Below are 55,983 nucleotides of genomic sequence, written 5' to 3' on the forward strand. Positions count from 1 at the left end.
AGCGCAGGCGCAAGCGCCAGGGTGCAATCAGTGGGCGGCTGCTCATTGCATCTTCACCCGTGGGTCGAGCGCTACCGTCACTATGTCGGCGACGAAGTTGACCACCACCGTGGCGCAGGCCAGCACCATCGCCACGCCCTGCACCACCATGTAGTCACGGGTGAAAATACCGCGCACCAGCAATTGGCCGATGCCCGGAATCGCAAACAGGCTTTCGATGACCACCGTACCGCTGATCAGCCAGCCGATGTTGACCGCCAGCAGGTTGACGGCCGGCACCAGCGAGTTGGGCAGTACATGCCGACGAAACACCGCAGCCTCGGACAAGCCTCGGGCCCGGGCGGCGGTGACATGATCGGCCTGCAGCTCCATCAACATACTCGCCCGCAGGTTGCGCACCAGCACCGCCGACAGCGCCAGGGCGATGGTCAGGCACGGCAACACCATATGGTGGGCCTTGTCCAGCCAGGTCCGCCCATAGCCAGACACCGGGAACAGGCCCCATTGCACGCTCAGCAGCAGGATCAGCATCAAGCCCAGCCAGAATGCCGGCATCCCCAGGCCGACCGTGGTGAAAACGCGGATCAGGTTGTCCGCCCAACCGCCTTTGTGGCGCGCCGCTACTGTCGCCAGCGGCACCGCGATCAGCAACGCCAGGGCCACGCTGCCCAGCACCAGCACCAGCGTCGGCTCGATGCGGGTAACGATCAGTTTCAGCGCGTCGACCTTGTACAGCAGCGATTGGCCGAGGTCGCCCTTGAGCAGGTTTTTCAGGAAGTAGAAATATTGCAGCCACAAGGGCTGGTCGAGGCCGAACTGGGCACGGATTTTCAGCAGCGCATCCGGCGTACTGCGCGAGCCAAGCAAAGCCCGCGCTGGGTCGCCGGGGATCGAGCGCACCAACACAAAAGTGATCAGGCTGATGCCAAACAGCACCGGCAGCAGTTGCAACGGCCGGGACAGGACAAAACGGTAACGCGCCAGGTTCATCCGTCAGCCTCGGTTGCGAGCGAGAAAGTCCAGCAGCACCGGGAAGTACGCTTGAGGTTCCTCATAAAACGGCATATGGCTGCTATTGGGGAATACGTGCAGTTCGGCGTGTGTGGCGGCCAGCTTCATGCGCATGGCGCAGGCGGGGGTCAGTTCGTCGTGCTGGCCGGTAGTGATCAGGATCGGCATCCTGAATTCAGCCATCTCCTTGAGGCGGTTCCAGTCCTTGAGATTGCCGATATAAAGGAACTCGTTGGGGCCCTGCATGGTTGCGTAGGGCCCCATGTTCCAGTCGCCCAGGGAGCGTTTGAGCGGCTCCGGCCACTCGTCGAGGCGGCACACATGGCGGTAGTTGAGCAAGGTGATGGCGGCCTGGTATTGCGGGTGGTCGAGGGTGCCCATGGCTTCGTGGCGTTGCATCATGGCCACGGTTTCGCTGCCCAAGGCGCCTCGCAGGCGTTCGAGTTCCTGGGACAGATGGGGAATGTCGCCGACGGTATTTTCCAGGATCAGGCTTTTCAGCGCATCGGGATAATGGATGGCGTATTCGATACCGAGCCAACCGCCCCAGGAATGCCCGAGCAAATGCACGCGGCCCAGGCCCAGGGCTTGGCGCACGGTCTCGACTTCTTCGACATAACGGCGGATTTCCCACAGCGCAACATCGGTCGGTCTGGCTGATGCGCCCGTGCCAAGCTGGTCGAATGCAACCACTCGCAGGTTATGCGCTTTGAGCCAGCCATGAGCGTCACGCAGATAGTCACACGGCAGGCCTGGGCCGCCGTTGAGACACAGCAGCACTTCATCGCCTTCGCCAAAGCTGTAGACCACGAGGTTATGGCCGTCGACTTGTACGTTGTACTGCTGGTCGGGGGCAATTTCACGCCACATGCATACATTCCTTGTGTTGTATCGGCCTGGCGGGTAGCGGCCGTTTATCAGGTCAACACTACCGAGGATACCGTGCGTCCATAACCTAGTATTTCCTATAGGTTTGGCCTGGCTGTCCTTCGCCGGGGCGTGGCATTCTACTTGCAGCAAGTCGAGATTCAAATGAATTCGGGAGCAGAACGGATGCTGGCCAAGCTGACCGCCTTCAATAATCGCCTCATGCCGGGCAGGAGCCTGGATGAACAGATGGACAATACGTTTATTCTCGCCCAACAACTGGGCTTCGATGCGCTGGTGTACGACTACACGCCGGTGCCCATCGACCTCAATGGCACGCTGATTACCCCCTCGGTGTTGCAACTGCGCAACACACCGCCCGACTGGCACGCCTTATGGTGCAGCGAAGGGTTTTACCAGATCGACCCGGTGCAGCACCTGGCGTTGAGCACGGTATCGCCGTTTGTCTGGTCCTATGAAGCGAAAACCGAGACCGCCCTGCAAAAAATCATCGACCCGTGCCACGCCCCCGTTTCCTCGTACCTGCACGAACGTGAACTGACCTGCGGCGTCAGCGTGCCCATTCACTTGCCCCGTGGTGGCTTCGCATCGCTGACCGGCCTGCGCACCGGCAAGGCGCGCACGGTATTGAAGGACGCACAGCACACATTGGCCGACTTCAGCCTGATCACCCATGCCCTGCAGGAAGCGGCTTACCCGTTGTTCAGCAAGGAACTGCGCGCCTACCCGCACATCCACCTGACCAAGCGCGAACGCGAATGCCTGAAATGGGCCGCCGATGGGCTGACCGCCGCCGAAATCGCCACCAAACTGAGCCGCTCCCTGGCAGTCGTCACCCTGCACCTGGCCTCGGCCATGCACAAACTGGGGGCTAAGAACCGCGTCCAAGCGGTGGTGCGGGCCACCCATTACCGCTTGCTGGAAGGTTGAGTTTTCGCAAAAACCTAGCTGTTTTGCTAGTTACCTAAACTTTTTGTTCAGATTATCGTAACCCTGATCATTTTTTTCAGAGGGTACGAAATGGAATTCATCGAAAAAGTTCGCGAAGGCTTCGCACCCTTTGGCGCCTACCAGACCTGGTATCGCGTCACCGGTGACCTGGGCACGGGCCGCACGCCGCTGGTGATCATCCATGGCGGCCCGGGCTGCACCCACGATTACGTCGATGCCTTCAAGGATGTCGCTGCCAGCGGCCACGCGGTGATCCACTATGACCAACTGGGCAACGGTCGCTCCACGCACCTGCCCCACAAAGATCCTTCGTTCTGGACAATCGGTCTGTTCCTCGACGAGTTGAACAACCTGCTGGACCACCTGCAGATCAGCGAGAACTACGCGATCCTCGGTCAATCCTGGGGCGGTATGCTGGGCAGCGAACACGCGATCTTGCAGCCCAAGGGCCTGCGCGCGTTTATCCCCGCCAACTCACCGACCTGTATGCGCACCTGGGTCAGCGAAGCCAATCGCCTGCGTAAACTGCTGCCCGAAGGCGTGCACGAAACCCTGCTCAAACATGAACAGGCCGGCACTTATCAAGACCCGGAATACCTGGCGGCCTCGCGGATTTTCTATGACCAGCACGTGTGCCGGGTCAACCCATGGCCCGAGGAAGTGGCGCGCACCTTCGCCCAGGTCGACGCAGACCCGACGGTGTACCACGCCATGAGCGGCCCGACTGAATTCCACGTGATCGGCAGCTTGAAGGACTGGAACGTGATTGGCCGCCTAGACGCGATCAAGGTGCCGACCCTGGTGATTTCCGGTAGGCATGACGAAGCCACACCGCTGGTGGTCAAGCCGTTTCTGGATGAGATAGCAGACGTGCGCTGGGCACTGTTTGAAGACTCCAGCCACATGCCCCATGTGGAAGAACGCCAGGCGTGCATGGGGACCGTGGTGAAGTTTTTGGATGAGGTGTGTTCAATGCCGCACAAAGCCCGCAAGGCTGGCTAGATTCCAATGTGGGAGGGGGCTTGCTCCCGATGACGGTGTATCAGTCAATATCTTCAGTGGCTGACACACTGCTATCGGGAGCAAGCCCCCTCCCACATTTTTAGACCTCTGTGGTTTCGGGTTTTGCGGCTTTCTTCGAGGTATCCGCTACCAGAGGAATCTCCTTACCCTCTGCATCAAACAACTTCCCACCCCGGTAGTAATCCCCATCACGCAGCGCGGCCACGTCGCGAAAGCACAGGCTGCGCTCAGTCCCCGCCACAAACACTGACTGCTGGTCCGAGTTACCCGCGGTGAAGTGGTTGAACGCCAGGTTCAGCAAGATCGCCATGATTGCCGACGAACTGATGCCCGAGTGGAAGATGGTCGCGAACCAGCTCGGGAACTGATCGTAAAAGCTCGGCGCGGCGATGGGGATCATGCCAAAGCCGATGGACGTGGCAACGATGATCAGGTTCATGTTGTTGCGGTAATCCACCTTGGACAGCGTACGAATGCCACTGGCCGCGACCGTGCCGAACAACACGATCCCCGCGCCACCCAGCACCGAGGTGGGCACCGCCGCGATCACCCGCCCCATAAAGGGCAACAGGCCCAGCACCACCAGGAACACCCCGCCGGTGGCCACCACAAAGCGGCTCTTCACACCGGTCACCGCCACCAGGCCGACATTCTGGGCGAACGCGCTTTGGGTGAACGAACCAAAGATCGGCGCGAACATACTCGACAGCATGTCGGCGCGCAGGCCATTGCCCAGGCGCTTGGAGTCAACCTTGGTGTCGATGATCTCGCCCACTGCGAGGATGTCCGCCGAAGTTTCCACCAGCGTCACCATCACCACGATGCACATGGAAATGATCGCGGCCACATGAAAGGTCGGCATACCAAAGTGGAAAGGTGTAGGAAAGCCAAACATCGGCCCTTGCGTGACGCTGGAGAAGTCAGCCATGCCAAGCAGTACGGCGATTACTGTGCCGATCACCATTGCCAGCAGGATCGACAAACGCGAGATCGTGGCGCTACCGATTTTGCTCAATAGCAGCACCAGCACCAGAGTCAGGGCCGCGAGGCCGACATTCGACATGCTGCCGAAATCCGCCGCACGGCTGTTGCCGCCCATTGCCCAGCGCGCAGCCACTGGCATCAGCGTCAGACCGATAGTAGTGATCACGATGCCGGTCACCAGTGGCGGAAAAAATTTGGTAATGCGTGAAAACACCGGGGTGATCAACAGGCCGATCAACGACGCGGCCATCACCGCACCGAGAATTGCCGGAATACCTCCCGCACCGTCGCTGCCGACAATCGCCACCATGGTCGCCACACCCGCGAACGACACGCCCTGCACCAGTGGCAACTGACAGCCGAAGAACGGCAGGCCAAGGGTTTGCAGCAACGTGGCCAAGCCACCGGCAAATAACGACGCGGCAATCAACAGACCAATATCCGCCGGCGACAACCCGGCGGCCTGGCCGACGATCAACGGCACGGCGACGATGCCGCCGTACATGGTGAGTACATGCTGCAGGCCGTAAGCCATGTTGGCGGCAACGCCCAGATTTTCATCTTCGGGCCGCTGCGGTGACGCCTTCGGGATAGTCATGGTGAGGGGTTCTCTGTTTTTGTTGTGCGCTCACTGTATGCAATATTCAGACTGTATGTCCATAGAGTTGTATACAATCAATCGAACAAGATACCCTCCCGCGGCGTTACAAAAATAATCCGGCCGTCATGAGCCAGAACGCCAAAGGACAAAAATAATGAAAAAGGCACTACAGGGCGCAACCGTTGCATTGACCCTTCTGGGCGGTGGTGAGGCTGTCGCGGTGGAATGGATGAACAACAGCGTAGGATTTCGCTACGGCCAGCACTTCACCAATCCGAACAACCCCGACGATTTCAGCAAGCGCATCTACAGCTTCACCCACGCCAGCGGCTACCGCTACGGCAGCAACTTCCTCAACCTCGATGTGTTTCTGTCCGATAGCCGTGACCCACGCAAGGGTACCGACCATGGCGGCAGCGAGGTGTATGCCGTGTACCGGCACCAGCTGTATGCCTCGCGCGTGTTCGATCTGCCGCCGGGCACCGGGTTGATCAAGGATTACGCCCTGACCCTGGGTTTCGACGCCAACCGCAACAACAACTTCGCCTCAGCCAAAAAGCGCGCGCTGGTGATCGGCCCGACCTTGAAGTTCAACACCGTCGGCGTGCTGGACCTGAGCCTGATGTACTACAAGGAAAAGAACCACACCGGCATTCCCGGCGCGCAAGAGTCGAATCACACCTTCGACGACACCTACATGCTTAACCTGACGTGGATGCGCCCGTTCGAGGTCGGCAACCACGCGGCGAAATTCCAGGGGTTTATCAATTACGTCGGGGAGAAAGGCGAGGACTATCATGGCCGCGATACCGCGCCGGAAGGGCTGATGCGTACTGCGCTGATGGTGGCGCTGCGGCCGGGTAAAAGCGTCAAGCCGAACCTGTACCTGGGGGTGGGCTATGAATACTGGCATAACAAGTTCGGCGTGGATGGTGGCCGTGGCAGCCGCACCTCAACGCCGACGCTGAACATGGAAGTCACGTTCTAACTGAAGAAACGCAAAAAAATGTGGGAGCTGGCTTGCCTGCGATAGCGGTGTATCAGTGCCAGATGGGCTAACTGACAGACCGCTATCGCAGGCAAGCCAGCTCCCACAGTTTGATCGTATTGTCAGCTCAGGCGCTGGCCAGTTCGGAAGTATTGCGCTTCGGCCGCGCCAGCCAATACCCCAACACCGCCAACGGCGCCGTCGCCAACATCACAATCACCGTGATCATCAGCGGTTGCTCGATCATCGACGACACCAACAAGCTGGCCAGGAAGCACAGGCCCAGTTGCAGGGTGTTTTGCAGGGCCGCGGCCTTGCCGGAGTTTTCGGCAAATGGCATCAGCGCATTCGCCACCACGATCGGGTAGCTGGCGCCGTTGCACAGCGCCATCAGGCAGAACGGAATCAGCAAGGTGGTCAGGGTCGGCACGCTCAAGGTGGCCACCAGGTACAACGCCACCATACTCAGGCAATAGGCGCCCAGCAACCACGGCAACAGGGTTTTGCCCGCCAGGTGCTGCAAGGCGCTGCGGCAACTGTAGCCGCCAACGAGAAACGCCAGGGTCGGCAGTACGTAGCTCAGGCCGATGTCATTCGGGCTGTAACCCATGCCGCCGAGGATGAACGGCGAGGCCGTGAGCCATGCGAAGAAGCTGGCCGAACAGGCGGCGAAAATCATCACGTTGCCGGTAAACACCCGCGAGGTGAGCAACTGTCCATACCCCAGACGCGTGGGTCCGTCCTTGTGCTCCACACGCTTGGGCAGGCTACGCAGGAACAAGGTCGGCAACAGCAGCAACAGCGACACCACCAGCAACACGCCGAAGATCGCCTGCCAGCCAAAGTGATTCAACACCATGGCACCCAACAACGGTGCAAGGGCCGGCGACAGCGACATCAACGGCATAATGCTGGCGAAGACGCGATGGGCCTTGTCGGCCGGGTAGCGATCAATCACCAATGCCTGCCAGCTCACGGCCGCGGCACACACACCAATCGCCTGTATAAAGCGCAGCGCCAGCAGTTGCGGGGTGGTCTCGACCCAGAACATGCCCAGGCAACCGAGCACAAACAGGCTCAGGCCGGCGAGCAGGATGGGCTTGCGCCCCAGGCGGTCCGAGAGCGGCCCCCAGACCAACTGCCCCACCGCAAAGCCGGCGAGAAAAATGCTCAAGCTGGCACCCACCGCGCCAGCACCAATATTCAACTGCTCGCCCATGGCGCCAAACGCCGGCAAGTACATGTCCATGGCGAGATAGCCGAGCATACTCAGCCCCGCCAGATACCAGGTAAAACCAAAAGAATTTTTCATCGAAGCCTTGTAAAAACTGCCATCAAACTATTTGCTGACTGGCGCCCATTATGAAGCTGACAAAACCTGTGTGAAGCGATAATAATTGGACACTCTCATCAATAATTTTGAAGGCAGCCCACATGTGGTCGGAATATTCTCTGGATGCGGTCGACGCCGTCGCCCGTCACGGCAGCTTCAGCGCCGCCGCCCAGGAACTGCACCGCGTACCGTCGGCCATCAGTTACACCGTACGCCAACTTGAAGAATGGCTGGCCGTGCCCTTGTTTGTGCGCCGGCATCGCGACGTGGAACTGACCCCCGCAGGCCGCCTGTTTATCGACGAAGCCCGCAGCGTGATGAAGAAAATGCTCGGCACCCGACGCTTGTGCCAGCAGGTGGCCAATGGCTGGAGCGGCCAGTTGAAGGTGGCGGTGGACTCCATCGTCAAACCCCAGCGCTGCCGCCAATTGGTGCTGGACTTCTATCGGCAGTTTCCCGAGGTGGAACTGCTGCTCGAATACGAGGTGTACAACGGTGTATGGGATGCGCTGGCCGATGAGCGCACCGACATCGTGATCGGCGCCACCAGCGCAGTGCCGGTGGCCAGTCACTTCAGCTTCCGTGACATGGGCCTGTTGAACTGGCTGTGTGTGGTCAGTGCCCGGCACCCCTTGGCGGCGGTGGAAGGCTTGCTCAGTGATGACCAATTGCGCCCTTTCGCCTCACTGTGCATGACTGACACCTCGCGCAATCTGCCCAAGCGTGACACCTGGACCCTGGATAACCAGCGCCGCCTGGTGGTGCCCAACTGGGCTTCGGCCCTGGATTGCCTACGCGATGGGCTGTGTGTAGGGATGGCGCCGGCCCATCAGGTATTGCCATGGATCGAGCGCGGCGAGTTGGTGGCGCTGCAATTGAGCCGGCCCTTTCCAGCCAGCCCATCATGCGTGGCGTGGGCGCAAAGCAAGCTTTCGCCGGCCATGGCGTGGTTGCTGGAATACCTGGGAGATACCGAAACCATGAACCAGGAATGGCTGAATGGCCCCTCCCTCTGAACCCCACACAGAACCACTGTGGGAGGGGGCTTGCTCCCGATAGCGGTGTATCAGTCAATATCTCCAGTGGCTGACACACTGCTATCGGGAGCAAGCCCCCCTCCCACACTTTGATTGCGTTTTCAATCCAGCAATCGGGTGATGGTCCGTACGATCATCTCGGCTTCCTTGGCATCCAACGTCAGCGGCGGCAACAGGCGAATGATCTTGCCCCGTGTGACGTTGATCAGCAGCCCGTGCTCCTGGGCGGCACGTTGGGCCAGGTCGCGATAAGGGCTGGCCAGCTCAATCCCGATCATCAAGCCTTTGCCACGAATTGCCCGGACGTGCGGGTGCCCATCCAGCTCCATGCGCAAGCGCGCCAGCAAGTGTTCGCCCTGGTATGCGGCGTTTTGCAACAAGCCTTGCTCATGAATGATATCCAGCACGGTGCAACCGACACGGCACGCCAGCGGGTTGCCACCAAAGGTGCTGCCATGACTGCCTGGGGTGAACAGCTCGGCGACGGCGGCGCGGGCCAGGCAGGCGCCGATGGGCACGCCATTGCCCAGGCCTTTGGCCAGCGTCATCACGTCTGGCACGATGCCTTCGTGCTGGAAGGCAAACCAGGTGCCGGTGCGCCCGATGCCGGTCTGGATTTCGTCGAGCATCATCAGCCAGCCGTGGCGCGTGCAGTGGTCGCGCAAGGCTTTGAGATAACCCACTGGCGCCACCACCACACCACTTTCACCCTGGATCGGCTCAAGCAGCACAGCTGCGATGCGCGTGCCGAACTGCGCAGTGATCACCTCCAAAGCCTGCATATCGCCAAAGCCTACCTTGATGAAATCCCCCGGCAGGCGCTGAAAGCCCAGGCGCACCGACGGCCCGTCGCTGGCGGCCATGGTGCCCAGCGTGCGGCCGTGAAAGGCGTTCTCCATCACCACCACCAACGGTTGTTCAATGCCTTTTTTCCAGCCATGCAAGCGCGCCAGTTTCAGCGCTGTCTCGTTGGCCTCGGCGCCGGAGTTGTTGAAGAACGCGCGATCGAGCCCGGACAGCTGCGCCAGGCGTTGGGCCAGCCGTTGTTGCCAGTCGATGCTGTAGAGGTTGGACGTGTGCAGCAGCAAACCGGCTTGTTCGCTGATAGCTGCCACCAGCCTGGGGTGGGAATGGCCAACATTGGTCACCGCCACGCCGGCGACAGCGTCCAGGTATTCGCGGCCCTGCTGGTCCCAGAGGCGCGTGCCCAGGCCACGGGTGAAGCTCAGGGCCAAGGGTTGGTAGGTGCTCATCAGGCAGGCGGCGGTCATGGTTGCGGCTCCAGTGCATCGTTGCGGTGATGGAAGTATCGTTAACCACCTGCGCTGGATAAACTGCGAATATCTGCAATGACTTTAAACCAGGGCTTGATAATGGATCTGTTCCAGGCAATGTCGGTGTACGTGAAAGTGGTCGAAACCGGCAGCATGACTGCCGCCGCGCAAGAATGCGGGATGTCGACCACCATGGTGGGCAACCATCTGCGGGCGCTGGAGCAACGGCTGGGCGTGAGCTTGCTCAAACGCACCACGCGTAAGCAGAACCTGACCGAATTTGGCGGCCAATATTATCAGCGCTGCCTGGAAGTGCTGGGGCTGGTGGCGGACTCCGAACTGCTGGCCGAGCAAATCCACAGCGAAGCTCCTAAGGGCAGCCTGCGCATCACAGCGCCTCCCGTGTTCGGCACCGAACGCCTGGTGCCGGCCTTGAGCGAGTTTTCCCAGCGCTACCCGCTTATCGACCTGTACGTGGTGCTGGGCAATGAACGCATGGACCTGGTCGACAGTGGCTTCGACGTAGCGATCCGTCTCGGTGAACTGGGGACCTCCAGCCTGATCGCCCGGCCTATGCAGCCCTATACGCTCACCCTCTGCGCATCGCCTGCCTACCTGGCGCGACGCGGCACGCCGCAGACCCCACAGGACCTGCAACAACATGACTGCCTGGCATTCGCCTACCCTGCGAACGACAACTGGCGTGACACCGACAAACTGTGGCGCATGAGCGAGGATGGCAGCGAGGTGGAGGTTCCGGTGGCGGGGTCATTGACCATCAACAGCTCGCAAGGCTTGCGCCAGGCGGCCGTCAACGGCATGGGCATCACGATGCTGGCCGACGCCCTGGTGCAACCGGACCTGGAGAGCGGCAAGCTGGTGGCCCTGTTAACCACGTATAAATTGCCCAGCCGCCCGATGCACCTGCTGTATCGCCATGACCGTTACCGCCTGCCCAAGCTGCGGGCATTCGTCGATTTCGTCATGGAAAAGTGGGCACATTAAAGGCCACGCCCAACGCCCGCAAACGCGCAGCGGTACGCTCGGCAGATACATGATGAATGCCCTGCCAACCCAAGGCGATAGCGGCCTCGGTGTTGCCGGCGACATCGTCAATAAACACCACTTCACGCGGTTTTATGTCCGGCAGGTCAGCGCGGATCTGATCAAGGCTGGCGTGGTAGATCGCCGGATCAGGCTTGATCAATTCCAACTCGCCGGACACGACGATGTTTCGAAAGAGTTGCAGGAACGGATAGTGGGCCCGAGCGTAGGGGAAGGTCTCCGCCGACCAGTTAGTAAGCCCGAACAATGGCATATCGACTTTGTGCAACGCCTTGAGAATCGCCACACCGTCGGCTAACTCACCGCGCAGCATCTCGTGCCAGCGCTCGTAGTAAGCCTGGATCAAGGGTTCGTGATCGGGATGCAGGTCAATCAGGGTGCGGGTGGCTTCGGCCAGGGTACGACCGGCATCTTGCTCGGTGTTCCAGGCCTGGGTGCAGATGTTGTCGAGGAACCACTGCCGCTCTGCCTCATCGGCGATCAGCTTGCGGTACAGGTGCTGCGGGCTCCAGTCGAACAGGACACCGCCGAAATCAAAAACTACTGCACGAATCGTCATCAGATCCTCCGTTGGCGTGGCTTGATAGCAGCTGGAGTCTGGCAGATCTGGAAGAGAGAGGCGCGCGTCGGGGCGTAAGAAGTGTCTGAAAAGACTCGGATCAACTGTGGGAGGGGGCTTGCTCCCGATAGCAGGGTGTCAGCCACTGAAGATAGTGACTGATACACCGCCATCAAGCCCCCTCCCACATTTTGGTCTGGATCAGACCTTAAGCTTGGATCAGGCCGTTGATTTTGACGGTCGGGTTCACATCCGCGTCGTAATCCACGCCGTCAACTTCAAAGCCGAACAAGCGCAGGAACTCGGCCTTGTAGCCGGCAAAGTCGCTGATCTCATTGACGTTGTCGTCGGTAACCTGGTTCCACAACGCAGCCACGGCGTCCTGGACCTTCGGTTCCAGCTCAGCCAGGTCGGCGCGCAGGCGGCCATCGGCGTCGAGCTTAGGTTCTTTACCGTACAGGCTGTCCTTGAACAGGCCGTAGACTTGCTCGATGCAGCCTTCGTGGGTGCCCTGCTCTTTCATCACCTTGAACAGCAACGACAGGTACAGCGGCATGATCGGGATCGCCGAGCTGGCCTGGGTCACCACGGCCTTGAGCACAGACACGCGGGCGTCGCCCTTGAGCGCCGCCAGGTTTTCGCGCAGGGTCAGGACTTTCTTATCCAGGTCTTTCTTGGCTTCGCCGATGGAGCCGTTCCAGTAGATGTCCTGGGTCAGCTTCTCACCGAGGTAGGTGAAGGCGGTGGTCTTGGCGCCTTCGGCCAACACATCGGCGTCACGCAGGGCATCGATCCACAGCTGCCAGTCTTCGCCGCCCATGACCTTCACGGTGCCGTCGATTTCTTCCTGGGTTGCAGGCTCAAGAGTGGTGTCTACCACTACGCCCTTGTCGGTGTTGATACCGCGCAGGGTCACGGCCTTGCCGATTGGCTTGAGGGTGGAGTTGTGCACCACGCCTTGCGGGTCGGTACGGCGTGGCGCGGCCAGGCTGTAGACCACCAGGTCGATCTTGCCCAGGTCTTTCTTGATGGTGTCGATGGTCAGGCGCTTGATCTCGTCGGAAAACGCGTCGCCGTTGATGCTCTTGGCGTACAGGCCTTTTTCCACGGCAAACTTCTCGAATGCCGCGCTGTTGTACCAGCCGGCGGAGCTCAGCTTGCCTTCTTCGCCTTCTTTCTCAAAAAACACGCCCAGGGTGTCGGCGCCGCAGCCAAACGCGGCACTGATGCGCGCGGCCAGGCCGTAACCGGTGGAGGCGCCGAGGACCAGCACCTTCTTGGGGCCGCCTTCGATGACGCCATTCTTGGTTACGTAGTCGATCTGCTCTTTGACGTTCGCTTCACAGCCAACAGGGTGGGCGGTCACACAGATAAAGCCACGAACCCGCGGTTTGATGATCATAAAAATTTCTGCCTCTTCCAAGGTGCCGAAGGCCAATGGTGGCCATTCAACTTCAATCGTACCGGTCTATGACGTCCAAAAAACCGAAGCGTCACGATAGTCGCAAATCTTCTGTTCTCAAAATTCAATCCACAAAACGTCGAAGCCTGCACGGCAACGGTTACAAATTGTGCAGCGGCTTCACAATTTCACCCTATTTAAAAACGCCTGCCGGCGCCAGAAACCCCTATGATGACGACATTGTTTCAATATGTTTCGGCCTTGGAGCCTCGTTTCATGAGCAAAAATGCTGTCGGCAAAAAGCTGGTGTCCCTGGCGTGGGCACTCGGCGTTCTGCTGTTGATCTATTGTTTCCCGCGCAGTTGCCTGGTGTTTCTGCTGTTGGTGGTGTGCTGCGGCGTTTATGACTTCCTGCGTAACGGCCTCTACGACCGCGACACCATCAAGAAATACTTCATCGGCAACGGTCGCAATACCTGGGTGCTGGCACCGTTCAACACCCTGCTCGATCTGCTGAGCAGCCGCAACCGCCATGTCTATACGATGCAAGACCTGCCACCGGCCTGGCGCGAAGACCTGCAACAGGTGATCGACGACGCCATGGCCCGCAAGGATGAAATCATCGGTTACCTGGACGAACGCATGGCCGAGAAGAAACGCGGCATGTTGTTTTTCCAGTGGTACGGCCGCCCCATCGAGACCACGCTGGATATCCCGCAACTGCGCAAGAAATTGCCATTCGTGAAGACCATCGGTGTCTCGGTATTCAACGAGAACCGTTCCACGTCCTTTCACTTCGGCCCCCTGCGCATGATGTTCCGCGTGCTCTACAACATGGCCCCGGCGCCCCACCACGAAGGCGTGTATATCCAGGTAGGCAAGCACAAGCACTACTGGCACGACGACCCGCTGTTCATCTTCGATGACACCCTGATGCATGCGTCCTTCAACAAAAACGACGCCAAGCGCTACTGCCTGTTCATCGACATCGTGCGCCCGACCTTGCTGCCGTCAGTGCTCAACGCCGTGATCGCAGGCTTTGCCGGGCTGGTCTTTACCCTGCGTCGGGTTTTCTACAAAAACTGGAAGCTGATTCAGTAAGTTCTGCGGCATGATGGTGCTGGACGGTATTTGCGCTGGGCCTCGCGCCTGAGGTAAATAACCGTCTCGTGCGACCTTAATTGGCGCTCACCATTCTCAAGCCATCGCCCTGAAACGGGCGCGGTGGCTGTGCTTTCAAGGAATCAGAATGCCCCAACGTCAAGTCATCAATGCCTCCGTCAGCCCCAAGGGCAGCCTCGAAACCCTGTCCCAACGTGAAGTGCAGCAACTGAGTGAAGCCGGCACCGGCAGCATCTACACCCTGTTCCGCCAATGCGCCTTGGCCATCCTCAACACCGGCGCGCATATCGACAACGCCAAGACCATCCTCGACGCCTACAAAGACTTTGAAGTGCGTATTCACCAGCAGGACCGCGGCGTGCGCCTGGAACTGCTCAACGCCCCGGCCGATGCCTTTGTCGATGGCGAGATGATCGCCAGCACCCGCGAGATGCTGTTCAGCGCCTTGCGTGACATCGTCTACACCGAGAACGAGCTGGACAGCCAGCGCATCGACCTGAGCAACTCCCAAGGCATCACCGACTACGTGTTCCATCTGCTGCGCAACGCCCGCACGCTGCGCCCGGGTGTGGAGCCCAAGATCGTGGTGTGTTGGGGCGGCCACTCGATCAACACCGAAGAATACAAATACACCAAGAAAGTCGGGCACGAACTGGGCCTGCGCAGCCTCGATGTGTGCACCGGCTGCGGCCCCGGCGTAATGAAAGGCCCGATGAAGGGCGCGACCATTTCCCACGCCAAGCAACGCATCACCGGCGGGCGTTACCTGGGCCTGACCGAGCCTGGAATCATCGCCGCCGAAGCACCGAACCCCATCGTCAATGAGCTGGTGATTTTGCCGGACATCGAAAAACGCCTGGAAGCCTTCGTGCGCGTCGGCCACGGCATCATCATCTTCCCCGGCGGCGCCGGCACGGCAGAAGAGTTTTTGTACCTGCTGGGCATCCTGATGCACCCCGACAACCGCGACGTGCCGTTCCCGGTGGTGTTGACCGGGCCCAAACACGCCGCGCCTTACCTGGAACAGCTGCACGCGTTCGTCGGCGCCACCCTCGGCGAAGCGGCGCAGCAGCATTACCAGATCATCATCGACGACCCCGCCGAAGTGGCGCGCCAGATGACGGCCGGCCTCAAGGCAGTGAAGCAGTTCCGCCGCGAGCGTAACGACGCGTTCCACTTCAACTGGCTGCTGAAGATCGACGAAGGCTTCCAGCGCCCGTTCGACCCCACCCACGAAAACATGGCCAGCCTGCAACTGAGCCACGCGCTGCCGCCCCATGAACTGGCAGCCAACCTGCGCCGGGCGTTCTCGGGGATCGTGGCGGGTAACGTCAAGGACAAGGGCATCCGCCTGATCGAAGAGAACGGCCCGTATGAGATCCACGGCGACCCGGCGATCATGAAACCGCTGGATGAATTATTGAAGGCGTTCGTGGCCCAGCACCGCATGAAACTGCCGGGCGGCGCGGCGTATGTGCCGTGCTATCGCGTGGTGCAGTGAGGTAGCGGCGGTAGGTCATAGTTTGTATCTGTTTGGGGCGTAGCCAACGGTGTGAGGATCGAGCATTCGGACTAGGGTTTTACTACCGACTGACTCACACCTGCGAGCGACCTATGGACCAACGGATATTGTCCTCTGTCATTCCTTACCCTAAGGTAAGGAATATCACGATGGAGATCTTCACTATGGCTACCGCCACACTCACTTCAAAAGGGCAAATCACCATCCCTGTCCAGGTCAGGACAGCCCTGGGCCTGGAAACAGGCGACCGGGTGGAATTCGTCGAGATGGAAGACGGCAAGTTTTCCATGATCGCCGCCAGCAAAACCGTCAAGGACCTCAAGGGGTTGATCCGCAAACCCGCTCACACCGTGTCTATCGAAGACATGAACCGAGCCATCGCGGCCCAGGGAGCAACCGCTGGATGATCGGCCTGGATACCAACGTGCTGGTGCGTTATGTGACCCAGGACGACCCGGTTCAATCAGCTAAAGCATCCCAACTGATCGAATCGCTCACTGCCGCCTCACCCGGTTTTGTCAGCCTGGTGACGCTTACGGAGCTGGTGTGGGTGTTGCAGTCCTGCTACCAGTCGACCAAAAGCGACGTGGTGACGGTGCTGGAAACCTTGCTGCACACACGGGAACTGACCGTCGAGCACGCCGATATCATCTGGCAGGCCCTGCGCAAGTTCACCGCAAGCAAAGCGGACTTTGCCGACTGCCTGATCGAACGCTGTGGCCACGCAGCCGGTTGCGAGTACACCGCCACCTTTGATCTGAACGCGGCCAAGGCAGCGGGGATGAAACGGATCGGCTAGGCCGGCTTTTTTGTAGGAGCGAGCGTGCTCGCGAAAAACGCCAACGATTACGCGAGCACTCAGGGAGCACGCGGTGCCTGTGGTTTTTTCGCGAGCAAGCTCGCTCCAATGGGAGATGGCGTTGGGTCAGCGGACCCAGCCACCGATCTGCCAATGGTAGCCATCATTGCGCTGCACCCAGTGCGGGTGTACGTAACGATAACCCTGACGCACCGGTTCCCAATGGCCGTGCACTGCTACATAACGCCCGCCCTCCCAACGCCAGTAACCGCGTGACCAGATATAACCTTCGCGCACCGCCGGCTCGACTTCGATCACCTGCACCGGCGGCGGTTGCGGCGCGACCACATCAACGTACTCGTGTTGTACCGGCCTGCGCTCATGCACCACACGCTCTTGTACACACCCGGAAGCGGCGACCACCATGGCGGCCAATGCTGCATAACGTAGCAACATACAAAACCCTCGGGCACAAACGCCCAACACCTGCATCAGAAAGAAATCCTTCCTTTGTTGCAGCCGGGCCCTGCTTGGGCCTGGGTTATTTTTAACAGGAGATGTCTGTCGGATTGCTGAACCTGTAGACCTTTAACGTGCCTCCCGGCGACCGCCACGGTGATGAACCTTCATACCGGACCAAAACGTCCCAGTACGGTATCGACAAAGCGCCGCAACTTGGCGGTGCGTTGGCGGTTTGCGGTGTAGACCAAATGCATCGACCGGCTTGGAGCCTCAAACTCCGGTAGCACCCGCACCAACTCGCCACTCGCCAACGCCGTTCGCAGAAAGTCTTGCGGGCCGAGCACAATGCCAAAACCATCCAATGCCGCCGACATCAATGCCCGGCTTTCATTGATGAGCAAACGACTGGCCACTCGTACCTTGTAGGAAACCGTGCCCTGGAAGAACACCCACTCTCGATCCGCCGGACGCGATGAAAAGGCGTACCCCAGGCACTCATGACGCTCAAGATCTGCCGGCTTCTGAGGTGTGCCTCGCGCCACCAGGTAAGCCGGTGCAGCGCAGGCCACCAACCGATAAGGTGCGAGGGGCCTCGCCGTCAGGCCGCTCGTGCCCAGCGGACCAATGCGAAACGCGGCGTCGTAGCCCTCCTCCACCAAGTCGACGAAACGATCCGTCAGGTGCAAATCGACTTCTACCTGTGGGTTGTCACGTAAAAACCCGGTGATCAACGGCATCAAGCTGTAGGAGCCAAAGGTCACCGGGGCGGTGACCTTCAGCCTGCCGCGCGGCGTGTCGTTCATGATCTGTGCCAGGGAGTCGGCGGCCTCGGCCTCCGTCAGGATATGCTTGCAGCGTTCGTAATACTCCCCTCCCAGTTCAGTCAGGCTTTGTCGACGCGTAGTGCGGTTGAGCAATCGCGCACCCAAACGTTGTTCCAACGCGGTGACATGCTTGGCCACCATCTGCGGCGACATGCCCAAGCGTTCGGCGGCCCTCGCATAGGAGCCCAATTCAGCGGCTATCACGAAGGCGTTCATGCTTGATAGGCGGTCCATCATTCCAAACTCCCAGTAACAACACCCACACCGAAATGCGGATTTATCACGTTATGGTTGCCAATCATCATAGCCACTTCCTACTTCCACTGGAGCAAGCACATGAAGATTGGCGTGATTGGAGCAGGTTTTATCGGGCGTGCCGTGGCGCAACTGGCGCTTGCCGCCGGAAATAAGGTGATGTTGAGCAACTCCCGCGGCCCACACACCATGAGCAGCGTGGTGAGCGGCATACTCGGCGTGCAAGTGGGCAGCGCGGATGATGCCGCCAGGTTTGGCGATGTGGTACTCGTGGCGATTCCGCTGGAGCACTACCGCAGCGTCCCTGCCCAATGGCTGGAGGGCAAGACGGTGATGGACGCCAACAATTACTACCCCGATCGCGATGGGCATATCCCGCAACTGGACCGGTTTGAAACCACCACCAGCCGATTGCTGGCCGACCATTTGCCGCAATCACACGTGGTGAAAGTATTTAATGCGATCTTCGCCCCAGACCTGACGCAGGATGCCCGCCCGCGCGGCGCTCCTGACCGCCGCGCATTGCCAGTGGCAGCAGATGACGCTGCGGCAAAGGCGCAAGTGATTAGGTTACTCGACGAACTGGGCTTCGATGCCGTGGATGCCGGAGGGCTGGATGAAAGCTGGCGATTCGAGCGGGCTAAACCGGCGTATTGCGTACCCCTGAACCAAGCGGGCTTGAAGGCTGCGCTGGCAGCGGCCGAGCGTACGGTTGAGCTGCCCCCGGTGGAGCGACACCCGCCGCGCGCCTGATCGTTCACGCACAAAAAAGCCCGCTGACCGTCACCGGTTCAGCGGGCTTTTTCGTAGGTGTTGCTTACAGCGCCAGGTCAGACGCCGGCTTGCTCGGCTCAGCCGCAGGCTTGGCAGCCTCGGTAGCCTGTGGAGCAGCCAGTTGCGGGATCGCTGGCGGTGGTGTCAGTTGCAGCACACCGGCCGTGTAGGCCCATTCCTTGGCAACAGCTTCAGGGCTGTCGTTCAGCTTGGTGCCGTAGCTTGGCACGATCTGGTGCAGTTTTTCCTGCCAGGCCGGGCTTGCTACCTTGTCCTTGAAGACTTTTTGCAGCACGGTCAGCATGATCGGAGCCGCGGTGGACGCGCCTGGCGATGCACCCAACAGGCCGGCAATGGAGTTGTCAGCAGAGCTGACCACTTCGGTACCGAGTTTCAGCACGCCGCCCTGCTCTTCGTCACGCTTGATGATCTGCACGCGCTGGCCGGCTTGCCACAGGCGCCAGTCGGACTGCTTGGCGTTCGGGAAGTACTCTTGCAGCGCCTTGAAGCGGTCGTCGTCCGACAGCATCAGTTGGCCGGCGAGATACTCGACCAGTGGGTATTCACGAATACCGACTTTGGTCATGGGCCAGATGTTGTGGGTGGTGGTGCTGGTCAGCAGGTCCAGGTACGAGCCTTCTTTCAGGAACTTGGTCGAGAAGGTTGCGAATGGGCCAAACAGGATCACGCGCTTGCCATCCAGCACGCGGGTATCCAGGTGCGGAACCGACATCGGTGGCGAACCGACCGAGGCTTTACCGTAGGCCTTGGCCAGGTGCTGCTCGGCGATTGTCGGGTTCTCGGTCACCAGGAACGAACCACCGACCGGGAAGCCAGCGTATTCCTTGGCTTCCGGAATGCCCGACTTCTGCAGCAGGTGCAAGGCACCGCCGCCGGCGCCGATGAACACGAACTTGGCGTCGGTTTCAGTTTTGGTGCCGTCTTTGAGGTTTTTGTAGCTCACACGCCACGAACCGTCGTCGTTGCGAGTGATGTCCTGCACTTCGCTCGACAGCTTCAAGTCAAACTTCGGCGTGGTTTGCAGGTGAGCGACGAACTGGCGGGTGATCTCGCCGAAGTTCACGTCGGTACCGATCGGGCTCCAGGTGGCCGCGATTTTCTGGCTCGGGTCACGCCCTTCCATCATCAGCGGAACCCACTTGGCGATCTGCGCCGGGTCTTCGGAGTACTGCATGCCGGCGAACAGCGGGCTGGCCTTCAGGGCTTCGTAGCGCTTTTTCAGGAACTTGATGTTGTCATCGCCCCACACAAAGCTCATGTGCGGTGTGGAGTTGATGAACGAACGCGGGTTCTTCAACACGCCCTGCTGAACCTGCCAGGACCAGAACTGACGGGAAATCTGGAACGCTTCGTTGATCTCGACCGCTTTCGGGATCTCAACGTTGCCGTTCTTGTCTTCCGGGGTGTAGTTCAGCTCAGCCAGGGCCGAGTGACCGGTACCGGCGTTGTTCCAGCCGTTGGAGCTTTCTTCGGCTACGCCATCGAGGCGCTCGACCATCTCCATCGACCAGTCTGGTTCCAGCTCATTGAGCCAGACACCCAGGGTCGCACTCATGATGCCGCCGCCGATCAGCAGCACATCGACTTTCTTTGCCTCTTCCGCGTGAACGGACGTGATCCCCATCGACAAAGCCAGCCCCAGCAGGGCAGTGTTTACTTTTTTAAACATCAGTAGCACCTATGATAAAACGCCATCCGCCCTACCGCCCCCGATCATGAGTAACCCTCGTTCACGCTACGTCAGGCAACGTACCGCGGGGTCTGCACATTCACATGAAGGCTGCAGGGTGGGCACACAAGGCCGATGGATCGACCTCACTGTTATGTCCCTTCTGCGCTGACTTCTTATCGTTATTGGCTTCAGCTACCTGGGCGACAGCCAACCGCTGGGACGTATACGGGTGTACGCACCAGGGAAAGACTAGACCAAGACGGCGCGCAGAATATCACGCTAAACAGCGTTTATGCGCCGTTTGGCCAATTGACAGGCCTAAATCGCGGGTTTTAATGCGCCGGTGTCAAGCCTGACAGCCGCGACCTGCGGTCACAGGCCTGGAACTCTCACGCAAATGGCGGTTCTAGACACCTTCGCCGTTGCCTGCGTAGCATCGGCAGCTGTCCTTCGTGCACACCTTCCACACAGAGTTACCCATGACTACCCAGCAAACACCCGGGCACGTACTGCCCGCGCGCAGCGCCGCGAAAATGGAAGCGGCCATGGCCGTAGGCGCCTTCGCGATCGGCACCGGCGAATTCGCCATCATGGGCCTGATGCCCGACATCGCCCAGAACCTGGGCCTGAGCGAACCGCAAGTCGGCCACGCCATCAGCGCCTACGCCCTGGGCGTGATGGTCGGCGCCCCACTGCTGGCCATCCTCGGCGCCAAGCTGCTGCGCAAACACATGCTGCTGTTGCTGATGGGCCTGTACGCCCTGGGCAACTTCGCCACCGCCTTCACCCCCACCTTCGGCTCGCTGGTGGCCTTTCGCTTTATCAGCGGCCTGCCCCACGGCGCCTACTTCGGCATCGCCGCCGTGGTCGCCTCCAGCATGGTGCCCACCGACAAACGCGCCGGCGCCGTAGCCCGCGTGATGATGGGCCTGACCCTGGCCATGCTGCTCGGCAACCCCATCGCCACCTTCCTCGGCCAACACCTGGGCTGGCGCTCGGCGTTCGCCCTGGTCAGCGTGATCGCCCTGCTCACCATCGCCCTGGTCTGGCAATTCGTGCCCCACCGCCACGACGAACAACGCAGCGACCCGCGCAAGGAACTGCGCGCCTTCACCAAACCCCAGGTCTGGATGGCCCTGTCCATCGGTGCAATTGGCTTTGCCGGGATGTTCTGCGTATTCAGCTACCTGGCGCCAACCATGCTCGAAGTGACCAAGGTCTCGCCGCAATGGATCCCCTTCGGCCTCGCCGCGTTCGGCGTCGGCGGTATCATCGGCAACATTGCCGGCGGCAAGCTGTTTGATCGCATGCAGTTTCGAGCCGTAGGCTTGATATTGGTGTGGTCGATGGCCGTGCTGCTGTTCTTCCCCTTCGCCGCCTCGTCGCTGTGGGGTGTGCTGCTGAGCATGGGATTGGTTGGCACCATGGTCGCATTGGCGGCGCCGTTGCAAATTCGCCTGATGGACATTGCCCACGAAGCGCCAAGCCTGGCGGCAGCGTCCAACCATGCCGCGTTCAACCTGGCTAATGCGCTCGGCCCGTGGTTTGGCGGCATGGCCATTACTGCCGGTCTAGGCTGGACCAGCACCGGCTACATCGGCGCCGCAACAGCCCTGGTCGGCCTGGGCCTCTACCTGATCGCTCGGCGTATGAAAGGCGGCCACTAACGCCACAAGTTTTGCGCCGATCATAGATCCAATGTGGGAGGGGGCTTGCCCCCGATAGCAATGGGCCAGTCAACACACCACTGACTGCCCCCCTCCTTCAATCATCATGCAACAACCCCGAACCATACTCCCCATAACTACTCCCCAGCCCACTGCCGCCAAAATTCATCTTGGCGGCTTTGCCGGGGCTGTGGTCCCCAAACGCCTGGCATCCACCAGAAAAGCACGGGTCACTATTCACAGCTGGTGAAGATGAACAAGCACTCAACATCAACGTGCCGGTGATCATCACGACTTTGACGAGATTCGAGATCATGATTTTTCAACTCCCTGTGGGCTGGAGGCGCTGGGGTCCTCTCTTGCAGGCAATCGTAGGCCTCAAAGGCGCAGGGAATTATGAAACTTTGCTGGGGGACAGCATGAGTTCAAGTTGCCGCCTTGGGTAAGGCGGCAGGGATGGTTGTCAGGCTTTGACTGAGGCAGTCACAGGCGCAACTTGCTCCTGGGCTCGGTCAACCAGCAGCGAGCTCAACTCGATTAACTGCTGAATGCCTAGGGCGATGGCGCGCTGGGAATCGTCGAGGTCGAACGCCAAAGTGGCGGCCATTTCGTTGGCGGCTGCGAGGTTTTCGGCGGCGTTAGCCAGGAGGGTTTCGGGGTCGAGGGTTGGGTTTACGAGGAATAGGTTGTTGCTTGGACATTCGATGGACGATTTACTTTGATCAAGTGAAGGACTGCGAGTGTCGTGGTGCATGGGCGAAGCTCCAATATTCGGGAGTTAAAAACGCCTTAGCAATACGGACTTCCACCTCCGGCCACTGGGTATTCAGCGGCTTGACGAGATTAGCTATGGATGATCCAGGGGGCAAGCCGAAAAAGCGTAGGATATTTCCTGGAAATCCTGACCTATTCCCATAGATCACTCTGTCGCTTCATACGTTGCACCGATGAGGGCTTGGACAAAATATTTTTAAAGGCATTAATTTGTTAAAGGCTTCCAGACCAGATTTCTGCGTACCATTTTTTGCACCTTTCATGCTGTAGAAGCCCCTACTGAGTACCGGCATTGAGTGCGCACATTTTGAATATCGATCAAGTGCCCGTTTTCTTGACGCATCGAAAAACACAAAGTATTTTTCAGCTCCCCTCCTTTTCGGCTACCTCTGCCGTGCACCGCCCAGGCGTTAACTCGCGAAGCGGTCATACAGATGCCGACACTTACACGGCCGCTATTTACCGGCGAGCCTCTATTTAGATATCAAGTGTATAAGGTTGATTTCATGATTATTCGTCAGGCAAGTGCTGCCGACTATCCGCAACTGCTCGACATTTGGCTGCGATCCGTTCGCGCCACTCACCATTCTTCAAGAGTCCGACATAGATGCGCTGCTTCCGCAGCTCCGCGACATCTATCTACCCGTTGTTGACGTATGGGTTGCGGTAGACGTGAAAGACAACCCGCTTGGCTTTATTGGACTCAACCAAAGCCACGTAGAAATGCTCTTTATTGATCCTGATCTTCGCGGCCAAGGTATGGGCCGTGCACTACTAAATCACGTTCGCAGTTCGCGCTCTACGATGAGCGTTGACGTAAACGAGCAAAACCCCCAGGCGGTAGGCTTCTATCTCCATTACGGGTTCGTTCAAACAGGCCGCTCTCCTTTGGATGGTGAAGGCAGGCCGTTCCCGCTACTACACATGAACTTATCCCGCTAAGAGCACGATAAAGAATCGGCCCTACACATTCGTGTAGGCCGACTCACAAGTAGTGAAACCAGGCCCCCAGGACCGAAAAGAGGCCGTGCGTTCGGGAAAAGGGGACCGGGAAACGGGGACAGATTTATTTAATATTTGGGGCTCGCGCCACCCAATCAACACCCAGCCCCCTCCGACCCATTCCTGATAAACTGCCCACCCTTCGCATTCTCCATCCAAGACTCCAATGCCTTCAGCCATAGCTCCACCGAAAGCCCTCTCCCGCCGCTTCTCCGTCGCCCCCATGATGGACTGGACCGACCGCCACTGCCGGTTCTTCCTACGCCTGCTCTCCAAACACGCCCTGCTCTACACCGAGATGGTCACCACCGGCGCTATCCTCCACGGCGATCACGAGCGCTTCCTGCGCCACAACGAAGCCGAGCACCCGCTGGCGCTGCAATTGGGCGGCAGTGTTCCGGCTGATCTGGCCGCCTGCGCCCGTATGGCCGAAGCCGCCGGTTACGACGAAGTGAACCTGAACGTCGGCTGCCCCAGCGACCGCGTGCAGAACAACATGATCGGCGCGATCCTCATGGCGCACCCTGCCCTGGTAGCGGATTGTGTGAAGGCGATGCGCGATGCGGTATCGATCCCGGTGACGGTGAAGCACCGTATCGGCATCAATGGCCGGGACAGTTATGCCGAGCTGTGTGATTTCGTCGGGACGGTAAAGGATGCAGGTTGCACCAGTTTTACCGTGCATGCGCGGATTGCGATTCTGGAGGGGTTGTCGCCCAAGGAGAACCGGGACATTCCGCCGTTGCGTTATGACGTGGCGGCGCAGTTGAAGCGGGATTTTCCGGAGTTGGAGATTAATCTCAATGGCGGCATCAAGACGTTGGAGCAGTGCCAGGAGCATTTGCAGACGTTTGATGGGGTGATGTTGGGGCGGGAGGCTTATCACAATCCGTATTTGCTGGCCGAGGTGGATCAACAGCTGTTTGGCAGCACTGCGCCTGTCATCACCCGCGCCGAGGCGCTGGCACAGTTGCGCCCGTATATAGCCGAGCACTTGGCAACAGGTGGCTCGATGCATCACATCACGCGCCACGTTCTGGGGCTGGGAACCGGTTTCCCGGGGGCGCGTAAGTTTCGGCAATTGTTGTCGGTGGATATTCATAAGGCGGTGGATCCGTTGGCGTTGCTGGATCAGGCGGGGGAATTGTTGGAGGGGCGGTGACGGGTTGGGTGTCAGTGGGGGTATTTGGGGCTGACAGACCGCTTTCGCGAGCAAGCCCGCTCCCACAGTTTTGAGCGATGTGTGTCAGGTGAATGTCAGTGGCTGGACTGGCGTTATCGCAGGCAAGCCAGCTCCCACAGTTTGACTGATGGGGGTCAGGTGAATATCAGTGGCTGGGCTGGCGTCATGCACGCAAGCCGGCTCTCACAGTTTGATTGGGGTGGTCATCGGGCAGTTGGGTTGAACCTGCCAGCGATTTTGCCCTCCTATTGAACACCACTGCCGGTAATTCAAACGGCCGTTTCCAGGTTATTGCCCTCGCAAACGACCTAACGCATTTGCGCCCTTGAGCGCCTGCCAGCGCTCGGGTAATGTCATCAGACCCACAGGACAGAGCACGCCCATGACTTCCAAGCTGGAACAACTCAAGCAATTCACCACCGTCGTAGCCGATACCGGCGATTTTTCCACCCTCGCCAAGCTCAAGCCGCAAGACGCTACCACCAACCCTTCCCTGCTGCTCAAGGCTGCATCGATTCCAGGCTATGCCAAGCTGCTGGATGAGTGTGTACAGGACTGCAACGGCGATGTGGGCCTGGCCAGTGACCGCTTTGCGGTGGCGGTGGGTCAAGAAATTCTCAAAGTAGTGCCGGGCCGTATTTCCACTGAGGTGGATGCGCGCCTGTCGTTCGACGAGGCAGCCATTCTCAAGCGTGCGCACCGTCTGATCGACCTGTACGACAAAGCCGGGGTTAGTCGCGATCGCGTGCTGATCAAGATCGCCTCCACCTGGGAAGGCATCCGCGCCGCGGAGAAGCTGGAAAAAGAAGGCATCCAGACCAACCTGACGCTGTTGTTCTCCTTCGCCCAGGCCGTTGCCTGTGCTGAAGCCGGTGTGTTCCTGATTTCGCCGTTCGTGGGCCGTATCTACGACTGGTACAAGAAGGCCAACGGCAACGACTACACCGGTTCCGATGACCCGGGCGTGCAGTCGGTGACGCGCATCTACAACTACTACAAGGCCAATGGCTACAAGACTGTGGTAATGGGTGCGAGCTTCCGTAACCTGAGCCAGATTGAAGAGCTGGCCGGGTGTGACCGCCTGACCATCAGCCCGGACCTGCTGGAGAAGCTGGCGGCGGATGAGGGCAAGCTGGAGCGCAAGTTGGCGCCAGGCCATGCCGGTGAGGCGCGGGTGCATATGACTGAAGCGCAGTTCCGCTGGGAGTCCAACGAGGATGCGATGGCGACTGAGAAGCTGGCAGAGGGTATTCGCCAGTTTGCTCGGGATCAGGAGAAGCTGGAGGCGTTGTTGTCGGCCAAGCTGTAAGGGCAGATAGCAGCAAAAAGGGCGGCACCTGTGAGGGTGCCGCCCTTTTTTGTGTGCGCCAGCCTCAAGCCAGTCGCAGATCAACTGTGGGAGGGGGCTTGCTCCCGATTGCGGACTGTCAGTTGGATATGTGCCGACTGATACACCGCTATCGGGAGCAAGCCCCCTCCCACATGGGTATGTGTTTCGACAGGGAAGCCGTCAGTGGCGCTCTAGGGCGTTGACCAGGTCGTGGAAGGCTTCGCGGTTGGACTCGTTGAGGCCCATGAGGATCTTGTGCGCTTCCAGCACCTTGACCCGCACGATTTCTTCGGACTGGTCTTGCGACGGCAGGTCGGTGAGGCATTCCGGGCAGGGAATTGGGCGGTCAACGATGTTGAACACCTGGTCAAAGCCCATCGACTGCAATAGACGGGTGATGTCTTCGTGGGTGGTGACCACAGTCGGCAACAGGCCGACCTTCTGCCGCGACAGAATCGACAGCTTGGCCAACAGCCCCAGAGTGGTGCTGTCGATGCTGCGGGTTTCGGTCAGGTCGATCACGATCGCCGAGAAGTTCAGCGCTGTGAAGATCCGCTCAATCGTCGCATCCAGGGCCGAACACAAGGTCAGGCGCACTTCGCCGACAAACTTCAGGACGAAGGTCCCGTCTTGCTCGGCGAATTGGATTCTTCCGGTACTCATCAAAGATTCCTGCTCAACACCAATAGGGCGATATCATCCGGCATCTCCCCTAGCGTGGCCAATCCAAAAACCTGCCGCAGACCATCCAGGCTGCCGCCCGCCGACTTGACCTTTTGGGGCAAGGCGGCTTCTTTCTCTTTGAGTGTAGGCTCTGGAAGAAGGTCCAGGATGCCATCGGACATCAGCGTCAGGCTGAAGGTCGGCGGCAGTTCCAGGATGTGGTCTTCGTAGGTGGCTTCGTTGAACAAGCCCACCGGCAGGCCACGCCCTTCCAGGTAGCGCACACTGTCAGGAGTGTACAAAACAGGCATCGGCAGGTGACCGCCAATGCTGTAGGTCAAAAGACCGGTTTCTTCGTCGATCACGCCGCCGACCATCGTCACGTGCTTGCCCAGCTTGCAGCTGATCAGGCCCCGGTTGATGTGGCCCAGCACCTCGGAAGGGGTGAACTCCGGCAAGGTGCCATTGCGCTTGGACTCGAACAACAGCCGTGTGGTCATGAACTTCAACAACACGGTCACAAAGGCAGAAGAGGCGCCATGGCCGGAAACGTCGGCCAGGTAGAACGCCACGCGTCGCTCATCGACGCGGAAGTAGTCGACAAAATCACCCGACAGGTACAACGACGGGATGATCTGGTGGGCAAACTTGAACTCGTCGATGCTCCAGGGGCTCACCGGCAGCATGTTCATCTGCACCTGGCGACCGGCGTTCTGGTCTTCCTGGAGCAGATTCAGGCTGGCTTCGAGCTCGCGGTTGGCGGTCTCGAGCTTTTCGCGGTAGCGCTGGTTTTCCAGGAGCAGGCGGGCACGGTCCAGGGCGCGGCGCACCGAGTGCTCCAGCACGGCCAGGTCTTCCAGGGGCTTGATCAGGTAATCGGCAGCGCCCAGGCGCAGGGCTTCGACAGCGTCGTTCATGACACCGGCACCGGACACGACAATCACCGGCGTTTGCGGGGCAAGCTCGGTCACCTGGCGAATCAGCTCCAGGCCGCCCATCTGGGGCATGCGCAGGTCGCAGATCACAAGGTCGGGCTTGTCGCGCTCGAATACCTGGAGACCCTGTTGGCCATTACTGGCCTGCAGGACGCTGAAGCCACTGTCTTCCAAGTAGGCCGCGAGGCTCGCGCGCACTACTTCGTCGTCATCGATTATCAGCAGCGTGGCACTGGTTTTTTGCATGTGGGCAAACGGCGCCAGAATTAGGTTGGCGTAGGCGGCTCGGCAATGGCCGGGCTCACGTACTGGATTCGCTTTCTAGCCTCTCTGTCCTACAAAGCATTGGGATTTCGCCCATGCACAACGGTAAAGCAGAGGTGCCCTTCTAAGGCGCAGACGGTACTCCCATCCGTGAGGGGTTTCAAGCTCATGGCGATGGTCGCCGGGCGTCTTTACCCTGCAAATCACCGGGAGTTATAAGAACCGCTTGGACCACAACACAAAGTAAGGTTGGAGCACGCATAAAAAAAGGCGACCATAAACAGGTCGCCTTATTTCATTTCAAGATGTCACGGCTTAAAAGTCGTCGACAACCTTGCCATCCTTGACCTTGAACTCACGGTTCTGCAGGTAGGCGTTACGGATAAAGGTGTACTTGTCGCCGCTGATCAGCTTCTCGCTGTCGAGCAGGCTGGCGCGCACGTCAACGACGTTGAGGCCGAAGGTGCTGTTACGCCAGCCGATGTCGTTCATGTAGCGGTACGGCTGGGTGTAGCTGTCGACGTACTTGGACGGCGCATCACGCAAGGTGCTTGGGCCCAGCAATGGGATCATCACGTAGGGGCCGCTGCCGACGCCCCAGTAGCCGAGGGTCTGGCCGAAGTCTTCGTCGCTGCGCTGCAGCCCCATTTTGGTGCCGACATCGATAAAGCCCAGCACGCCAAAGGTGGTGTTGACCAACAGGCGAGCGGTGTCGACGCCTGCATTGTGCGGCTTGAGTTGCAGCACGTTGTTGGCCAGGTTGCCGACATCGCCGATGTTACGGAAGAAGTTGTGAACGCCGTCCTGCACAAACTGCGGGGTGACGAACTGATAGCCCTGGGCGATCGGCTTGAGGGCGTAGGTATCAACGGTGTCGTTGAAGGTGAAGATCGGGCGGTTGACGCTTTCCCATGGATCATCTTCCGACGCGGCTTGAGCGGCGAACGGTGCCAACAGGATGGTGGCACACACCGATAGCTGAGCGAAGTAGTGGCTCCAGCGCATAGCTTTTGCTCCTTGAATGGTCTGTCATGGGCGCTATGCCCTGAATAAGGCCGTCAGTATATGACGGAAGTGTGTGTTTAGGCAGCTACCAGGGTCCTGTCTCACGAAAAATGCACAAAATTCCTACAAACACTGTCAGTGTCATGGCCTTGTCATGCCACCCCGATAGTGTTGCTGCTATTTCAGGGACGTTCAGATGCCACACGCCGAGATTGCCATCGCCACAGCCTCCTCGTTGACCGCCGTGCTATTTGGCCTGAGTGGCTGCCTGGTGGATTTCGGTTCCCTGGCGCGTACCGACTCGCCCTGCCCCGGCTGCGTGGCTACACCCGGCGCCTTGAAAAGCCTGCGTAGCCTGAAAGAACAAGGCGTGCCCTGCGCCTGGCTGGATGAACTGCCCCCATCGGTGACCGCGCCCCTTTCCGCCAGCCTGCCGAGCTGGATCAAGGCCGCCTCGCCCTCCTCCATCCGCTGGCCCGCGCCCCACGCCTGCTGGCAAGCCTTGATGGAGTTGAACATTGAGCGCCTGGAAGGCTGCGTGCTGGTCAGCGGCGAGCCGCGCCTGCTGCAATCGGGCTTGAATGCCGGGTTGTGGACTATCGGCCTGGCGTCCTGTGGCTCGCTCTGCGGCCTGTCACCCGAGCAATGGCAGGCACTGACCGCGCAGCAACGCGAATACAAGCGCGGCAAGGCGACGGTAGCGCTCTATGGTCTGGGCGTGCACTCGGTGATCGACCACCTGGGCGAGTTGGGCAGTTGCCTGGCGGACATCAGCCTACGCCGGCTCAAAGGCGAGAAGCCCTGATCAAGATCATGCACGGTTGGCCGCAGTGGATTAATCTACAGGCCAGCCCGTAGACCTTTCACGGCGTGCCGTGGTCTATGCCAGTGACTATCGATAAAAGGAAAGACGTCATGCCTGATCGCAAAAAGCTGGAAGAACAGGTCGAGATTCTGCGTGGGCAGTTGGAACAGGACCCGCCGCTGTCGGAAGAAAAACGTGAAGCGCTGGAAGCCCTGATTGCCAAGTTTGAATTACAACTCGAACTTGAACCGGCGACTCAGACGCCCAGTATTTCCGACGATGTGAATCAAGCGGCCATAGAGTTCGACGCTGAACACCCGGTCATTTCCGGGACATTGCGCAATATCATGATCACCCTGGGCAATATCGGCATCTAACCCGAACACAGGCCCAGCAAAAAACCAAAATGTGGGAGGGGGCTTGCTCCCGATAGCAGAAGTTCAGACACAGATGCTGTGACTGACACGCCGCTATCGGGAGCAAGCCCCCTCCCACATTTAGTTTTGTGTGCAGGCTTACTGGCGCGCCAGGCGCACGTTCAGGAATTGGGTGTTCTCAGTGCTGCGGTACGGGTTGATATCCAACCCTCCTCGACGCACATAGCGCGCATACACCGTCAACTTCTCCGGCTTGAGCAAGCGCTGCAGGTCGAGAAAGATGCGTTCCACGCACTGCTCATGAAAGTCCGAGTGCTGGCGAAAACTCACGATATATTCCAGCAGGCTGGCGTGATCCAGCGCCGCGCCACGGTACTCCACCACCACACTGCCCCAATCGGGCTGGCTGGTCACCGGGCAGTTGGATTTGAGCAGGTGGCTGTGCACACTCTCCTCAACAACACGCGAGTCATCGCAACGCAGCAACTCCGGGCGCGGGTGCTCGTAGCTGCTGACATTGATATCCAGGCCGTCAATGCACGCACCCGGCAACGCCATCACACCTTCGGCCTCGATGTCGGCCAGGCTGCGGATGCGCACAGTCACCGGCTTGCCGGCAGCAGCGCTGAGGTCGGTGCGCAAGGTGGCTTCAAGGCTTTGCGTATCGGCAAACGCAGTCTGGTTCAGCGAGTTGAGGTACAGCTTGAACGACTTGGACTCGATGATGTTCGGCGAGTCCGCCGGAATGCTGAACTCACCGATGGCCACCACCGGCTTGCCCGATGGCAGCAACCAGGACAGTTCGAAGCAGTTCCAGAAATCTACGCCCTTGTACGGCAGGGTGTCGGCGCTCAGGCCCAGTTCGGCCCATTTGGCGGCACGCGGAATCGGGAACAGCAACGAAGGCGTATAGGTAGAGATGTATTCACTGGACTTGCCCAGCGGCGAATGTTCGGCTGCGGGATGCATGGCGGAAACCTGGCTAAATAAACCGCGCCAGTCTACCAGCCTTTGCCCCCGCCCTTAACAAACGCCTCACTCAACGGTCAGTTTGCCGACCATGCCCGCCTGATAATGGCCGGGGAGGTTGCAAGCGAACTCCAGGCCAGTGGTCTTGGTGAAGGTCCACGTCAGTTCGGCCGTCTTGCCCGGCTCCACCAACACACTGTTGGGATCGTCATGCTTCATGCCGCCCATATCGCCGTGGCCCATGGCGCTGTGGTCCATCTTGCCCATACCGGTGGCGGTGAGCATGCCGCTGGCTTGCATCTGCAGCATCTCTTTCTGGTGAGCGGCATGCATCGCCGCGTCGCCCAGGTTGAATTCGTGGAGCAACCGGCCTTTGTTGACCAGTACAAACCGCACGGTTTCACCGGCTTTTACGTCCAGGCTCTTGGGCTCGAAGGCAATGTCCTGCAGGGTGACTTCCACGGTACGCGTGGCCTTGGCTGCCGGAGCCGGCTGGCCGAACGCGTAACCATGAGCCGCATCCGCCAGCGCATTGAAGCTAAGCGCCAATAAGCAGCCCGCCATTAACAGGGATGTACGCAACGCCATTTCTCACGCTCCAAAAATAGGTGACCAGCTTGGGCCGCACTTTAAGATAGCCTCGCTGCCAGCCAGCTGACTGCTAGATTACAACTTTGTCAGCTTGCGCCCATACCCTTGCGCCCACGGTATAAAGGCCCGCGCTTACCCCTTGCCAAGAGCCCAACATGAAACTGCTGATCGTCGAAGACCAACCCAAAACCGGCCACTATCTGCGTCAAGGCTTGGCCGAGGCTGGCTTTACCACCGAACTGGTGGCCGACGGCACGACCGGCCAGCACCTGGCGCTGAGCGGGGATTATGACTTGTTGATCCTCGATGTGATGCTTCCGGGCCGCGACGGCTGGCAGATCCTGCAGGCGGTGCGCAGTGCCGGCCTGGACATGCCGGTGCTGTTCCTCACCGCTCGCGATGCGGTGGAGGACCGCGTACATGGCCTGGAACTGGGCGCCGACGACTACCTGGTCAAGCCCTTCGCCTTTTCCGAACTGCTGGCCCGGGTGCGCACTTTGTTACGCCGTGGCAGCAGCACACCGCAGGAAACCACCCTGCAACTGGCCGACCTGCGCCTGGACCTGATCCGTCGCCGCGTCGAGCGCGACGGCCAGCGCATCGACCTCACCGCCAAGGAGTTTGCCCTGCTGGAAATGCTGCTGCGTCGCCAGGGCGAGGTGCTGCCCAAGACGCTGATCGCGTCCCAGGTGTGGGACATGAATTTCGACAGCGACACCAACATTATCGAAGTGGCGATCCGCCGCCTGCGCCTGAAAGTCGACGATAACTTCCCCAACAAACTGATCCACACCGTGCGCGGCATGGGTTACGTGCTGGAGGAGCGCTTCACGTGATCAAGCGCCTGTCCCTGACCAGCCGCCTGGCGCTGCTGTTTGCCGCCTGCACCGCGGTGGTCTCGTTGATCGCCGGCGTACTGTTCAATCGCGCCAGCGAAGCGCACTTCGTCGAGCTGGACCAGCAACTGCTCGACAGCAAGCTGGTGGCCCTGCGCAGTGCCTTGCAGGGTGTCGACTCACGTGAAGCCTTCGCCCTGCGCGGCCCGCAATTGCGCGCCGAGCTGGATCACCAGCCCGACTTCACCGTGCGCATCACGGCGGCCGGCCAGCGCTGGGTGGACGGTGCGCCGAACCTCAATGTGCCCGCCGCCCCGGGCCTGCACAGCCTGCAAAACGCAGGCACCGACTACCGTGTGTACAACGCGCCGTTGACGCCCGGCCAACCCGGTTCGCCACAGCTGAGCCTGATACTCGACATCACCCACCACCAGCACTTCCTGGAGCATATGCAACGCTTGATCTGGCTGACCGTCGGCCTCTCCGCGCTGGCTACCGCCCTGCTCGGCGCATGGGCCGCACGCAGTGGGTTGCGACCGTTGCGGCGCATGGGCGAGGTGGCCGCCAGCGTATCCGCCCACTCCCTGACCCAACGCCTGCCCCAGGCGCAAATGCCGGTGGAGCTGGCGGAACTGGCTCAGGCCTTCAATGCCATGCTGGGGCGCCTGGACGACGCGTTCCAGCGCCTGTCGGCGTTCTCCGCCGATATCGCCCACGAGCTGCGCACGCCGCTCTCCAACCTGCTGACCCAGACCCAGGTCATCCTCACTCAACCGCGCCCGCTGGAGGACTACCGCGAGGCACTGCACAGCAACCTCGAAGAGTTGCAATGGATGGCGCAACTGGTCAACGACATGCTGTACCTGGCCAAGGCCGACCACGGCTTGCTGATGCCCAACCGTGAAGCCCTGAATCTGGGCGATGAGGTCGACGCACTGTTGGAGTTTTTTACCCTGCTGGCAGAGGATGCGCAGGTCACGCTGGTACGCGAAGGCAGCGCCCATACGCTGGGCGATCGCGGCATGTTGCGCCGGGCCCTGTCGAACTTGCTGGATAACGCGCTGCGGTTTACTCCACCAGGCGGTGAAGTGCGGGTGCGGATAGAGAGTGGCGTGACACTGACAGTTGAGAACACCGGGGAAGGTATTCCTGCGCAGCTGTTGCCGCGGCTGTTTGACCGGTTCTACCGAGCCGACCCGTCAAGGCGGCCAGGCAGCAGTGAACATGCGGGGCTGGGGTTGGCGATTACCCAGTCGATTGTGCGGGCGCATGGGGGGAGGATTTATTGTGAGTCGCAGGCGGGCTGGACAAGGTTTGTGATTGAGTTGCCCAAGGGAGATTGATGCAAGCTGGGCCGGCCCTATCGGGGGCAAGCCCCCGATAGCGGTCTAAGACCTTACGAATATCTCAAGGCATGGGCCGGCTCAATCTTCGCCGCCCGATACGCCGGGTAAATCGTCGCCAAAAAGCTCAACACAAACCCCGCCGAGCAAATCAGCAACACATCCCCACCTTGCAGCTCCGAAGGCAGGTTGCTGACAAAATACACATCCGAACTAAAGATATGCTGCCCGCTCACCCGCTCCAGCCAACCTACCAGTTCGCTCACGTTCAGCGCTGCAATTACCCCCAGCACGCCGCCGATCAAGGTGCCGACCACGCCGATCACCGTGCCCTGCACCATGAAGATAGCCATGATCTGCCGAGGCGTGGCGCCGATGGTGCGCAGGATCGCGATGTCCGCGCCCTTGTCGTTCACCACCATGATCAACGTGGCGATGATGTTGAACGCAGCGACTGCGACGATCATCAGCAACAACAGACCGATCATGGTCTTTTCCATCTTCATCGCGCTGAACAGGCTGCCCTGGGTGTGGGTCCAGTCATCCGGCTTGTAAGCCGCGCCGAGGCTGGCAGCGATATCCGCCGAGACTTTGGGCGCTGCGTACAGGTCCTTCACCGCTAGGCGCACGCTTTGCACCTGGTTGGGCTGCCAATGCTGGATTTCTGCCGCGTCGGCCATGTGGATCAGGGCCATGGAGCCATCCAGCTCGGCGCCGACCTTGAAGATGCCCACCACGTTCAACCGCTGCATACGCGGGGTGATTCCACCCGGGGCGCTGCTGAGTTCCGGGACGATCAGGGTCAGCTTGTCGCCCACGTTCAGGCGAAAGCGCCGCGCGGTGATATCACCGACCACCACGCCGAACTCACCGGGTTTGAGGTCGTCCAGTTTGCCGCGCACGATGTGCTGGGTCACGATCGACACCTTGCCTTCCTGGGCCGGGTCGACGCCGCTGATCTCGATCGGCTGCATGGCGCCCTTGTAGGAGAACATGCCGTCCATCTGTGTGAACGGTACCGCAGCTGTAACTTGCGGATTCTTCATCGCGGCAGCCGCCACCGGTTGCCAGTCATCAATCGGCTTTACGCCGACGATGGTGGCGTGGGGCACCATGCCGAGGATGCGCGAGCTCATTTCGCGCTGGAAGCCGTTCATCACAGACAGCACCACGATCATGGCCAATACGCCCAGGGCGAGGCCGATCATCGAGGTCATCGAGATAAACGAGACAAAACGGTTACGGCGCTTGGCGCGGGTATAGCGCGTGCCGATGAAAATGGATAACGGTCTGAACATTCGCGTACACCGCCTGAAAAAATGAAAAAGCCCGACGCCAGGCGCCAGGCTTGAAACAGGTCAGATGGCGACCAGGTGACCTTCCTGCAGGTGCAACACGCGGTCCATCTGCCGGGCCATGCTCATGTCATGGGTCACCACCAGGAACGCGGTGCGCATCTGGGTGCTCAGTTCCAGCATCAAGTCCTTGATGCCCTGGGCGGTGTGGGAGTCGAGGTTGCCGGTCGGCTCGTCGAGCATCACCAGGCCAGGGTTGTTCACCAGGGCGCGGGCAATCGCCACACGCTGGCGCTCACCGCCGGACAGTTCGGCCGGCTTGTGCTCCAGGCGATGGCCGAGGCCGACGCGTTCCAGCAAGGCGGTGGCACGTTGGCGCGCCTCCGGGATCGCGGTCTTGCCGATCAACAGCGGCATGCACACGTTTTCCAGGGCGGTGAATTCCGGCAGCAGGTGGTGGAACTGGTACACAAAGCCCAGCGAGCGGTTACGCAGTTGGCCTCGAGCCTTTTCATTCAACGCCGACAGTTCTTCGCCGGCCAGCCATACGCTGCCCTGGGACGGCGTATCGAGGCCGCCCAACAGGTTCAGCAAGGTGCTTTTGCCGGAGCCGGAACTGCCGACGATCGCCACGCGTTCGCCCGGATGCAGCTCCAGTTGCAGGTTCGACAGCACGACCACCGATTCCGGGCCTTCCTCGTAGGATTTGCCCAGGTTGCGGCAGCTCAGGATTGCTTTTTCACTCATGCCCGATTCACTCATAACGTAATGCCTGTGCTGGCTGGGTACGTGCCGCGCGCCAGGCTGGATACAGGGTGGCAAGGAAGCTCAGGACCAACGCGGCGCCGCCCACCATCAGCACGTCCTGGGTTTGCACCTGGGACGGCAAGTAGTCGATGAAGTAGACGTCAGCGTTGAGAAACTTGTGGCCGATCACTTTTTCAAGCAAGGCGATGGCGGCGCTGACGTTCAGCGCGGCCAGAATGCCCACCGCGGTACCGATCAGGGTGCCGACCACGCCAATCACGGTGCCCTGCACCATGAAGATCGCCATGATCTGCCCCGGCGTGGCGCCCAGGGTACGCAGGATGGCGATATCGCCCTTCTTGTCGTTCACTACCATCACCAGCGTGGAAATGATGTTGAACGCAGCCACGGCGACGATCAGCAGCAACAGCAGGCCGATCATGGCTTTCTCCATGCGGATGGCCTGGTAGAGGTTGCCGTGGGTACGGGTCCAGTCGCGGGCGTAATACTCGGATTCACCCAAGTGCTGGGCAATTTCCCAGGCGCCGCGCGGGGCGTCGAACAGGTCGTTGAACTTCAGCCGCAGGCCCTGCACCTGGTCCGGCTGCCAGCGATGCAGGCGGGCCAGGTCGGTAAGGTTGGTCAGGCCGATGTAACCGTCGATCTCGCCGGCGCCGACGTGGAAGGTACCCACCACGGTAAAGCGCTTCATGCGCGGGAACATGCCCGCCGGGGTCACGGTGACTTCCGGAGCGACGAAGGTCAGCTTGTCGCCAACGCCCACACCGAGCTTGGCCGCGGCCTTGTCACCGATAACGATGCCGAAACTGCCAGGGGCCAGGTCGTCGAGCTTACCTTGCTGCATGAACTTGTCGATGATCGAGACGTTGCGTTCCTGGGCCGGGTCGATGGCATTGAGCAGGATCTTCTGCACCTTGCCGTCGTTGGTCAGCAACCCCTGCATCTGGGTAAACGGCGCGACCGCCACCACCTTGGGGTTCTGCTTGACCTTGGCGGCCAGGCTTTGCCAGTCGTTGATGGGCGCATCGCCCTCGATGGTCGCGTGGGGCACCATGCCCAGCACACGGGTACGCATCTCATGATCGAAGCCGTTCATCACCGACAGCACCACGATCATCACAACCACGCCCAGGGCGAGACCGATCATCGAGGTCAAGGAAATGAACGACACAAAATGATTGCGACGCTTTGCACGGGTATAACGCGTGCCGATAAATACGAAGAGAGGTCTGAACATGTCGGGGCTTGTTCGGAGGAAAAGAAGACGTCCCGGTGGCGGGGTCTGGTAAGCAGCTTTACACTCAGACCATTACCGTTACCTGGGGTTCGCCATGTCGACATTAGATGAAGAAGAGCGCCGCGAATACTACCGTATCGACGACATGATCGCACTTCAAATCAGCACATTGTCTGGCCCCGACGCGGAGAGCAAGGAAGTGTTGCTGGATGATTCGCCGCTGTTCAATCTGCTCAGCGAACTGCACCTGAGCGAATTCGAAGCCCAGCACCTGCTGCGTCAGATCAGCGAGAAAGATCGCAGCCTGGCGGCCTTCCTCAAGGTACAAAACAAGCGCTTGGATCTGCTCAGCCAAGTCATGGCCCGCGGCCTGCTGGCTGAAGTGGGCGCGCCGCAACCGGTGATTCTTTCCGAAGGCGGCATCGACTTCCGGCACCCTACCCCGCTGGCCCCCGATACCCATCTGGCAGTCAAGCTGGTGCTGATGCCCCAAGCGCTCGGCCTGTTACTGCGCGCACGGGTAACCCATTGCGATCCCCAGGGCGAGGGCTTTGATGTGGGCACGGAATTCGAATCCATGACCGATGCCCAACGCCAACTGCTGGCGCGCTACATCCTGCAAAAGCAGGCGCAGGAACGCCGTCTGGCGCGAGAGCAAAGCGACGACCTCTGAATACCTATTCATTCCGCCAGCGATCCTGGCGCAAAGGAGCAACTGTGACCCTGATCTACGGCCATCGCGGTGCCAAAGGCGAAGCACCGGAAAATACCCTGACCAGTTTTCAGGAATGCCTCAAGCACGGCGTACGTCGTTGCGAACTGGACCTGCACCTGTCCATGGACGGCGAGCTGATGGTCATCCATGACCCGACCCTCAAGCGCACCGCCGACCGGCGCGGCAAGGTCGTCGAGTACTCGGCGGCTGATCTGGTGAAGATGGACGCGCGCAAAGGCGGCCCGGGTTGGGTCAGCCCGTGCCCGATCCCACGCCTGGAGGAGCTGTTCGAAAAGTGCGACTTCGATCACTGGCAACTGGAAGTCAAAAGCGCTTCACGCACTCGCGCTGCGACCACCGTGCTGGCGATCCGTGAGATGGCCGTACGCTTTGGCCTGATGGACAAGGTCACCGTGACGTCAAGCTCACGGGAGGTGTTGAAAGCCGCAGTAGAACTCACCCCGGACCTGTCACGCGGGCTGGTGGCCGAGTACGCCTGGCTCGACCCGTTGAAGGTCGCGCAGAACTACGGCTGTGAGTACCTGGCATTGAACTGGACGTTATGCACCCCTGAGCGGCTGGAGAAAGCCCAGCGCCAGGGTTTGCATGTATCCGTGTGGACGGTCAACGAACCTGCGCTGATGCGCAGGCTCGCCGACTTCGGCGTAGATAGCCTGATTACAGACTTTCCCGGTTTGGCCACTGCCACTCTCGGGAATTACTGAAATCGGTCTCCCCGGCCGGCTCAGGCCACCGGCCGGAGCCGCTCAAAAAAGCCGGTTGAGGCCGTCGTAGGCGGCTACCCGATAGGCTTCGGCCATGGTCGGGTAGTTGAAGGTGGTGTTGACGAAATACTTGAGGGTGTTGAGATCACCCGGCTGGCTCATGATCGCCTGGCCGATGTGCACGATCTCCGACGCCTGGTAGCCGAAGCAATGCACGCCGAGGACCTCCAGGGTTTCACGGTGGAACAGAATCTTCAGCATGCCTTGCGGCTCACCGGCAATCTGCGCACGCGCCATGCTCTTGAAGAACGCCTTGCCCACTTCGTAAGGCACCTTGGCCTTGGTCAGTTCGTGCTCGTTCTTGCCGATGGAGCTGATCTCGGGAATCGTGTAGATCCCGGTCGGCACATCATTCACGTAGCGCCAGCTGCCATTGTCGACGATGCTGCCGGCGGCCGAACGGCCCTGGTCATGGGCGGCACTGGCCAGGCTTGGCCAGCCGATCACGTCACCGGCACCGTAGATATTGGTTACGCAGGTGCGGTAGTTCTCGTCCACCTCGATCTGGCCACGGCTGTTGACCTTGACCCCAATATTTTCCATACCCAGCTTGTCGGTGTTGCCGGTACGGCCATTGCACCACAGCAAGGCGTCGGCCTTGATCTTCTTGCCGGACTTGAGGTGCAGGATCACACCGTTGTCCAGGCCTTCGACCCGCTCGTACTCTTCGTTGTGGCGCACGGTGATGTTGTTGTTGCTGAAGTGGTAGCTCAACGCCTGGGAAATTTCCGAGTCGAGGAAGCTCAGTAACTGGTCACGGTTGTCCACCAGCTCCACCAGTACACCCAGGCCGCTGAAGATCGAGGCGTATTCGCAGCCGATCACGCCGGCGCCATAGATGATCAGTTTGCGCGGGGTGTGGCCCAGGCTGAGGATGGTGTCGCTATCGTAGATACGCGGGTGGTGGAAATCGATGTCCGCCGGGCGATACGGGCGCGAACCGGTGGCGATGATGATGTGCTTGGCCACCAGCTTCTCGACCACGCCATTGGCGCAGACCACTTCGACGGTTTGCTCGTCGGCGAAGCTGCCGGTGCCGAAGAACAGGTCGACGCGGTTACGGGCGTAGTAGCCGGTACGCGAAGCGACTTGCTTGGAGATGACTTTTTCGGCGCTTTTCAACACGTCCGGGAACGAGAACCAGCGCGGTTCGCCAATAGCCCGGAACATCGGGTTGGTGTTGAACTGCATGATCTGGCGCACGGAGTGACGCAACGCCTTGGACGGGATGGTACCCAGGTGGGTGCAGTTGCCGCCGACCTGGCGACGGCTATCGACCATCGCCACCTTGCGCCCTGCTTTGGCAGCGTTCATCGCCGCACCTTCTCCAGCCGGGCCGGAACCCAGTACCACCACGTCGTAGTTGTAGACAGCCATGCGTACTCCTCAGAACAGGCCAGGCGTACGGTTGGACGCCGGGCTAAATCATGCCGCGGCCAGCGGTCATGAAGGACAATTTGGCTCAAGTGTGTGAACCGGGGCACAGTCTATAGAAGGCCGAGCGCCGCGAACATTAACCCTTGGTCGCGTCGTAGGCCAGTGTTGCCATACTACAGGACGCAAATCAGCGCCGAATTGAGGGTGAGCCTTATGCGACAACTATTTTTTTGTTTAATGCTGATAGTGTCGCTCACGACGCACGCGAACGATGCGAAGCGGCTCAAGCAGGCAAGCTTCCCCGCACAGGTCGAGGGGCTGGCCCTGAAAAACCAGGCGGTGTTCAACTATCTTTGGGCGGATGTGTATGCGGCGGCGCTGTATGCACCGGCTGACCTCGCTGCAAAGCAAGCCTGGGAGCAACAGAAGGCTGTGCGCCTGGCGTTGTATTACTTTCGCGACATTGACCGCGATGATGTAATCAAGGCGGCCACGGTAACCCTGGAACGCCAGCAAGCCAATGCTCGATTAAAGCCGCAGTTGGATCAGTTGCACGCCAGCTTTCGCAACGTCCGCAGCGGTGATCGTTATGCCCTGGATTTTCGTCCGGGCCGTGGGTTGAAGCTGGAGATCAATGAGCAGGTGGTGTTCAGCAGTCGTGATGAGGAACTGGCGCGGGCCTACCTGGGCATCTGGCTGGCGCCCAAAGGGCTGTCTGATGAGTTGCGCGACAAGTTGCTGAATTGATGTGTCGGCTGTAGCACCGCCATCGGGGGCAAGCCCCCTCCCACAGTTGACCGAGGCCACCCTGAAGGAATACGACCCAATGTGGGAGGGGGCTTGCCCCCCGATTAGGCCCTCCAGGCAACGCAAAACCCACAGCCATAAAAAAGCCCCGAACCAGTCGGGGCTTTCTCATTCAGCCCAAAGGCTTAGCGCGGGAACGCAGGCGGGTTGACCCCAGCCATGTCTTCCATCACGCGAACCACTTGGCAGCTGTAGCCAAACTCGTTGTCGTACCACACGTACAGCACAACACGGTTGTCCTGGGTGATGGTCGCTTCAGCGTCCACCACACCGGCGTGGCGCGAGCCAACGAAGTCGGTGGAGACCACTTCCTGCGAGTTGACGAAGTCGATCTGCTTGTGCAGGTCGGAGTGCAGCGCCATGTAGCGCAGGTACTCGTTCATCTCTTCGCGGGTGGCGGCTTTCTCAAGGTTGAGGTTGAGAATGGCCATCGACACGTTCGGCGTCGGTACACGGATCGCGTTACCGGTCAGCTTGCCGGCCAGCTCAGGCAGGGCCTTGGCAGCAGCGGTGGCAGCACCGGTCTCGGTGATCACCATGTTCAACGCGGCGCTACGACCACGGCGATCGCCCTTGTGGAAGTTGTCGATCAGGTTCTGGTCGTTGGTGTACGAGTGAACGGTTTCAACGTGGCCGTTGACGATACCGAACTTGTCATTCACAGCTTTGAGCACCGGCACGATGGCGTTGGTGGTGCAGGAAGCGGCGGACACGATCTTGTCGTCAGCGGTGATTTCAGCGTGGTTGATGCCGTGCACGATGTTCTTGAGCTTGCCTTTGCCAGGCGCGGTCAACACGACACGGTCGATACCCGGGCAAGCCAGGTGCTGGCCCAGGCCCTCGGCATCACGCCATACGCCGGTGTTGTCCACCAGCAGGGCGTCCTGGATGCCGTACTGGGTGTAATCCACCTCGGTCGGGTTCTTCGCGTAGATCACCTGGATCAGGTTACCGTTGGCGGTAATGGTGTTGTTTTCTTCGTCAATGGTGATGGTGCCGTTGAACGAGCCGTGTACCGAATCGCGACGCAGCAGGCTGGCGCGCTTGGTCAGGTCGTTCTCGGCGCCTTTGCGCACCACGATGGCACGCAGGCGAAGGCCGTCGCCGCCACCGGTTTTCTCGATCAGGATGCGCGCCAGCAGGCGGCCGATACGACCGAAGCCGTACAGCACCACGTCGGTGCCCTTGCGGGCCGCGGCGTTTTGCTGGCCAACCACATCGGCCATTTCTTCACGCACGAACTGCTCGGCACTGCGGCCGGCGCCTTCCTTGCGGAATTTGTAGGCCAACTTGCCCAGGTCTACCGAGGCCGCGCCGAGCTTGAGCTCGCTCATGGCTTTAAGCAGTGGGAATGTTTCGTGGACGGAGAGTTCGCTGTCGTCGGCGGAGCGATGGCGCGCAAAGCGGTGAGCTTTGAGAATCGCGATGACAGACTGGTTGATCAGGCTGCGGCCATAGATCGAGCTCACCACATTGTTATTGCGGTACAGCTGGCCGATAAGCGGAATCATCGCTTCTGCGAGTGCTTCACGGTCGATCCATTCACCAAGACACTGGTCGGGCTTCTGAGTCACGGGAACCTTCCACATGTAGGGGCAGAAAAAAGGGGCTACATTATGTCGCCCGACTGGCCGTTGAGCAATGCGCGAGGGGCAACAAAAAGCCCTTGCAAAAAAATACCTCCGCGCTACAGCCCAGTAAATACGCGGGTTCCAGAAGGCCACTAGTCCAGCGCCATCGCCGACTTGTCCGTAACCCTCCTAAACATTCACGCATTTTGGCACTACATATTGAGTCAAAACCGGTCATTGTTTGTCTTAGCCACTACATTTCCTACAAACCGTAATAGGCACAGTCAGCAACTGACAGGCGGCACCTGGGGCCGTTACAATTACCGACTTTGTCGCAACGCTTGGAGCTCAACCTTCCGTGCCCGTTCTGCGTCTACCGCTTCTCCCTGCCGCGGCAGGTAAACAGCACTGGGGCAACCTGCCCGGTGCCGCCCTGAGCCTGGCCATTGCCGAGGCTGCCAGCGCAGCCAAGCGCTTTACCCTGCTGCTTACCGCCGACAGCCAAAGTGCCGAACGGCTGGAGCAGGAGCTGAGCTTCTTCGCCCCGGATTTGCCGGTGCTGCATTTTCCCGACTGGGAAACCCTGCCTTACGACCTGTTCTCGCCGCACCAGGACATCATCTCCCAGCGCATCGCCAGCCTGTACCGCTTGCCGGAACTGGCCCACGGCGTGCTGGTGGTGCCGATCACCACGGCGCTGCACCGCCTGGCGCCGACCAAGTTCCTGCTCGGCAGCAGCCTGGTGCTGGATATCGGCCAGAAGCTCGACGTAGAACAGATGCGCACGCGCCTGGAAGCCAGCGGCTACCGCTGCGTCGACACGGTGTACGAGCACGGTGAGTTCGCAGTGCGCGGCGCCCTGATCGACCTGTTCCCGATGGGCAGCAAGTTGCCGTATCGCATCGACCTGTTCGATGACGAAATCGAGACCTTGCGCACCTTCGATCCGGAAAACCAGCGCTCCATCGACAAGGTCGACTCGATCAAGCTGCTGCCGGCGCGGGAGTTCCCGCTGCAAAAAGACGCGGTCACCCGCTTCAAGGCGCGCTTTCGTGAGCGCTTTGACGTGGATTTCCGTCGCTGCCCAATCTTCCAGGACTTAAGCAGCGGGATTACCCCAGCGGGTATCGAGTACTACCTGCCATTGTTCTTCGACGAAACCTCCACCCTCTTCGACTACCTGCCCCAGGACACCCAGGTGTTCTCGCTGCCAGGCATCGAGCAGGCGGCGGAAAACTTCTGGAACGACGTGCGCAACCGCTATGAAGAGCGCCGCGTCGATCCGTCCCGGCCTTTATTGCCGCCCGCCGAACTGTTCCTGCCGGTAGAAGACTGCTTCGCCCGCTTGAAAAACTGGCCGCGCGTGGTCGCCAGCCAACAAGATGTAGACGCCGGCAGTGGTCGGGAACGCTTCCCCGCGGGGCCCCTGCCCGACCTGGCGATCCAGGCCAAAGCCGCGCAACCGTTGGAAGCGCTGTCCAACTTCCTCGGTGACTTCCCTGGCCGCGTGCTGTTTACCGCCGAGTCCGCCGGGCGCCGCGAAGTGCTGCTGGAGCTGTTGGAACGCTTGAAACTGCGGCCCAAGACCGTCGACAGCTGGCCGGATTTTGTAAATAGCAAAGAGCGCCTGGCGATCACCATCGCCCCCTTGGACGAAGGCTTGTTGCTGGACGACCCGGCCCTCGCACTGATCGCCGAGAGCCCGCTTTTCGGCCAGCGCGTGATGCAACGCCGTCGCCGGGAAAAACGCGCAGACGCCAACAATGACGCAGTGATCAAGAACCTCACCGAGCTGCGCGAAGGCGCCCCGGTGGTGCACATCGACCATGGTGTAGGCCGCTACCTGGGCTTGCAGACACTGGAGATCGACAACCAGGCCGCCGAATTCCTCACCATGGAATACGCCGAGGGCGCCAAGCTCTACGTGCCGGTGGCCAGCCTGCACCTGATCGCCCGCTACACCGGTAGCGACGACGCTTTGGCACCGTTGCATCGCCTGGGCTCCGAGACCTGGCAGAAAGCCAAGCGCAAGGCCGCCGAACAGGTTCGCGACGTGGCCGCAGAATTGCTCGACATCTATGCCCGCCGTGCCGCCCGCGAAGGTTACGCGTTCGCTGACCCGAAAGCCGACTACGCCACCTTCAGTGCCGGCTTCGCCTTCGAAGAAACTCCGGACCAGCAAACCACCATCGAGGCGGTGCGCGCCGACATGCTCGCGCCCAAGCCGATGGACCGCCTGGTGTGTGGCGACGTGGGCTTCGGCAAAACCGAAGTGGCCATGCGCGCTGCCTTTATTGCAGTGCACGGCGGTCGCCAGGTGGCGATCCTGGTGCCGACTACCCTGCTCGCCCAGCAGCACTACAACAGCTTCCGCGACCGCTTTGCCGACTGGCCAGTGACCGTGGAGGTGATGAGCCGCTTCAAGTCCGCCAAGGAAGTGAATGCCGCCGTTGCCGACCTGGCCGAGGGCAAGATCGATATCGTCATAGGCACCCACAAACTGCTGTCGGACGATGTGAAGATCAAGAACCTGGGCCTGGTGATCATCGACGAAGAGCACCGCTTTGGTGTGCGCCAGAAAGAACAGCTCAAGGCCCTGCGCAGCGAAGTCGACATCCTTACCCTGACCGCCACGCCGATTCCGCGCACGCTGAACATGGCCGTTTCAGGTATGCGCGACCTGTCGATCATCGCTACGCCACCGGCGCGCCGCCTGTCGGTGCGCACTTTCGTGATGGAGCAGAACAAGAGCACGGTCAAGGAAGCCCTGCTGCGTGAACTGCTGCGCGGCGGCCAGGTGTATTACCTGCATAACGATGTGAAGACCATCGAGAAATGCGCCGCCGACCTCGCCGAACTGGTGCCGGAAGCCCGTATCGCCATTGGCCACGGGCAGATGCGCGAGCGCGAACTCGAACAGGTAATGAGCGACTTCTACCACAAGCGCTTCAACGTGCTGATCGCCTCGACCATCATCGAGACCGGCATCGACGTGCCCAGCGCCAACACCATCATCATCGAGCGCGCCGACAAGTTCGGCCTGGCGCAGCTGCACCAACTGCGCGGCCGCGTCGGGCGCAGTCACCACCAGGCCTACGCCTATCTGCTCACGCCGCCACGCCAACAGATCACTTCCGATGCGGAAAAACGCCTGGAAGCGATCGCCAACACCCAGGACCTCGGCGCCGGCTTTGTGCTGGCCACCAACGACCTGGAAATCCGTGGCGCCGGCGAACTGCTGGGCGATGGCCAGAGCGGGCAGATCCAGGCGGTCGGCTTCACCCTGTATATGGAGATGCTCGAACGCGCAGTGAAAGCCATCCGCAAGGGCGAGCAACCGAATCTCGATCAACCCCTGGGCGGCGGCCCGGAGATCAACCTGCGCTTGCCGGCATTGATTCCCGAAGACTACCTGCCGGATGTGCATGCGCGGCTGATCCTCTACAAGCGCATCGCCTCGGCCACCGACGAAGAGGGCCTCAAGGACCTGCAAGTAGAGATGATCGACCGCTTCGGCCTGCTGCCCGAACCGACCAAGAACCTGGTGCGCCTGACCCTGCTCAAGTTGCAGGCCGAGCAGTTGGGGATCAAGAAGGTCGACGCCGGGCCGCAAGGTGGGCGTATCGAATTCGAAGCGCAGACGCCGGTCGACCCGTTGGTGCTGATCAAGCTGATCCAGGGCCAGCCCAACCGCTACAAGTTCGAAGGGGCTACGCTGTTCAAGTTCATGGTGCCGATGGAACGTGCCGAAGAACGCTTCAATACCCTGGAGGCGCTGTTTGAGCGCCTCATCCCGAAATCCGCTTGAAGGACGCCGCCATGCGCTTGTTCCGCATTCTGAGCCTGTTGTTGGTGGTACTCGCGCCTTCGGCATTTGCCGACAGCCCGTACCAGGTGGAAATGATCCTGGTGCGCCAGAATGCCGAGCCGGTGATCAACAGCCGCGCCGCCCCGGAGAACTGGGACGGCGGCGCCCAGCGCCTGGGCGAGCGGCTGAGCCCGCCGCGCCTGGGCAACATCGTCGAAAAATTGCGCGCCGATTCCAACTACACCGTGCTCGCGCACAAGGCCTGGGAACAGAACCTGGGCGAGCAGCCGGTGAAGATCGCGATCACCGACGGCCAGGAGCAATTCGGCCAGTTCCCTATCGAAGGCGTGCTGAGCCTGCAACTGGGTCGTTTCACCGACATCGATGCCGACTTCTGGATCAACCAGTTCGACGGCAACGGCAGCGTGATCGCCAGTGAACACCTGGCGCAGAAAGACGTACGCACCAAGAACAACCAGCTTAATTACCTGGACGGCGGCCACCTGGCGTTGCTGATCAAGATCACCTCGCTGACCGCCAAGCCGCCCAGCGCAACGCCGCCCGACATGCAGGACTGATCCAGCGCCATGCCCCTCACTTCGCCTCTGACCAAACCCCTGGCCCCTTCGTGGGCCAATCGCTTCAAAGAGCAGAGCCTGGAGCGCGGGCGGCGTTACGCACTGGAAAATCGCGTGCGTATCGTCGAGTGCGGTGACAGCACCATTACCGCCAGTTGCGAAGGCTCCGGCGGTAACGTCTATCGGCAAACCATCTCGTTGCGTGAGTCGGCCAAGGGCCTGCTGATCCTGGTGGATAGCCGCTGTACCTGCCCGGTGCACACCAACTGCAAACACATCGCGGCGGTGCTGCTCAAGGTCCAGGAAACCCTGGCCTACCCGGCGGCGACCCAGGATGCGCAACTGCTGGAAAAACTCCAGGCCGTGCTGGATAACCGCGTGGTCCTGCCGCAGGTGGTCATGGAGGATGTGCGGCCCGTGCCACGCCTGTGGCTGGCGAGCATCGAGTTCAGCGCGTTCGAACCGCGCAACGGCAAGATGCAGCGCTATATCCAGCACCGTGCGGCACTGTCGTTCAACTACCTGGGCAATTACGTCAGTGGGCAAAAGAACGCCGATATCATCGTGCGCCAGGACACCCAGAGCCTGCGAATCAAGCGCCACCCCGAGCTGGAACAAGCCTGTCGCGAACAGCTGCGTCTGCTGGGTTTCAAGATCGCTACGCGCCAAAGCAAGGCCTTGCCTGAAAGCGCCGGCGAGCTGTTCGAGATGGTCAATGACAGCGCCTGGCTGAACTTCACGCTCAACTCATCGCCCACGCTGCGGGCCGAGGGCTGGGAGCTGCAAATCGATGAAGACTTCGGTTTCGACCTGAGCCCGGTGGACGACTGGTACGCCAGCGTCGATGAAGCGCCGGAGCGTGACTGGTTCGACCTGGAGTTGGGCATCATCGTCAATGGCGAGCGGTTGAGCCTGCTGCCGATCCTGTTGAACCTGATGCGCTCCCACACCGAGATCCTCAACCCGGAAAAACTCGCAAGGCGCCGCGATGATGAACTGATCCTGGTGAATATCCCCGGGCTGCCCAACGGCCACGGCCCGCTGCAAGTGGCGCTGCCCTACGGGCGCTTGAAGCCGGTGCTGGCGACTCTCGGCGAGTTCTACCTGCAAGAAACCGGCACCACGACGTTGCGCCTGGCCAAGGCCGACGCGATCAGGCTCAACCCGCTGGAAGACCTGCCGTTGCAATGGGAGGGTGGCGAGAAGATCCGCAACTTCGCCCAACGCCTGCGGGACATCAAGGACTTCACCTGCGTGGCGCCCGAGGGCCTGAACGCAACCTTGCGCCCCTATCAACTGGAAGGCTTGAGCTGGATGCAGTCACTGCGCCAGTTGGAAGTGGGCGGGATTCTCGCGGACGACATGGGCCTGGGCAAAACCCTGCAAACCCTGGCGCATATTCTCACCGAGAAAATCGCCGGGCGCCTTGATCGGCCCTGCATGGTCGTGATGCCCACCAGCCTGATTCCGAACTGGCTCGACGAAGCAGCGCACTTCACCCCGCAACTGCGGGTGCAGGCGCTGTACGGCGCAGGGCGCAAGAAACACTTCGCCAACCTGCACGACTACGACCTGCTGCTGACCACCTATGCCCTGCTGCCCAAGGACATCGACACGCTCGCCGCCCTGCCCTTGCATGTATTGATCCTGGATGAAGCGCAGTACATCAAGAACCCGTCCAGCAAGGCCGCCCAGGCCGCACGCGAGCTGAATGCCCGCCAGCGCCTGTGCCTGAGCGGCACGCCATTGGAAAACCACTTGGGTGAACTGTGGTCGCTGTTCCACTTCCTGTTGCCGGGTTGGCTGGGCGACGTGAAGAGCTTCAACCGTGATTACCGCGTGCCGATTGAAAAACGCGCCAGTGACGTGCGCTTGCAGCACCTCAACGGTCGAATCAAACCGTTCCTGCTGCGCCGCACCAAGGAACAGGTGGCGACCGAACTGCCACCCAAGACTGAGATCATCCACTGGGTCGACCTCAACGAGGCCCAGCGCGACGTGTACGAAACCATGCGTCTGGCCATGGATAAAAAAGTCCGCGACGAAATCACCCGCAAGGGCGTGGCCCGCAGCCAGATCATCATCCTTGAAGCGCTGCTCAAACTGCGACAAGTGTGCTGCGACCTGCGCCTGGTCAACGACGCCACTCTGCCGGCGCGTGGCAGCAGCTCGGGCAAGCTCGACAGCCTGATGGACATGCTTGACGAGCTGTTTGCCGAAGGCCGCAGGATTCTGCTGTTCTCGCAGTTCACTTCGATGCTGAGCCTGATCGAAATCGAACTGAAAAAACGCGGGATTGCCTACGCATTGCTGACCGGCCAGACCCGTGACCGACGTACACCGGTGAAGGATTTCCAGAGCGGCAAGTTGCAGATCTTTTTGATCAGCTTGAAGGCCGGTGGCGTGGGTTTGAACCTGACCGAAGCCGACACGGTGATTCACTACGACCCGTGGTGGAACCCGGCCACGGAAAACCAGGCCACCGACCGTGCGTATCGCATCGGGCAGGAAAAGCCAGTGTTTGTGTACAAGATGATTGCGCGGGGCACGGTGGAGGAGAAAATTCAGCACTTGCAGAAGGAGAAGTCCGACCTTGCGGCGGGGGTTCTGGATGGCCGGACCACTGGCGATTGGCAGTTGGGTAATGAGGATATCGAGGCGCTCTTCGCACCACTGCCTAATAAGCAAGAGAAGCGCTGACTGTTAGATCGCTATCGCAGGCAAGCCAGCTCCCACACTTGAATGTATTCACACATCAAAATGTGGGAGCTGGCTTGCCTGCGATGGCCGCGCTTCGGTTTTCAGCCGATCAACTGCGCATCGCGCAACGCAGTAAGCGCTGTCAGCCAACGCGGGTCCTGCTTATAGTCCGTTGAGGCAACCGCCTGCCCACGCATACGCGCTATCCGCGCCGATGGCGTGACCTTCATCCGCTGTGCTGCACTCAGCGCCAACTCGGCCGCCGCACGGTCATTGCACACCAAGCCCATGTCACAACCAGCGGTCAACGCCGCTTCGATACGGCTGGCCGCATCGCCGACCACATGGGCGCCCGCCATGGACAGGTCATCACTGAAGATCACCCCGTCGAACTGCAACTCACCGCGCAGGATGTCCTGCAACCAGCGACGCGAAAAACCAGCAGGCTGGGCATCAACCTGCGGGTAAATGACGTGCGCCGGCATCACGGCGGCCAATTGCTTACTCAAGCGTGCGAAAGGCACCAGGTCATTGGCACGAATCTGTTCCAGGCTGCGTTCGTCATTGGGAATCGCGACGTGGGAATCGGCCTCGGCCCAACCGTGCCCGGGGAAGTGCTTGCCGGTGGCGGCCATACCGGCGCTGTTCATGCCGCGAATAAAGGCACCGGCCAGTACGGCGGCGCGCTCGGGGTCGCCTTCGAAGGAGCGAGTGCCGACCACGGCGCTGCGTTGGTAATCCAGGTCCAGCACTGGGGCGAAACTCAGGTCGAGACCCACGGCCAGTACTTCGGTGGCCATGATCCAGCCGCACTGTTCTGCCAGGTATTCAGCGTTGGGGTTATCGGCCAGCGCGCGCATGGCTGGCAGGCGCACAAAGCCCTGGCGCAGGCGCTGTACGCGCCCGCCTTCCTGGTCGACCGCCAGCAGCAGGTCCGGGCGCACCGCACGGATCGCCGCACTCAGCTCGCGAACCTGGCGTGGATGCTCGATATTGCGCGCAAAAATAATCAGACCGCCCACTTCCGGTTGGCGCAACAGGTGACGATCCTCGGCCGTCAGCCAGGTACCGGCAACGTCGACCATCAAAGAACCTTGCAGGGCAGCAGTCATAAACCTTCCTTAAATAACGCACACAACCCGTCGGGCTGACCAGGCACGGTCAGCACGACGGGTTGCGGATAAATAGCTGAAATCGGCATGGCGGCTAGCTTAGCGGATGCTAGCGGCCACGCACACCCAGGGGCGATCAAACCTTGGCAGCGACCGGTGCAGTTTTGCTGCGTGGGCGCAATTGGGCGGCGGCCATGGTCGAGTCGGTGACGCCGGTCTCGGCGCGCATACCCGCAGCGAGGAACGGCACCATCAGGCGCATCACCTGTTCGATCGAGGTGTTCACGCCGAAATCGGTCTCGGCTATCGCTCGCAACGCCTTGATCCCGGACATGCTGAACGCCGCAGCGCCGAGCATGAAATGCACGCGCCAGAACAGTTCGATAGGCGGAATACGTGGGGCCGCCTCGTTGACCAGCAACATATAGCGGCGGAATACTTTGCCGTACATGTCTTCCAGGTAACGACGCAGGTGGCCTTGGCTCTGGCTGAACGCCAGGCCCAGCAGGCGCATGAAGATCGACAGGTCATTACCACTGCGAGGTTGCACGACCAACGCCTGCTCTACAAGAATTTCCAGCAGATCTTCCAGGCTTGGCTTGTGATCAGCCTTGGCCTGGCGGCGCTCCAACTCACGGTCGAGGCTGGCACAGAATGGCCCCAGGAAGCGGGAAAACACCGCTTGGATCAGGGCTTTTTTCGAGCCGAAATGATAGTTCACGGCAGCGAGGTTGACCCCAGCCTTGCTGGTGATCAGCCGCAATGAGGTTTCAGCAAATCCTTTTTCCGCGAACAATTGCTCGGCAGCATCGAGAATGCGTTCAACGGTTTCCGACTGGGCCATGGCTACTCCGCCTGACAAACACTTGTTTGAAACATACGTTTCAGAGTGTGTCTTGTCAAGCCTGCGGGTTCGCTTTCCGGCCGGGCAGTCACCCCTTTCATCGCTATTTAATCACATCCCTTTCGCCGTGTAGGCAACACCCTATCTACGTTGTAGGAAGGGTGACGCATGACCGTCCAGCGGAGTCGCGCAAAAGGATGATTGCCAAGCGCAGTTCACTGTATATAATCCCAGTCACTGTATAAAAAGACAGAGCGATCAACATGCTAAAACTGACGCCACGCCAAGCCGAGATTCTGGCCTTCATCAAGCGCTGCCTCGATGACAACGGTTACCCGCCTACCCGTGCGGAGATTGCCCTGGAACTGGGGTTCAAGTCCCCGAATGCCGCGGAAGAACACCTCAAGGCGCTCGCTCGCAAAGGCGCGATCGAGATGACTCCAGGGGCTTCACGCGGTATCCGCATCCCTGGCTTTGAAGCCAAGGCCGACGAATCGACACTACCGATCATCGGCCGCGTCGCTGCCGGTGCGCCGATCCTGGCGCAGCAGCACGTCGAGGAATCCTGCAACATCAACCCGACCTTCTTCCATCCTCGCGCCGACTATCTGTTGCGTGTGCACGGCATGAGCATGAAGGACGTAGGCATCTTCGATGGCGACCTGCTCGCAGTGCATACCACCCGTGAAGCCCGCAATGGCCAGATCGTCGTCGCCCGTATCGGCGATGAGGTCACGGTCAAACGCTTCAAGCGTGAAGGCAGCAAGGTCTGGCTACTGGCCGAGAACCCTGAGTTCGCCCCGATTGAAGTCAATCTGAAAGATCAGGACCTGGTGATCGAAGGCTTGAGTGTCGGCGTCATTCGTCGCTAAAGGAGGCATCATGCAGCTCGTGCACACCCCACAACACACACAACTGTCGCTGTTCGAGGCCTTTATGGCCCAACCCCTTGCGCCCATCCTCAAGGAAACGGTCGAAGCCCCCTGGGGCGGTGAACCTGAGGCGTTCAGTGAATTGTCGTTGCGCGGTGCAGCCGAAAGCTGCCTGAACCTGCTGGCGCCAATTCTGCGCGAATTGAGCGAAGACCAGGACGCACGCTGGCTGACGCTGATCGCCCCGCCCGCCAGCCTGACCCAGGCCTGGCTGCGGGACGCCGGCCTCAACCGCGAGCGCATCCTGCTGTTGCAGCCACGGGGAGCGCAGAGCGCCCAGCAGTTGACCTGTGAGGCCTTGCGTCTAGGCCGCAGTCATACGGTGGTGAGCTGGTTGAATCCGTTGAATGCGAGCGCCAAGCAGCAACTCATCAGTGCCGCACGTACGGGCGACGCTCAGAGTTTGAATATTCGTTTGGGATAAAACTACAGCTTGGCTTGCAGTGATCGGGCTTGGAAGCCCCCTCACCACAAGACTCAGTGAAGTACGCGCGGGCCGTCGTCCTTCTCCGGTTCGCCTTCAGCCAGGCGACCTGCCATCTGCACGCCCACGCTCAACATGGCTTTAGCCACTTCCACGTGCTGCCCCTGCAGGAACACTTTGGCATCTTCGGAAAAATCCAGAATAACCAGAGAACCTTCGTCCTCAGCCCGGCGCAGTTCGATTCGGCCATCAGGCAGTTCAACAATTTCCAGAAAGGACGTTGGCATAAAAGTCTGTTCTCCACGAAAGGCCGAGATTATATCAGTCATCCACCCAGCCTCGCAGAGGAACCGGGCAGGTTTCTTTACGGCTTGATGAATGGTGCCCGGCGAGCGCCGACCTTCAGCACTCGTTCAACCCCTCACGAAAACGCAGCGCCATCTTTTTCAGCTCCTGGCGCCAGCCTTCCAACTCTTCGCGCCCCAAGGGCTTGGGCTCATCCTGTTCCAACGCCACGGCAACGATCAGCGGCTGGGTGACATCGCCCTTGGGCACATGGGGAATACGTGGTGGATGGAACATATCGGCATGGGCCTTGAGCAGCCGTGCCACCCAACTGTCAGGGCTCTGGGCCATTTCCACCAGCTCGGCCAACTCAGGGATCGCCATCGAATCGAGCACTTCACGATTCATGATCATTTCTGCACGGGGGGCACCCGCCTGGGGCAAGCGGTAGAACCCTGCAATTTCATGACACAGCCCCAGCAACGCGCCATAGAGATGGAACAAGGCCGCTTCGCGTCCCGCCTGCACCAGCGCGATGGCATTCATCTCCTTCCCTTCCTCTGCACGGCCAAGGGCGTCCAGGGATAAACCCGCGAAGTAAATTTTCTGATTGGTACGGGTATAGAGTTCGTTGGCCATGACGGCAATCTCCACAACGAATAGGCGTGATGCTGGCTGAACAGTGTCACGGATCAGCCGAACGTACTGCAAGTGCAAATGTGGGAGGGGGCTTGCTCCCGATGGCGGTGGGTCAGTTACAGATGTATCAACTGACACTCCCTCATCGGGGGCAAGCCCCCTCCCACATTTGGATCTTCAGCGCATCCGACGGATCAAGCGCCCTGGCGCTTGTCCTCGACCTTCCACTTGCCGCCGTCGTAGAACGCTTTCCAGCCAGTAGGCTTGCCGTCCACTTCGGTCTGCACGTACTGCTCCTTGGTCTTGCGGCTGTAGCGGATTACGGCTGGGCGACCATCCGGGTCCTTCTTCGGCGCTTCACACAGGAAGTGGTACTTCGGATCGATCTCGTCCTTGTGCGGCACGATCTCCATCACCAGCGGCGCACGGGTCTCGCGGTTTTTCGGGAACTGGCTGGCAGCCAGGAACAGCCCCGAAGCACCGTCACGCAGGATGTAGGTGTCGTTGACCTTTTCGCACTTGAGCTCCGGCATCTTCACCGGATCCATCTTCGGCGGCGCCGCATCACCGCTTTTGAGCAGTTTGCGCGTGTTCTTGCAGGTAGGATTGGTGCAGCCGAAGAACTTGCCGAAACGGCCGGTCTTGAGCTGCATCTCGCTGCCGCACTTATCGCATTCCAGGCTCGGACCTTCATAGCCTTTGATGCGGTAGGTGCCCTCTTCGATCTCGTAGCCATTGCAATCGGGGTTGTTACCGCAGATGTGCAACTTGTGCTTCTCGTCCAGCAGGTAGGCGTCCATCGCCGTGCTGCAGATCGGGCAGCGGTGCTTGCCACGCAGCACCAGCGACTCGGATTCACCCTCGTCATCAGCCGCGATTTCATCGCCCGGCACCAGGTTGACGGTCGCCTTGCAGCGCTCTTTGGGCGGCAGGCTGTAGCCTGAGCAACCGAGGAACACGCCCGTGGAGGCGGTACGAATCTGCATTGGTCGACCGCAGGTGGTGCACGGAATATCCGTCATCACCGGCTGGTTGGCGCGCATACCGCTCTCAGGGTTCTCGGCTACTTCGAGTTTTTTCTTGAAGTCGCCGTAGAACTCATCCAGCACGTTTTTCCAGTCGCGTTCGCCCTGGGCCACGTCATCGAGATTCTCTTCCATGCCGGCGGTGAAGCCGTAGTCCATCAGGTTGGAGAAGCTCTCGGACAGGCGCTCGGTAACGATATCGCCCATCTTTTCCGAATAGAAACGACGGTTGTGCAGCGCGACGTAGCCACGGTCCTGGATGGTAGAAATGATCGCTGCATAGGTCGACGGGCGACCGATACCGCGCTTTTCCATCTCTTTCACCAGGCTGGCTTCGGAATAACGCGCCGGTGGCTTGGTGAAGTGCTGGGATGGGTCGAGCTTGATCAGCTTCAACGTATCGCCCTGGGCCATGTCCGGCAGCACGTCGTCATCGCCAGGCTTGGCGATTTGCGGCATGACACGGGTGTAGCCGTCGAACTTGAGGATACGGCCCTTGGCGCGCAGCTCGAAGTCGCCAGCGCCCACACTGACAGTGGTAGACAGGTATTGCGCCGGCAGCATCTGGCAGGCCAGGAACTGGCGCCAGATCAGCTCGTAGAGGCGCTCAGCGTCACGCTCCATGCCGCTCAGCTTGGCGGGCGTGGTGTTGGCGTCGGAAGGACGAATCGCTTCGTGAGCCTCTTGTGCGCCTTCCTTGCTGCTGTAGACGTTCGGCTTCTCCGGCAGATAGGTCTTGCCGAACTCGCTTTCAATATACGTGCGCGCCA

The 55,983-nt window shown here is 60.1% G+C and carries 53 protein-coding genes and 1 pseudogene (2 of these 54 running past the window's edge); 26 read left to right on the forward strand and 28 right to left on the reverse strand.

Going from position 1 to position 55,983, the window contains the following annotated elements; genetic code table 11:
* The 3 genes in view from E4O98_RS03445 to E4O98_RS03455 are tightly spaced (at most 3 nt apart) and all read right to left on the reverse strand, a layout consistent with a single transcriptional unit that may run on beyond the window.
* On the reverse strand, positions 1-46 hold the start of the coding sequence (locus E4O98_RS03445; RefSeq protein WP_078820656.1) for an ABC transporter permease. Its footprint begins 812 nt before the window's first position; only the first 46 of its 858 coding nucleotides appear in the window; the start codon lies at positions 44-46; its stop codon lies off the left edge, out of view.
* Positions 43-990 carry an ABC transporter permease gene (locus E4O98_RS03450; protein WP_032877185.1) on the reverse strand — a complete coding sequence of 316 codons (948 nt, stop codon included), beginning with the start codon at positions 988-990 and terminating at the stop codon, positions 43-45. The genes E4O98_RS03445 and E4O98_RS03450 overlap by 4 nt, the downstream gene beginning before the upstream one ends.
* A gap of 3 nt (positions 991-993) precedes the next feature.
* Positions 994-1,881: a proline iminopeptidase-family hydrolase gene (locus E4O98_RS03455; protein WP_032877186.1), complete on the reverse strand. Its 888-nt coding sequence runs from the start codon at positions 1,879-1,881 to the stop codon at positions 994-996.
* Between the two features lie 183 nt (positions 1,882-2,064).
* On the opposite strand from E4O98_RS03455, the gene E4O98_RS03460 reads away from it, so the two are divergent.
* Both E4O98_RS03460 and E4O98_RS03465 read left to right on the forward strand, forming a co-directional pair.
* Positions 2,065-2,829, forward strand: a complete 765-nt coding sequence (locus E4O98_RS03460) for a LuxR family transcriptional regulator (RefSeq protein WP_005786276.1) — start codon at positions 2,065-2,067, stop codon at positions 2,827-2,829.
* 90 nt (positions 2,830-2,919) lie between these two features.
* Positions 2,920-3,852 (forward strand): proline iminopeptidase-family hydrolase, encoded by a 933-nt coding sequence (locus tag E4O98_RS03465; protein WP_103733561.1) that lies wholly within the window; start codon positions 2,920-2,922, stop codon positions 3,850-3,852.
* A 100-nt stretch (positions 3,853-3,952) separates the two neighbouring features.
* On the opposite strand, the gene E4O98_RS03470 is transcribed toward E4O98_RS03465, so the two are convergent.
* Positions 3,953-5,455, reverse strand: a complete 1,503-nt coding sequence (locus E4O98_RS03470) for a nucleobase:cation symporter-2 family protein (protein WP_032877188.1) — start codon at positions 5,453-5,455, stop codon at positions 3,953-3,955.
* Between the two features lie 157 nt (positions 5,456-5,612).
* On the opposite strand from E4O98_RS03470, the gene E4O98_RS03475 reads away from it, so the two are divergent.
* Positions 5,613-6,446: a nucleoside-binding outer membrane protein gene (locus E4O98_RS03475; protein ID WP_032877189.1), complete on the forward strand. Its 834-nt coding sequence runs from the start codon at positions 5,613-5,615 to the stop codon at positions 6,444-6,446.
* A 127-nt stretch (positions 6,447-6,573) separates the two neighbouring features.
* On the opposite strand, the gene punC is transcribed toward E4O98_RS03475, so the two are convergent.
* A complete protein-coding gene (gene punC / locus E4O98_RS03480) occupies positions 6,574-7,758 on the reverse strand; it encodes a purine nucleoside transporter PunC (protein ID WP_228309546.1) in 1,185 nt (394 codons plus the stop codon).
* Positions 7,759-7,880: 122 nt separating this feature from the next.
* Between punC and punR the strand changes: the two genes are divergently transcribed.
* Complete coding sequence (punR, locus tag E4O98_RS03485) at positions 7,881-8,795, forward strand: DNA-binding transcriptional activator PunR (protein ID WP_248134155.1); 915 nt, start codon at positions 7,881-7,883, stop codon at positions 8,793-8,795.
* A 122-nt stretch (positions 8,796-8,917) separates the two neighbouring features.
* Here punR and E4O98_RS03490 read toward each other — a convergent pair whose 3' ends face one another.
* Entirely contained in the window at positions 8,918-10,087 is a 1,170-nt protein-coding gene (locus E4O98_RS03490; RefSeq protein ID WP_248128203.1) for an aspartate aminotransferase family protein, read from the reverse strand.
* A gap of 102 nt (positions 10,088-10,189) precedes the next feature.
* Here E4O98_RS03490 and E4O98_RS03495 point away from each other — a divergent pair, with 102 nt between their 5' ends.
* A complete protein-coding gene (locus E4O98_RS03495) occupies positions 10,190-11,095 on the forward strand; it encodes a LysR family transcriptional regulator (RefSeq protein WP_032877192.1) in 906 nt (301 codons plus the stop codon).
* Here E4O98_RS03495 and E4O98_RS03500 read toward each other — a convergent pair.
* Positions 11,073-11,714, reverse strand: coding sequence for an HAD family phosphatase (locus E4O98_RS03500; protein WP_248134157.1), 642 nt, complete (start codon positions 11,712-11,714; stop codon positions 11,073-11,075). The genes E4O98_RS03495 and E4O98_RS03500 overlap by 23 nt on opposite strands.
* A gap of 208 nt (positions 11,715-11,922) precedes the next feature.
* Positions 11,923-13,116 (reverse strand): enoyl-ACP reductase FabV, encoded by a 1,194-nt coding sequence (gene fabV / locus E4O98_RS03505; RefSeq protein WP_032881058.1) that lies wholly within the window; start codon positions 13,114-13,116, stop codon positions 11,923-11,925.
* 276 nt (positions 13,117-13,392) lie between these two features.
* Between fabV and E4O98_RS03510 the strand changes: the two genes are divergently transcribed.
* The 4 genes from E4O98_RS03510 (at position 13,393) to E4O98_RS03525 (ending at position 16,559) form a co-directional block, all read left to right on the forward strand.
* Positions 13,393-14,217: an aspartyl/asparaginyl beta-hydroxylase domain-containing protein gene (locus tag E4O98_RS03510; RefSeq protein ID WP_078820650.1), complete on the forward strand. Its 825-nt coding sequence runs from the start codon at positions 13,393-13,395 to the stop codon at positions 14,215-14,217.
* 148 nt (positions 14,218-14,365) lie between these two features.
* Positions 14,366-15,739 carry a nucleotide 5'-monophosphate nucleosidase PpnN gene (ppnN, locus tag E4O98_RS03515; protein ID WP_005786258.1) on the forward strand — a complete coding sequence of 458 codons (1,374 nt, stop codon included), beginning with the start codon at positions 14,366-14,368 and terminating at the stop codon, positions 15,737-15,739.
* A gap of 170 nt (positions 15,740-15,909) precedes the next feature.
* Positions 15,910-16,167 carry an AbrB/MazE/SpoVT family DNA-binding domain-containing protein gene (locus E4O98_RS03520; RefSeq protein WP_005786256.1) on the forward strand — a complete coding sequence of 86 codons (258 nt, stop codon included), beginning with the start codon at positions 15,910-15,912 and terminating at the stop codon, positions 16,165-16,167.
* A complete protein-coding gene (locus E4O98_RS03525; RefSeq protein ID WP_228309541.1) occupies positions 16,164-16,559 on the forward strand; it encodes a type II toxin-antitoxin system VapC family toxin in 396 nt (131 codons plus the stop codon). The genes E4O98_RS03520 and E4O98_RS03525 overlap by 4 nt, the downstream gene beginning before the upstream one ends.
* Before the next feature lie 126 nt (positions 16,560-16,685).
* Here the strand turns inward: E4O98_RS03525 and E4O98_RS03530 are convergent, their stop codons facing one another.
* Both E4O98_RS03530 and E4O98_RS03535 read right to left on the reverse strand, forming a co-directional pair.
* Complete coding sequence (locus E4O98_RS03530; RefSeq protein ID WP_005786252.1) at positions 16,686-17,015, reverse strand: YXWGXW repeat-containing protein; 330 nt, start codon at positions 17,013-17,015, stop codon at positions 16,686-16,688.
* 170 nt (positions 17,016-17,185) lie between these two features.
* The gene (locus E4O98_RS03535) at positions 17,186-18,082 is read right to left on the reverse strand and encodes a LysR family transcriptional regulator (protein WP_248134159.1); all 897 of its coding nucleotides are present in this window, start codon (positions 18,080-18,082) and stop codon (positions 17,186-17,188) included.
* Positions 18,083-18,181: 99 nt separating this feature from the next.
* Here E4O98_RS03535 and E4O98_RS03540 point away from each other — a divergent pair, with 99 nt between their 5' ends.
* Entirely contained in the window at positions 18,182-18,853 is a 672-nt protein-coding gene (locus tag E4O98_RS03540) for an NAD(P)-binding domain-containing protein (protein WP_248134161.1), read from the forward strand.
* 64 nt (positions 18,854-18,917) lie between these two features.
* Here E4O98_RS03540 and mqo read toward each other — a convergent pair whose 3' ends face one another.
* Positions 18,918-20,564: a malate dehydrogenase (quinone) gene (gene mqo, locus E4O98_RS03545; RefSeq protein WP_072434393.1), complete on the reverse strand. Its 1,647-nt coding sequence runs from the start codon at positions 20,562-20,564 to the stop codon at positions 18,918-18,920.
* A gap of 482 nt (positions 20,565-21,046) precedes the next feature.
* Between mqo and E4O98_RS03550 the strand changes: the two genes are divergently transcribed.
* The gene (locus E4O98_RS03550) at positions 21,047-22,234 is read left to right on the forward strand and encodes an MFS transporter (protein ID WP_043047472.1); all 1,188 of its coding nucleotides are present in this window, start codon (positions 21,047-21,049) and stop codon (positions 22,232-22,234) included.
* Positions 22,235-22,331: 97 nt separating this feature from the next.
* Here E4O98_RS03550 and E4O98_RS03555 read toward each other — a convergent pair whose 3' ends face one another.
* Positions 22,332-22,550: a hypothetical protein gene (locus E4O98_RS03555; RefSeq protein WP_080889019.1), complete on the reverse strand. Its 219-nt coding sequence runs from the start codon at positions 22,548-22,550 to the stop codon at positions 22,332-22,334.
* A gap of 147 nt (positions 22,551-22,697) precedes the next feature.
* The gene (locus tag E4O98_RS03560; RefSeq protein WP_248090874.1) at positions 22,698-22,988 is read right to left on the reverse strand and encodes a DUF6124 family protein; all 291 of its coding nucleotides are present in this window, start codon (positions 22,986-22,988) and stop codon (positions 22,698-22,700) included.
* 526 nt (positions 22,989-23,514) lie between these two features.
* On the opposite strand from E4O98_RS03560, the pseudogene E4O98_RS03565 reads away from it, so the two are divergent.
* The 3 genes and pseudogenes from E4O98_RS03565 (at position 23,515) to tal (ending at position 26,502) form a co-directional block, all read left to right on the forward strand.
* Positions 23,515-23,950 (forward strand): annotated as a pseudogene (locus tag E4O98_RS03565) (acetyltransferase).
* 226 nt (positions 23,951-24,176) lie between these two features.
* Positions 24,177-25,172 carry a tRNA dihydrouridine(20/20a) synthase DusA gene (gene dusA / locus E4O98_RS03570; RefSeq protein WP_248134163.1) on the forward strand — a complete coding sequence of 332 codons (996 nt, stop codon included), beginning with the start codon at positions 24,177-24,179 and terminating at the stop codon, positions 25,170-25,172.
* 403 nt (positions 25,173-25,575) lie between these two features.
* Entirely contained in the window at positions 25,576-26,502 is a 927-nt protein-coding gene (tal, locus tag E4O98_RS03575) for a transaldolase (RefSeq protein ID WP_003189693.1), read from the forward strand.
* A gap of 201 nt (positions 26,503-26,703) precedes the next feature.
* On the opposite strand, the gene rssC is transcribed toward tal, so the two are convergent.
* The 3 genes from rssC to E4O98_RS03590 all read right to left on the reverse strand — a co-directional run bounded on the left by rssC (position 26,704) and on the right by E4O98_RS03590 (position 29,390).
* Complete coding sequence (gene rssC, locus E4O98_RS03580) at positions 26,704-27,186, reverse strand: anti-sigma factor antagonist RssC (RefSeq protein WP_010212025.1); 483 nt, start codon at positions 27,184-27,186, stop codon at positions 26,704-26,706.
* Positions 27,186-28,367 carry a two-component system response regulator RssB gene (gene rssB / locus E4O98_RS03585; RefSeq protein WP_005786210.1) on the reverse strand — a complete coding sequence of 394 codons (1,182 nt, stop codon included), beginning with the start codon at positions 28,365-28,367 and terminating at the stop codon, positions 27,186-27,188. Before rssB ends, rssC begins: the two co-directional genes overlap by 1 nt.
* 333 nt (positions 28,368-28,700) lie before the next feature.
* Entirely contained in the window at positions 28,701-29,390 is a 690-nt protein-coding gene (locus E4O98_RS03590; RefSeq protein WP_005786208.1) for a VacJ family lipoprotein, read from the reverse strand.
* A 196-nt stretch (positions 29,391-29,586) separates the two neighbouring features.
* On the opposite strand from E4O98_RS03590, the gene E4O98_RS03595 reads away from it, so the two are divergent.
* Both E4O98_RS03595 and E4O98_RS03600 read left to right on the forward strand, forming a co-directional pair.
* Positions 29,587-30,195: an HAD family phosphatase gene (locus tag E4O98_RS03595; protein ID WP_248134165.1), complete on the forward strand. Its 609-nt coding sequence runs from the start codon at positions 29,587-29,589 to the stop codon at positions 30,193-30,195.
* Between the two features lie 110 nt (positions 30,196-30,305).
* A complete protein-coding gene (locus tag E4O98_RS03600; RefSeq protein ID WP_103733543.1) occupies positions 30,306-30,572 on the forward strand; it encodes a DUF4404 family protein in 267 nt (88 codons plus the stop codon).
* A gap of 138 nt (positions 30,573-30,710) precedes the next feature.
* Here E4O98_RS03600 and queF read toward each other — a convergent pair whose 3' ends face one another.
* On the reverse strand, positions 30,711-31,541 hold the full coding sequence (queF, locus tag E4O98_RS03605; RefSeq protein ID WP_032877206.1) for an NADPH-dependent 7-cyano-7-deazaguanine reductase QueF: 831 nt from the start codon (positions 31,539-31,541) through the stop codon (positions 30,711-30,713).
* 66 nt (positions 31,542-31,607) lie between these two features.
* On the reverse strand, positions 31,608-32,129 hold the full coding sequence (locus tag E4O98_RS03610; RefSeq protein WP_248134167.1) for a cupredoxin family protein: 522 nt from the start codon (positions 32,127-32,129) through the stop codon (positions 31,608-31,610).
* Positions 32,130-32,287: 158 nt separating this feature from the next.
* Between E4O98_RS03610 and E4O98_RS03615 the strand changes: the two genes are divergently transcribed.
* Complete coding sequence (locus tag E4O98_RS03615) at positions 32,288-32,968, forward strand: heavy metal response regulator transcription factor (protein WP_005786195.1); 681 nt, start codon at positions 32,288-32,290, stop codon at positions 32,966-32,968.
* Positions 32,965-34,311: a heavy metal sensor histidine kinase gene (locus tag E4O98_RS03620; protein WP_103733541.1), complete on the forward strand. Its 1,347-nt coding sequence runs from the start codon at positions 32,965-32,967 to the stop codon at positions 34,309-34,311. Before E4O98_RS03615 ends, E4O98_RS03620 begins: the two co-directional genes overlap by 4 nt.
* Positions 34,312-34,364: 53 nt before the next feature.
* Here the strand turns inward: E4O98_RS03620 and E4O98_RS03625 are convergent, their stop codons facing one another.
* Genes E4O98_RS03625 through E4O98_RS03635 form a run of 3 tightly spaced genes read right to left on the reverse strand, consistent with a single transcriptional unit; the run spans position 34,365 to position 37,611 of the window.
* A complete protein-coding gene (locus tag E4O98_RS03625; RefSeq protein WP_005786190.1) occupies positions 34,365-35,609 on the reverse strand; it encodes a lipoprotein-releasing ABC transporter permease subunit in 1,245 nt (414 codons plus the stop codon).
* Positions 35,610-35,669: 60 nt separating this feature from the next.
* On the reverse strand, positions 35,670-36,353 hold the full coding sequence (gene lolD / locus E4O98_RS03630) for a lipoprotein-releasing ABC transporter ATP-binding protein LolD (protein ID WP_019818240.1): 684 nt from the start codon (positions 36,351-36,353) through the stop codon (positions 35,670-35,672).
* Positions 36,354-36,360: 7 nt separating this feature from the next.
* Positions 36,361-37,611 carry a lipoprotein-releasing ABC transporter permease subunit gene (locus E4O98_RS03635; protein ID WP_032877209.1) on the reverse strand — a complete coding sequence of 417 codons (1,251 nt, stop codon included), beginning with the start codon at positions 37,609-37,611 and terminating at the stop codon, positions 36,361-36,363.
* Positions 37,612-37,705: 94 nt separating this feature from the next.
* Between E4O98_RS03635 and E4O98_RS03640 the strand changes: the two genes are divergently transcribed.
* Together E4O98_RS03640 and E4O98_RS03645 are read left to right on the forward strand one after the other, a co-directional pair.
* Positions 37,706-38,284 carry a PilZ domain-containing protein gene (locus E4O98_RS03640; RefSeq protein WP_032877210.1) on the forward strand — a complete coding sequence of 193 codons (579 nt, stop codon included), beginning with the start codon at positions 37,706-37,708 and terminating at the stop codon, positions 38,282-38,284.
* 44 nt (positions 38,285-38,328) lie between these two features.
* Entirely contained in the window at positions 38,329-39,051 is a 723-nt protein-coding gene (locus E4O98_RS03645; RefSeq protein WP_003172585.1) for a glycerophosphodiester phosphodiesterase family protein, read from the forward strand.
* Between the two features lie 42 nt (positions 39,052-39,093).
* Here E4O98_RS03645 and sthA read toward each other — a convergent pair whose 3' ends face one another.
* Positions 39,094-40,488 carry a Si-specific NAD(P)(+) transhydrogenase gene (gene sthA, locus E4O98_RS03650; protein ID WP_056847305.1) on the reverse strand — a complete coding sequence of 465 codons (1,395 nt, stop codon included), beginning with the start codon at positions 40,486-40,488 and terminating at the stop codon, positions 39,094-39,096.
* A 213-nt stretch (positions 40,489-40,701) separates the two neighbouring features.
* On the opposite strand from sthA, the gene E4O98_RS03655 reads away from it, so the two are divergent.
* Positions 40,702-41,235 (forward strand): chalcone isomerase family protein, encoded by a 534-nt coding sequence (locus E4O98_RS03655; RefSeq protein ID WP_078820627.1) that lies wholly within the window; start codon positions 40,702-40,704, stop codon positions 41,233-41,235.
* 185 nt (positions 41,236-41,420) lie between these two features.
* Here the strand turns inward: E4O98_RS03655 and E4O98_RS03660 are convergent, their stop codons facing one another.
* Positions 41,421-42,884, reverse strand: coding sequence for a glyceraldehyde-3-phosphate dehydrogenase (locus tag E4O98_RS03660; RefSeq protein WP_032803369.1), 1,464 nt, complete (start codon positions 42,882-42,884; stop codon positions 41,421-41,423).
* Positions 42,885-43,224: 340 nt separating this feature from the next.
* Between E4O98_RS03660 and mfd the strand changes: the two genes are divergently transcribed.
* Genes mfd through E4O98_RS03675 form a run of 3 tightly spaced genes read left to right on the forward strand, consistent with a single transcriptional unit; the run spans position 43,225 to position 49,952 of the window.
* Positions 43,225-46,674: a transcription-repair coupling factor gene (gene mfd, locus E4O98_RS03665; RefSeq protein WP_248134169.1), complete on the forward strand. Its 3,450-nt coding sequence runs from the start codon at positions 43,225-43,227 to the stop codon at positions 46,672-46,674.
* A gap of 11 nt (positions 46,675-46,685) precedes the next feature.
* A complete protein-coding gene (locus E4O98_RS03670) occupies positions 46,686-47,252 on the forward strand; it encodes a CsiV family protein (protein WP_248134171.1) in 567 nt (188 codons plus the stop codon).
* Between the two features lie 9 nt (positions 47,253-47,261).
* Positions 47,262-49,952, forward strand: coding sequence for a DEAD/DEAH box helicase (locus tag E4O98_RS03675; RefSeq protein WP_248134173.1), 2,691 nt, complete (start codon positions 47,262-47,264; stop codon positions 49,950-49,952).
* 101 nt (positions 49,953-50,053) lie between these two features.
* On the opposite strand, the gene nagZ is transcribed toward E4O98_RS03675, so the two are convergent.
* Positions 50,054-51,064 carry a beta-N-acetylhexosaminidase gene (gene nagZ / locus E4O98_RS03680; RefSeq protein WP_032877216.1) on the reverse strand — a complete coding sequence of 337 codons (1,011 nt, stop codon included), beginning with the start codon at positions 51,062-51,064 and terminating at the stop codon, positions 50,054-50,056.
* Between the two features lie 136 nt (positions 51,065-51,200).
* The gene (locus E4O98_RS03685) at positions 51,201-51,908 is read right to left on the reverse strand and encodes a TetR/AcrR family transcriptional regulator (protein ID WP_248134175.1); all 708 of its coding nucleotides are present in this window, start codon (positions 51,906-51,908) and stop codon (positions 51,201-51,203) included.
* 263 nt (positions 51,909-52,171) lie between these two features.
* Between E4O98_RS03685 and lexA the strand changes: the two genes are divergently transcribed.
* A complete protein-coding gene (lexA, locus tag E4O98_RS03690; RefSeq protein WP_003172575.1) occupies positions 52,172-52,780 on the forward strand; it encodes a transcriptional repressor LexA in 609 nt (202 codons plus the stop codon).
* A gap of 10 nt (positions 52,781-52,790) precedes the next feature.
* Positions 52,791-53,264: an SOS-induced cell division inhibitor SulA gene (sulA, locus tag E4O98_RS03695; protein ID WP_005786162.1), complete on the forward strand. Its 474-nt coding sequence runs from the start codon at positions 52,791-52,793 to the stop codon at positions 53,262-53,264.
* Positions 53,265-53,317: 53 nt separating this feature from the next.
* Here the strand turns inward: sulA and E4O98_RS03700 are convergent, their stop codons facing one another.
* From E4O98_RS03700 to topA, 3 genes are all read right to left on the reverse strand, one after another.
* Positions 53,318-53,551 carry a hypothetical protein gene (locus E4O98_RS03700; RefSeq protein ID WP_005786160.1) on the reverse strand — a complete coding sequence of 78 codons (234 nt, stop codon included), beginning with the start codon at positions 53,549-53,551 and terminating at the stop codon, positions 53,318-53,320.
* A gap of 115 nt (positions 53,552-53,666) precedes the next feature.
* The gene (locus tag E4O98_RS03705) at positions 53,667-54,188 is read right to left on the reverse strand and encodes a DUF6586 family protein (protein ID WP_032877217.1); all 522 of its coding nucleotides are present in this window, start codon (positions 54,186-54,188) and stop codon (positions 53,667-53,669) included.
* A gap of 194 nt (positions 54,189-54,382) precedes the next feature.
* On the reverse strand, positions 54,383-55,983 hold the 3' portion of the coding sequence (topA, locus tag E4O98_RS03710; protein WP_005786156.1) for a type I DNA topoisomerase. 1,021 nt of this gene lie beyond the right edge of the window; only the last 1,601 of its 2,622 coding nucleotides appear in the window; its start codon lies off the right edge, out of view; the stop codon is at positions 54,383-54,385.

The organism is Pseudomonas sp. W2Jun17 (assembly GCF_023127795.1).
Classification (GTDB): domain Bacteria; phylum Pseudomonadota; class Gammaproteobacteria; order Pseudomonadales; family Pseudomonadaceae; genus Aquipseudomonas; species Aquipseudomonas synxantha_A.

What these genes read in the sequence shown, in the direction of transcription:
- E4O98_RS03450 (WP_032877185.1), bottom strand. Translation starts at nt 990, where the DNA reads ATGAACCTGGCGCGTTACCGTTTTGTCCTGTCCCGGCCGTTGCAACTG.
- E4O98_RS03455 (WP_032877186.1), bottom strand. Translation starts at nt 1,881, where the DNA reads ATGTGGCGTGAAATTGCCCCCGACCAGCAGTACAACGTACAAGTCGAC.
- E4O98_RS03460 (WP_005786276.1), top strand. Translation starts at nt 2,065, where the DNA reads ATGCTGGCCAAGCTGACCGCCTTCAATAATCGCCTCATGCCGGGCAGG.
- E4O98_RS03465 (WP_103733561.1), top strand. Translation starts at nt 2,920, where the DNA reads ATGGAATTCATCGAAAAAGTTCGCGAAGGCTTCGCACCCTTTGGCGCC.
- E4O98_RS03470 (WP_032877188.1), bottom strand. Translation starts at nt 5,455, where the DNA reads ATGACTATCCCGAAGGCGTCACCGCAGCGGCCCGAAGATGAAAATCTG.
- E4O98_RS03475 (WP_032877189.1), top strand. Translation starts at nt 5,613, where the DNA reads ATGAAAAAGGCACTACAGGGCGCAACCGTTGCATTGACCCTTCTGGGC.
- punC (WP_228309546.1), bottom strand. Translation starts at nt 7,758, where the DNA reads ATGAAAAATTCTTTTGGTTTTACCTGGTATCTGGCGGGGCTGAGTATG.
- punR (WP_248134155.1), top strand. Translation starts at nt 7,881, where the DNA reads ATGTGGTCGGAATATTCTCTGGATGCGGTCGACGCCGTCGCCCGTCAC.
- E4O98_RS03490 (WP_248128203.1), bottom strand. Translation starts at nt 10,087, where the DNA reads ATGACCGCCGCCTGCCTGATGAGCACCTACCAACCCTTGGCCCTGAGC.
- E4O98_RS03495 (WP_032877192.1), top strand. Translation starts at nt 10,190, where the DNA reads ATGGATCTGTTCCAGGCAATGTCGGTGTACGTGAAAGTGGTCGAAACC.
- E4O98_RS03500 (WP_248134157.1), bottom strand. Translation starts at nt 11,714, where the DNA reads ATGACGATTCGTGCAGTAGTTTTTGATTTCGGCGGTGTCCTGTTCGAC.
- fabV (WP_032881058.1), bottom strand. Translation starts at nt 13,116, where the DNA reads ATGATCATCAAACCGCGGGTTCGTGGCTTTATCTGTGTGACCGCCCAC.
- E4O98_RS03510 (WP_078820650.1), top strand. Translation starts at nt 13,393, where the DNA reads ATGAGCAAAAATGCTGTCGGCAAAAAGCTGGTGTCCCTGGCGTGGGCA.
- ppnN (WP_005786258.1), top strand. Translation starts at nt 14,366, where the DNA reads ATGCCCCAACGTCAAGTCATCAATGCCTCCGTCAGCCCCAAGGGCAGC.
- E4O98_RS03520 (WP_005786256.1), top strand. Translation starts at nt 15,910, where the DNA reads ATGGAGATCTTCACTATGGCTACCGCCACACTCACTTCAAAAGGGCAA.
- E4O98_RS03525 (WP_228309541.1), top strand. Translation starts at nt 16,164, where the DNA reads ATGATCGGCCTGGATACCAACGTGCTGGTGCGTTATGTGACCCAGGAC.
- E4O98_RS03530 (WP_005786252.1), bottom strand. Translation starts at nt 17,015, where the DNA reads ATGTTGCTACGTTATGCAGCATTGGCCGCCATGGTGGTCGCCGCTTCC.
- E4O98_RS03535 (WP_248134159.1), bottom strand. Translation starts at nt 18,082, where the DNA reads ATGATGGACCGCCTATCAAGCATGAACGCCTTCGTGATAGCCGCTGAA.
- E4O98_RS03540 (WP_248134161.1), top strand. Translation starts at nt 18,182, where the DNA reads ATGAAGATTGGCGTGATTGGAGCAGGTTTTATCGGGCGTGCCGTGGCG.
- mqo (WP_072434393.1), bottom strand. Translation starts at nt 20,564, where the DNA reads ATGTTTAAAAAAGTAAACACTGCCCTGCTGGGGCTGGCTTTGTCGATG.
- E4O98_RS03550 (WP_043047472.1), top strand. Translation starts at nt 21,047, where the DNA reads ATGACTACCCAGCAAACACCCGGGCACGTACTGCCCGCGCGCAGCGCC.
- E4O98_RS03555 (WP_080889019.1), bottom strand. Translation starts at nt 22,550, where the DNA reads ATGATCTCGAATCTCGTCAAAGTCGTGATGATCACCGGCACGTTGATG.
- E4O98_RS03560 (WP_248090874.1), bottom strand. Translation starts at nt 22,988, where the DNA reads ATGCACCACGACACTCGCAGTCCTTCACTTGATCAAAGTAAATCGTCC.
- dusA (WP_248134163.1), top strand. Translation starts at nt 24,177, where the DNA reads ATGCCTTCAGCCATAGCTCCACCGAAAGCCCTCTCCCGCCGCTTCTCC.
- tal (WP_003189693.1), top strand. Translation starts at nt 25,576, where the DNA reads ATGACTTCCAAGCTGGAACAACTCAAGCAATTCACCACCGTCGTAGCC.
- rssC (WP_010212025.1), bottom strand. Translation starts at nt 27,186, where the DNA reads ATGAGTACCGGAAGAATCCAATTCGCCGAGCAAGACGGGACCTTCGTC.
- rssB (WP_005786210.1), bottom strand. Translation starts at nt 28,367, where the DNA reads ATGCAAAAAACCAGTGCCACGCTGCTGATAATCGATGACGACGAAGTA.
- E4O98_RS03590 (WP_005786208.1), bottom strand. Translation starts at nt 29,390, where the DNA reads ATGCGCTGGAGCCACTACTTCGCTCAGCTATCGGTGTGTGCCACCATC.
- E4O98_RS03595 (WP_248134165.1), top strand. Translation starts at nt 29,587, where the DNA reads ATGCCACACGCCGAGATTGCCATCGCCACAGCCTCCTCGTTGACCGCC.
- E4O98_RS03600 (WP_103733543.1), top strand. Translation starts at nt 30,306, where the DNA reads ATGCCTGATCGCAAAAAGCTGGAAGAACAGGTCGAGATTCTGCGTGGG.
- queF (WP_032877206.1), bottom strand. Translation starts at nt 31,541, where the DNA reads ATGCATCCCGCAGCCGAACATTCGCCGCTGGGCAAGTCCAGTGAATAC.
- E4O98_RS03610 (WP_248134167.1), bottom strand. Translation starts at nt 32,129, where the DNA reads ATGGCGTTGCGTACATCCCTGTTAATGGCGGGCTGCTTATTGGCGCTT.
- E4O98_RS03615 (WP_005786195.1), top strand. Translation starts at nt 32,288, where the DNA reads ATGAAACTGCTGATCGTCGAAGACCAACCCAAAACCGGCCACTATCTG.
- E4O98_RS03625 (WP_005786190.1), bottom strand. Translation starts at nt 35,609, where the DNA reads ATGTTCAGACCGTTATCCATTTTCATCGGCACGCGCTATACCCGCGCC.
- lolD (WP_019818240.1), bottom strand. Translation starts at nt 36,353, where the DNA reads ATGAGTGAAAAAGCAATCCTGAGCTGCCGCAACCTGGGCAAATCCTAC.
- E4O98_RS03635 (WP_032877209.1), bottom strand. Translation starts at nt 37,611, where the DNA reads ATGTTCAGACCTCTCTTCGTATTTATCGGCACGCGTTATACCCGTGCA.
- E4O98_RS03640 (WP_032877210.1), top strand. Translation starts at nt 37,706, where the DNA reads ATGTCGACATTAGATGAAGAAGAGCGCCGCGAATACTACCGTATCGAC.
- sthA (WP_056847305.1), bottom strand. Translation starts at nt 40,488, where the DNA reads ATGGCTGTCTACAACTACGACGTGGTGGTACTGGGTTCCGGCCCGGCT.
- E4O98_RS03655 (WP_078820627.1), top strand. Translation starts at nt 40,702, where the DNA reads ATGCGACAACTATTTTTTTGTTTAATGCTGATAGTGTCGCTCACGACG.
- E4O98_RS03660 (WP_032803369.1), bottom strand. Translation starts at nt 42,884, where the DNA reads ATGTGGAAGGTTCCCGTGACTCAGAAGCCCGACCAGTGTCTTGGTGAA.
- E4O98_RS03670 (WP_248134171.1), top strand. Translation starts at nt 46,686, where the DNA reads ATGCGCTTGTTCCGCATTCTGAGCCTGTTGTTGGTGGTACTCGCGCCT.
- E4O98_RS03675 (WP_248134173.1), top strand. Translation starts at nt 47,262, where the DNA reads ATGCCCCTCACTTCGCCTCTGACCAAACCCCTGGCCCCTTCGTGGGCC.
- nagZ (WP_032877216.1), bottom strand. Translation starts at nt 51,064, where the DNA reads ATGACTGCTGCCCTGCAAGGTTCTTTGATGGTCGACGTTGCCGGTACC.
- E4O98_RS03685 (WP_248134175.1), bottom strand. Translation starts at nt 51,908, where the DNA reads ATGGCCCAGTCGGAAACCGTTGAACGCATTCTCGATGCTGCCGAGCAA.
- lexA (WP_003172575.1), top strand. Translation starts at nt 52,172, where the DNA reads ATGCTAAAACTGACGCCACGCCAAGCCGAGATTCTGGCCTTCATCAAG.
- sulA (WP_005786162.1), top strand. Translation starts at nt 52,791, where the DNA reads ATGCAGCTCGTGCACACCCCACAACACACACAACTGTCGCTGTTCGAG.
- E4O98_RS03700 (WP_005786160.1), bottom strand. Translation starts at nt 53,551, where the DNA reads ATGCCAACGTCCTTTCTGGAAATTGTTGAACTGCCTGATGGCCGAATC.
- E4O98_RS03705 (WP_032877217.1), bottom strand. Translation starts at nt 54,188, where the DNA reads ATGGCCAACGAACTCTATACCCGTACCAATCAGAAAATTTACTTCGCG.